Below are 57,671 nucleotides of genomic sequence, written 5' to 3' on the forward strand. Positions count from 1 at the left end.
TATAAATGGAATGGGCACAGATTTCCAAAAAGTCTGATAAAAAAAGGATAATATAGCTTAAAAGCTATATCTAACTTATTGCAGGTATAATAGTTGCTCCTATTAGAATTACAACTATCATCCATGAGAATACTGAGACTGAATTTGTAATCCTGTTTGCCAGATCACCTGACATTTTAGAGGATAATATCTCTTCTAGCATAAGTCCTCCGTCAAGTGGTTTTGCAGGAAGTAAATTGAAAGTCCCTATTCCAATGTTTAAGAAGAATATCCAGTAGAACAACCAGTATAAACTGTACAGGAACCATGGTATTGTATCTCCATATTTGCTGGCAACATCTTGATTAACAGTCAAATGGTTTTGTACAATTACTCCTAGATAAGCATGGTTTGTATTGTTTGAGTTTGCCGTTGCTTTAAGTTTAAATGTCCCTTGGTTAGTCGTGATGTTAACTTCTTCACCGGGTTTAATTTTAGTGCTTAATATATCAGTAAATGTGGTTAAATTCGTCACTTCATAGCCGTTAACATGAGTTATAACCATTCCATTTTGTAAAACTCCATAAGCTGGAGTATTTGGCATTGTATTCTGGACTTCTACTCCTTGAGGATGGAAAGATGGGGCAATGAAAAAAGACGATAATGCAGTTAGAAGTAAAAATGCAATAAACGCTACAACAATGTTAGACATAGATCCTGCAGCATAAATTCTGAGTTTTGTAAGTCTTGATGCTTTTTTAATTCCTTCTTCATCTGGTTCAACGAATGCTCCGGGTATAACTGCAAGCATAAGCAGCCCTATTGATTTGATTTTAATTCCGTCAGTTCTTGCCAGGATTCCGTGTGCAAATTCATGAACGACTATAACAACTACAAGTCCAATTAACCCGTATACTAGGGGGACATTAAAAGATGATCCTGGAATGCTGACTCCGGGAATCGCGATACCGACACTTGATACTGTTGATGGTCCCTGGACTGCAAATAGGTTTTGTATGATGGTTCCCAGTGAGTATAAAAGCAGTGGGAGGTTTAAAATCATAAAGAAAATGCATATGGGCACTCCAATATTCATGCTCCATCGCCAGAATTTGGGGCTCTTTTGAGCAATAGAGTCAATAAAATCTCTGAGTCGAGTGGTTTTCCTCATTAAAATGGGGCCACTTATCTCAATTTTTAGTTTATCCTTAAATAAAAGGGCTACGGCCCAAATAACAATAAATGCAATAGCATAAAACTGTAAAGCGTCCACATGATCACCTTTAAATCCACATAATAAATTATTATTTGTTAATATTTATTTGCATAGTAATATTAATTATAAATTTTGTCAGTTTGAAAATTTAACTATGAATCTAATTAGTTATACCTTTAACGAATCGTAAAGTAAAACGTCACATTCTTCGCCTTCGTTTATACCCTCAACATTTTCTTCTATCAAGATATAACAGTCAGATTCAACCATAGATCTTATAATTCCAGATCCATCTATTTTAAGGGGGTGTACTAAATTACCTTCTGTTTTTGCTCTAACATAATCTGTTCTGCCAAGTGTTGATGCAATCTTTCTAGATGCTGTTTTTTTAATGATTGAGAACTCTTTATGAATATTCTGCATTTTAAGAAGGTAATTGCGAGTGAAAATATCGAACTGCACCATTGAAGCTACAGGATACCCTGAAAGCATGAATATGGGGGTTCCATTTATTACTCCAAATCCAAATGGCTTTCCAGGTCTTATGCCTGCTCCATGAATTAAAACTTCTCCCATTTTATCAACCACATCTACCACAACATCTCCTTTACTTATTGCAGTGCCTCCGGTGGTTATTACGGCATCACATGACTCTAAAAATGTTTCAATTTGTTCTTTTACTTTTTGAGCATCGTCAACGCAATGGGTAAGTTCTGGAACTGCAAGGGTACTTTCAACGAGTGCTTTTAATGTATAATAATTTGAATTTATAATTTTAGCCCCTTTAATCTCTGATTTAGACATTACAAGTTCGTTTCCAGTAGTTATCACACCTATTTTGGGCTTTTTAAATACATTTATGGTATCATGGCCTGCAGATGTTATTATCCCAATATCTTGCGGTCTTAAGAGTTTTCCTGATTTTAGGAGTTCATCGCCTTTTTTAAAATCTTCTCCAAATGGAGCAACATTTTCCCCTGGAAATAATGTTTTTGAAACTTCTAAATCATTGTTTTCTTCGTAGGTATACTCTTCCATGACAACTGCATTTGCACCTTCAGGTATCGGCGCCCCAGTAGCGATTTTTATAGCTTCCCCTTGCTTTAAAACTATTTTTGACGTATCGCCAGCACATATTCTATCTACAACTTTTAAATATGCAGGACTGGTTTCAGAGGATCCGAATGTATCTTCAGCTTGTACTGCATAACCATCCATAGCAGATCTGTCAAAGGAGGGAGAATCTAAAAGTGCTTTTATATCCTCTGCAAGGACTCTATTATATGCTTCTTCAAGAGGAATCCTTTCAATATCAAGTTTAATTTCAATGTTGTCTATGATTTTTAGTGCATCCTTAACGGGTATCAATTCAGATATGAACATTTCAGTCTACTTCCGTAATTTGATTGTAATGGATTTTGAGTATAAAAAGTAGTTATGTATATGATTGTATGTAAGTTATAGTTTTATGTGGCTGGCTGTATATAAATCCGACTTTCGAAGGCCTTTTGAATAATAATATTTTCAATTAATCTGGAAAATATGAAATTTTGTATCATTTATGTTATAACGTATATTTAACGGTTAATTCTATAAATAACATATTTTAGATTGTATTTTTGCCATTTATATGTTTATAAGGATTATATGTATGAATGAACTTGATAGTAAATACTATACATAATTTGAGCGTGTAATCTAGATGTATAATAGCATCAATTAGTGACAATTTTTCCAAATGGGGTTTAATTAGAGCTAATTTAGTAAAAATACAAACTAAACGCACTAATCTGTAATTCGACATTTAAATAAACTTTAAAAGAGTCTTAAATCTAAAAAAGAGAGCTATAAAGGCTTTTTTTCGACAAAAAAACCAAAACATTTATATATGCTGGAAGTTGATTATTGTTTTGTCCAAGAAGTACTAAGTAGGTGTATTAATACTTTTGGACACGGAGGCGGTATAATTAAGCGACAATCTATGTATGCTTTGCTAATAGCAATAGCTATGGCAATAAGCATTTTGCCCTCTGCGGTGGGGGCATCGGACCAAAGTGCATCGGATGATAATGCTCAAATTGGTCTAAACGAACACACAGACGTTTTGAAAGTGAATGCAGCGTCCAGTGTAAAAGTTAAAGTATGGTATAAGCACTGGTACAAACACTGGTATAAACATTGGTATAAATCCCACGGTAGATGGTACTATACATGGAAGTACACTTGGAAGTATACCTGGAAATATTATTATAAATACAAAACCAGTACAGTTAAAGCAGCATCAAGTTCCAGTAGTTCATCTTATACCTCAAGCGGAAAGCAGATACATTCAGCGACCCAAAATTAAACTCAATTATGAAATCAGCTGCAGGATACGGCTACCGAAGTGGAGTTAGTACTGCTTCTGGTTTAGTTAAATACCATGCAGGTGATTGTTGGGCGTACAGTGCATATTTAAACAATAAATTCAAAGCTGCAGGCTACAAATCCAGAGTAATTCAATACGCGACAAGTTATTCCAGCAGACACAGATCAGTTCAACTATACCAAAACGGAAAATGGAAAACAGTTCCTTACAGAGCTTATGGATATAATTATTTAATTGTATAATACATGCAGTTAAATCCATGATTCGTTAGGGCTGAGCTACGGTTTAAGAGGTGAAGATCGTTTTAAACCCTTTACCTCTTTTTAGATTTTAAGTATTTCTATTTTTAAATCAAAAAATAAATTACTAATTTTATCCATAATTTCTATTAATGATAATTAAATGATCATTAAATTGTAGGTAGATGAAATGTTTGAATCAGAATCAAGATTATATGATATATTTATAAGCCATATAGGTCAAAATGAGGAAGAATATAACACGTTTACTGAGAAATTGGCAGCAGCACATGATTTTGAGTTTAAAAACTATGGGATACTTGAAAAAGATAAGATCACTGGAGAAGAGCTTCAAGAACAGATAATGCCTGTAGGGATTGTAATAATTCTTTCAGGGCTATACAATAAGTATAAAGATATTATAAAGAAGCAAATAGACATTGCAAATAAATTAGAAAAGCCCATAATTGTCATCAGGCCTTACGGTATGGAAAATGTACCTCCTGAGCTTGAAGAAGCTGCTGTAGATATCATAGGATGGAATGCACCGTGTATAGTGGATGCCATAGTGGAAAATTATTTGGAGTAATTTTAAGGGGTAGAGACTGTACTTAGTGAAAACCAGTATTTTTAAATTAATTCGTTATACACTTGCAATGTATGTCTGGAAATTATCTAAGTTCTTCCTAAATAGTATTTTTGTAATGCACTTGTAATTTATGTCAAAAATCACTATTTTGTATTAACTCCACCACTCAAAAAATCATCGATTTTTCGACGGCCTCGCTAAGCTGCGGAAAAAAGAAAATAAAGTTATAAAAATATTAAAAAACAAATTAATTAAGTCTTTTATAGGTAAATTTTTTAGAACCTGCAGCTGCTGCGTCCTCTTTTTTTCAAATACTGCTGGTGGTAATCTTCGGCCATGTAAAATTTGAATTTATCTGCGGGTACAATTTCGGTTACAACATCTCGATTATACATACCAGATTGTTGAAGTTCTTCCTTTGAAGCACGTGCTGCTTTTTCCTGCTCGCTGTCGTAGTAGAAAATTACAGATCTGTACTGTTCACCTATATCTGGCCCCTGTCTGTTAAGCGTTGTGGGGTCATGGATCTTCCAGAAAATATCCAGTAATTCATTGTAGGTGATCACTGAAGGATCATATGTCAATTCTACTGTTTCCGCATGGCCAGTTCTTCCAGAACAAACATTTTCATAGGTCGGATTTTCTGTATGCCCTCCCATGTAACCTACCGCAGTAGATATGACTCCTTTTGTAATCCTAAAGGTTTCTTCAATACCCCAAAAACAGCCTGCTGCAAAAGCGGCTTTCTTATATTTATTTTCATTTTCCATTTTACCACGTTTTTATAAATCTAATTAAGGAGAAATACACTTGAAGAACGTGTTTTGTAAATAAGATAATTTAAGTATTTTTTATTATTAATGTTTTGTGTTACCACTTTTAAAGTTATTATTTGATTAAATATTACAATAAAAAGTTGGATGGTGTCAAATATTAAACAAGGAGTTGCTTTCTGTTTGTCAGATTTGTATAAACTATTAATATTGATAACACATCTAATCAATATCTCTAAATATTTAAACAGTACAAATTAAGAATTAACTTTCAAATGCTAAAGGGGTTAGACCTTGGACTTAAAAGAAGATATGATTAAAATAGGTTCTCTCACTAAATATTTTGGTGAAATACAGGCTTTAGATAATTTGAGCCTGAATATTAAGAAAGGAGAGCTTTTAGGAATCATAGGGCCAAATGGGGCTGGAAAGACCACTACAATACGGATAATATGTGGCATATTAAAACCAGATATGGGGACTGTTTTCGTTGGCGGACACGATGTTCTGGAAGATCCAATTACAACTAAATCAATGATAGGGTACCTTCCAGAAGAGCCAAATTTATATGAAAGATTTAAGGCACGCGATCTGCTTAGATATTTTGGTGAACTTTATGGAGTTCCAAAAGAAAAGCTTAACGATAGAGTTTATGAGCTTCTTGAGCTTGTTGGAATGGAAAATCGCGCAGAACATAAAATAAACACATTTTCAAAGGGATTACGTCAAAGAATTGGTATTGCAAGGGCTTTAATCCATGATCCAGAGATCATTATATTTGATGAACCTACAATGGGACTGGACCCTGCTACTGCACTTTCAATTAGAAGTTTTATAGAAGACCTTAAAGGTGAAAAGACTATAATTTTGTGCACTCACTACATGGAAGAAGCTGATGCTCTCTGTGATAGGTTGGCGATTTTAAGTGGAGGTAAAATCAGGGATATGGGCACTCCTGATTATCTTAAGGCAAAAATTCACGGCCAAACTATACTCCAGATAAAAATTAACCATGCAGATATAGACACTGATAAATTTCTTAATTTTAATTCTGTAGAAAATGTAAACTTAAAAGGTAAAAATCTGGAAGTATCTTTAAATTCTAAAGAAGATATTTCAGATATAGTTAGCTTGATTGGACATAATGTAGTATCTGTAAATACTAAAGAGCCGTCACTTGAGGATGTATTCATTCATGCTGTGAAATAGATATTTCAGGGTTTTATCATGAGATTTTCAACTATAACTAAATGGGAGTTTAAAAATACCCTCTCGAGCAGAAAGTTTTTGATGATCTTTTTAATGCAGCTTTCTGTCTTAGTTTTAATGATAGTTTTCTTAAACATGTTTATCGGCAATATAGAATCTGAAAATGGTGTTACATTATCTCCATCTTTGACTAATTTTGCTTCAATAGGTGTTTCAGATACAAGTGGCTTATTTGAAAAACAATTAAACCATGAAGTTCTTGGTATAACTCCACTCGGAAGTAATGAATCGGTAAACCAGGTTAAAAGTGGTAAGGCCACAGCTGCGTTGATTGTTCCTGAAAATTCTATCGGTAAAATAGATACTTTCCAACCTATTACTTTAAATCTGTTTGTTGATTATGCTGATCCGAAGAGGAGTGTGGTGACTGAGGAGGTAAATTCTACAGTTAAAGCTATTTCTTCTTCTATCTCTAATCAATGGATAAGTTCACTGGTTCCTTCCACAAGTACAATTGAACCAGATGTTAGGGAGGAAAAAAAAGGAGAGTCCTTACCATTACAGCTTATTAAAAAAATGATGGTTTCAATTCTGCTTTTTCTTCCCCTTTTCCTTTTTGGAAATATGATCATCGACAGTATTGTAGGTGAAAAAGAGCGAAAAACGGGAGAAATATTGATAGCCATGCCTCTGAGCCATGGAGAAATTATAATTGGAAAAAATTTGGCAGTAGTTTTAGTAATAGCTGTTCAAGTAGCACTATGGATTCTTATACTTTTAGTGGCAGGTTTTGACCTTAAAAATCCTATTTTAGTCTATTTAGTGATTATATTAACTTCTATTCCGATTGTAGGGATAACAAGTGTCATAGCAGCATATTCTAAGAATTATAAAGAGGCAGGGATTGGATTAAGCTTTATTTATATAGGGATTGTTGGATTTCTCGTGATTCCAGCGCTTGCTTATATCTCAAGTAAGTCAGCCGCAGCTAACATCTCTCCAATGACCCTTGTAATGCGTCTGTTTTCAGGGGATACCATCTCTATGACAGATTTAATGATTCCACTCATTTCTATACTTATTATAAGCGCCATATCATATTGGATTACAATAAAACTCTTTGAAAGAGATGATATAATGTTTGGGCCAAGGCCAGGTATAGTAAGGTTGGCCCTTGAATTAGTTGGTATTAAGAATATTTCAAAGATGAATTAAATGTAAATTTTATGTGCATATTAAGCAGGGGGCTTTTAGGAAATTAACTAAAAAGATTTACATATGAATTTAATCATTCGTAATTTACAGGAGATAAAATGAAGGTAATCGCACTTGCAAAAAAAGAAGCTCAAGATATATTGACCAACCGAATTTACATCATGGTTGTGTTTGTTCAGATATTTATAATTCTTGGGGCGTTTGGTTTGGGGGTAGGAAGTGCTGTTATAACTGATCCTGGACTTCTGGATAAGTTTGGAGTTACGTCCCATCTTACAGTGGGGATTTCTGAAAATTTAAAAAATTCAACCATTGCAAATGATCTAAGTGCCCAAAAACTGAATGTAGTTTATTTCAAAAATATGAGTAAAGCTGATAAATTGCTTGGATCAGAATTAATTGCTGTAGTTACGGTTTCATCTTCTCCAAAACAGGATATAGTTGTTCAATCAGATACATCTAATCCTTTTTACCCAATAGTGTCTGAAAAAATAAGTGATGCTGTAAATAAGTTTAAATTAGAAAAGAAACTGCAATCTGCAGGAATAAGTAAAGAAATGATCCAGAAAATTGAAAATCCAGTGATTTTAAATCAAATAAATAGTAATGAGGATAACATAGCGAAATTGGCCTTAAATACTTCTTACTTTGTGGAAATAATGTATGGATTCATAGTTCCATTTGTTCTTCTCCTTCCATTTTTCCTTGCAAGTAACATAGTAACAGATAGTATTGTAGGGGAAAAAGAGAGAAAAACATTTGAAATGATTCTTATGACTCCTATTTCAAGTTCAATGGTAGTAATTGGAAAAATTTTACCTATTCTTTCATTTTCACTGATTCAGAGCATTGCATGGATTATTTTACTGGATTTGCTTGGGGTTCCAATTTATAACGTGTTTGTTTTAATTTTCATGCTCATTTTCATGGGTTTAGCATTTATTGGGATTGGGATATTGATATCCATGCTTGTTGACAGCACTAAAGAGGCAAATTCAGCTATAACACTTGCTTTAATGTTTGCAACATTTATTTTATTTATGCCTCTCTTTATAAAAATGCCCTATCTTGAAGGAATTTTAAATATTATTCCAACAGTTTTAATGGTTAAATTATCTTCAACTCCAATTATCTCATGGGATATGATGTTATTCTTCATTCCTACGATTTTAGCGTCTACATTAATTTTTGCAATGGCTGTAACCTACTTTAGACATGAAAGAGCTATCAGGCTCTAAATTCTTATTTATGTATTAAATTTGGTATTTTGATAGATTAAGTGGATTATATGAATCTAAACTTGGATTTACGCCATGAAATTTTAAAATGTATAATAACAAATCTGTTTTAGTGTATAGATGATATGTATGGCTTCTAATTCTAATTATTTCTTAAAGATTTAACAAAGATTTAAATATTTTTAATATAAATTTATTCTTGTGGTATCATGTCCGAAGATCTTAGAAAATTACATGAAGAACGCTTGGAAATTGAAAGCAAAATATATGCTGAGCTAAATAGAATTTCAGAAATAGTGAATAGTTATACAAAGGAAGGGGATGAAATAGAAATCATTGCCAACAGCTCTTACAGGCTTCAAGTAGCTGAAGGAGATATACTGGTAGTAAGAGATACTGATTCTGTATTCTTTAGAGATTTGAGAATTTCAACTGAATATCAACTGGTTAGGCTAGTTTTAGAGCGCCGAGAAGAAATTTTAAGTAAGTTCATTGAGTTTAATGAACGCATGATTAAAATGGGAAAAAATATCAGCAAAAGTTATCTTGAATAATGTTATTTCTTCTGTTTTTTAGTTTTATAAATTAATTTTTTTACCGCACGAAAGTGCAGCATGCAAGACCTTATTTTCACAGGCTTGACATGAATTCACGGTTAAAAATAAAATTTTGGTATGGCTGAGTTATATCCATGCTTTATAGTTCCATGAAAGTGCGAATCCACTGCACTGACCTTTTAAATCAGGAACCAATTTAAGTAAAAGTGGTTTATCAGATAGATCTCCCGGTAATTCCACTATAGTTTTATTTTCTTCTTTTTGAATACTTAAAACATCGTAACCATTTAAAGTTAAGTTAGCTACAGGGTCTATAACGGTCACTTCGTGGAAATCTGTATTGGATCCAAATACGCTGATTGAAACCCTGAGAATAATAATCAATGCCATTATGAGAGCTGGTTTATATAAATCTCGCGGTGAAAAAGGTTTTTTGCTGACATAATAAATTATTAGAAGACCTGTAATGGCAATCCATGCAGGGTAATCAAGCATTCCTCCATCAAGCATTGTAATAAATGATAGGGTCAGGAAAAATGCGAGCAACACTTTATAAAGGTCTCTTTTTTCACTCAGTGCAATAATCCCAACTATGTAAATCAGGGGGAATGTAATTAAGATGATAAGTGAAAATGGAACAGTATACTGTGCAAGTGGGACCCCAGTATTTATAGTTGAAGAAATATGTATTCCCATCGAGTGAATTACATAGCCTAAAACTGATTTAAATACATGGCTGTGTGTTAATGCAGTTGTACTGAATTCATTTCCATTATAAGACACGAACATGGTGAAAATGGACACGCCAAGTTTTATTCTTATCCAGACTTCAATGAGCAGTCCAACTATATATGTAAAGAATATGGCTATTATGGTGAATTTAAGATACTTCTGGTCATCTATTTTTAAGCTAGGGCTTAGTGATGATATTCTCTTTCCAATTAGTCCATTTGATTGGAATAAAGGGTAAAGTAACAGGAAACTGCCCATAACTGCAAAAAGAATTAGGGATTTACCTTTAGATGACCCTTCCATAAGATGGTATGTAAGTGTTAGGATGGTACTGTCCAGAAAACTTGTAACCGCGAGTAAGACTGCAAAAAGAATCATAATGATTCCAATGATATTCAACTTGTTTAGACGCAATATTTCACCGGCTTAATTTAATTTTCAATTGTGTGTCAAGATTAACTTTGATATTGAAATTAATTGTTTCATCTCTTTACTATATAAGGTATACTACTAAACTCATTGCAATACCAGCTATCACTGGAATTGGAATATTGTCATCTATAGGGCTGTATGCTTCAGTTATTGCCCCGCATAATGCCCCGACTAGTGCAGGAATTAGTGGAAGTTGGGTTAATGCCCCGACCAGTGCAACAATAAAAAATGCAGAGGTCCCCACTAAAGTTTTTCTTTCATTGAATGGTAATGGCCGTTTTCCAAACTTTTTTCCAAATATGGTGGATGCAGAATCTCCCAGTAAGAAAATCAATATTGCAGCATTGGCGATGGCTATGTTAAATTTAAATAAGTAAAGTGTCAGTATAATTCCGATAAAGAAATAGACAAAACCTCGTTCATCATTTTTTCGTTTGCATTTCCTTAAAATAAAAGAAAAGAAGAACACTTTTCTATTTTCATCGATTCTAAAAATAGCTTCTACAATAAGCACAATTGCTATACACGTGAGTATGGCAATGATGGGGCTTAAAAAAATATTTACAAAAACAATAAAAATACCTGATGCATGAATCAACTGTCTGAAATTTTCTTTTTCCATATCATCAGGCCGTAAAATTTTGTATCATGCTTAAATTAAGCCATAAATTTTTCTATTACTCCGTAATATGATTCTTTGAGCTTTTCAATATCTACATTTATCAGATTCTGGTTAATAGTTAAAGTTTTACCTCCAACTTCTCCGATAACTGCTGAAGGAGCTTTTATTTTGCTTAATATCTCATCTGCATATTCACTTTTAACTGTAACAATGAATCTTGCATTGGACTCTGAAAATAGTGCTTCAGCATCAGTTATATTGTCCGCGTTAGGCACATTTGAAATGTCTACAGTTGCTCCAAGATCACCTGAAATTGCCATTTCAGCAACTGCAACGGCTATTCCTCCAGCTGAACAATCATGAACTGCGGTTACAGCATCATTTTCATCTTCACGAATTATTTTTAGAACTGCCTCTGCAGATTCAAATTCGGCGTCCATATTCACCTTTGGAGATTTTCCCTGGACAACATCAAAGACTTCTTTGTGGTACTGGGAACCGTCAAGCTCAGGATAAGTTTTACCGATTAATATGATTTTATCTTCTTCATTTTTGAAATCCATAGTTCTAATGTCTTTTATATTCATTAGACCTGCAACACCCACAACTGGGGAAGGATTTACAGTTACTCCTTCAGTTTCGTTGTAAAAACTAACGTTACCGCTTATTACAGGAGTTTCAAATTTGTTTGCGATGTCTGACATTCCTTTGATGCATTCTTTAAACTGCCAGAAAACATCTGGTTTTTCAGGGTTTCCAAAATTCAGGCAATCGACGACGCATACTGGTTCAGCACCCATTGAAACAACATTCCTTATGGCTTCTGCAATTGCTCCAGCCCCTCCATGGTATGGATCGAGCTTTGCGTGTATACTGTTGCAGTCTGAAGTAAGTGCAATAGCATTTTCATCATCAATTCTAAGAACTGCTGCATCATCGCCGGGTTTAATAACAGTTCTAATCTGTACTTCGTGATCGTACTGCCTGTAAACCCAGCTTTTACTTGCAATGTTCTGTGAGGATAGAAGTTTGAGGAGAGCCTCTTCAGGATTGATATTTTCTACTTCCTGATATTCAGTGATTTCAGATGGTCCACATCCTTCATCTTTGAAAGGGTTACATGATTCCCTGCTAACAACTGGGGGATCTGAGAGAAGTTCTGTTTGAACATTCGCTATAACTTCACCGTCTTTTTTCAAAACTAACCTGCCGGTATCTGTGACTTTACCAATAACTGCTGTGGGAAGTTCGTATTTATTGAATATTTCCATTAACGCGTCCACATCTTTAGGGTTTACAACAAAAATCATTCTTTCCTGGGACTCAGAAAGCATTATTTCATAGGGTGTCATTCCTTCTTCCCTAAGTGGAATTGTTGTAAGTTCAACTTCAGCCCCATTTCCGCCTTTAGCAGCCATTTCTGAAACACAGCATGTCAGGCCTCCGCCGCCTAAATCTTTGAGTCCAGCCACGTCAATTTTATCAAGTGCTTCAAATGTAGCTTCCATAACCATTTTTTTAGTGAAAGGATCTCCTACTTGAACTGCAGGTCTGCTTTCAAGTTCAGATTCAGTTGTAAGCTCTTCAGATGCAAATGTTACTCCATGGATTCCGTCTCTTCCTGTGGTACCTCCCATAAGGACAAAGATATCACCTACATTAGGTGCAGAACCTAGTACAATATCGCTTTTATTAACAAGCCCTGCACAGATAACATTTACAAGCGGGTTAAATTTGAAATTATCATCAAATTCAATTTCTCCACCGACAGTTGGGACTCCTACTCTATTTCCATAATCTGAAATTCCTTTTACCACATATTCAAATATGTACCTTGATTTTTGGTCTTCAAGAGGTCCAAATCTTAATGAATCAAGTAATGCAATCGGTTTGGCGCCCATAGAAATGATATCTCTAAGTATACCGCCAATACCTGTTCCGGCACCACCATAAGGCTCAATTGCTGATGGATGGTTGTGGCTTTCCATTCCAATTACAAGTGCGAGTTCATCTGTTAATTCAACAATTCCTGCATCGTCCCCGGGGCCAAGGATAACGCGTTTACCTTCGTTTGGGAATAATCTTAAAATAGGACGGCTGCTTTTATAGGAGCAGTGCTCTGAAAACATTATATCGAGCATACCATACTCCAATGAATTGGGGTCTCGTCCCAGTTCTTTTTTTACAAATTTACATTCTGAATCTGTTAGGGTCATGATATCACGCTGCAGTTAATATATTTAATTATTGTATATTTTTAAGAGTTATTTGAGGTTTTTACCTCATCCTGTTTTTTTAATGGTTATTTTAAGGTTTTCATCCTCAATCTTCCACCTTTCAACCTTTTAAAAAAGGTTGATCAAAAACACTCTAATATTTCATTATGTTTTTTTAATAGTTATTTTGAGGTTTTCATCCTCAATCTTCCACTCTTTTGTATAATCTCCTTCCTGTGCCTCAAAGCTCAGTTTTTCAGCACGTACTTCATTGGAGATAAAGTCAAAGAATGGTTTAATTAATTCTTTGAAACCTTCATCACACTCTACAAATACATGGATATTGGCTTCAACATCTAAGTCAAGGTCTTTTCGCATGTCTTGAACTCTTCTTATAAGTTCTCTGGACATTGCTTCGGATAATATTTCTTCTGTGACTTCTGTGTTTATGAATACATTTCCAGAATCGAAATCTGCACTTACAAGATTTTCTGGAAGTTCAGTTTCAAATAAAATATCGTCAACACCAAGTTCTATGCTTCTACCATCAACTTCAACAGAATAACTTCCTTCAGCATCTAAAATTGATTTTATCTCTGATCCGTCGGCTTCTGTAAGATGTTTCATTACTTTTGGTGCATCGCCTCTGAGTCTTGGTCCAAGGGTCTTTAAATTAGGTTTTGCAATTATCTTGAGGTTTTCAAATTCATCTGTTGCTATGATCTCTTTTGTATTGGCCTGTTCCATTATGACAGCTTTAAGTGATTCAACTGCGCTTAAAACTTTTTTGTCCTCAGAAACAACTACAATTTCACTTACGGGCCATCTAAGTTTGTATCTTGCAACATCTCTTCCTCTTGCACATGCTTCGATGATATCTCTGACGATATCCATATTTTCTTCTAATTCAGTATCAATCAAGTCTTCATTGAATTCCCAGTCTTCCATATGTATACTTTCAGGAGCATCTTCTTCCACTCCTTTTATGAGATTCTGGTAAATTTCTTCGGTAATGTGGGGAGTTATTGGGGCCATTGTTTTAATTAGAAGTTTTAAGGCGTTGTATAGTGTAAAATAAGCTCCTAGTTTATCAGGATCTTCTTTTTCAACCCATGTACGTCCTCTTATGAGTCTAACATACCATCTGCTCAAATCTTCCAGTATGAAATGATTTATAGCCCTTGTAGCTTTATGGAGATATAAAGAATCTAAAGCTTCTGTTACTTCTTTTGCAAGGGAATTAGCACGTGAGGTTATCCATCTGTCTTCATCTCTTAATTTAAGATCTTTTTCAGTGTACAGTGTTGGGTTGAAATTATCTATTGTCATGTAGGTAGTTGAAAATACATAAACATTCCATAGAATATTGAACATTTTCTGGACGTTTTTAATCTCATCCCAGGTGAATTTCAGGTCTTCCCATGGTTTATTTCCCCAGAGTAGATAAAATCTCAATATATCTGCTCCGTACTGTTCAATGACTTCTTCTGGCGCTACTACGTTTCCGAGGGATTTACTCATCTTTCTTCCCTCTTCATCGAGGGTAAATCCATGCATTAAAACTTTTTTATATGGTGCTTTGTCAAAAGATATTACTCCGCACCCTAATTGTGAATAGAACCATCCTCTAGTTTGATCATGTCCTTCTGTTATGAAATCGTAAGGGAACCATTCATCAAACATTTCTTTTTCTTCTGGATAATGCAGAGCTGCCCATCCTGCTACTCCTGAGTCTATCCATACGTCTAAAACGTCAGGGACACGGTTCATGTCTCCCCCACATTCACACTGGATTGTAATTTCATCAACATAAGGTCTGTGTATGAAATCTCCTTCGAGAGTTCCTTTAACTGTTTTCTCTTTTAACTCGTCGATGGACCCTATAACGGTTATTTCTCCACAGTCTTCACATCTCCAGATTGGAATTGGAATTCCCCAGTATCTCTGCCTTGATATTGTCCAGTCTCTTGCATTTTCAACCCAGTTACGGAACCTGCTTTCACCAGCCCATTCTGGGACCCATTCAACATGGTCTAACTCGGATAACATTTTGTCTTTAATGTCTGTAACTTTAAGGAACCACTGCTGTGTTGCAAGGTATATAATAGGAGTTTTACATCTCCAGCAGAACCCGTACCTGTGGTCAATTATGCCTTCTTTAAAGAGTAAACCGTGTACATCTAAATCAGTTATGATGTAAGGATCGGCTTCTTTTACAAATTCGCCTTCATATTTTCCAGCTTCTTTTTTAAATAGTCCTGCCTCATCTACTGGACAGAATATTGGTAAACCGTATTTTTTACCAATATCAAAATCGTCTGGACCATGTCCTGGAGCGGTATGAACACAACCAGTACCTTCTGTTAAAGTTACATGTTCTCCTGGAAGTATTTTATGCGTAAATTCTTTTTGAACAGGTATTTCATCTATAAGTGGGTGTTGATATTCAAGGCCCTCAAGATCACTACCTTTCACTGTTTTAAGAATTTCATAATCTTGATCTTCGAATAAAGAGCTAACAAGGGCTTCTGCCATTATATAAACTTCGCCGTTAACATTAACATAAGCATAATCAAAATCAGGATGTACACATACTGCCATGTTAGCCGGGAGGGTCCATGGTGTTGTTGTCCATACAAGTACGTATTCATTACCGTTTTCAGACTCTTTTAATGGGAATTTAACATAAATTGAAGGGTCTTCTTTATTTTCATAATCGATTTCTGCAAGTGCAAGTGCTGTTTCACATCGGGGGCACCATGTTATAACTCTGAGATCGTTTATAAGAAGATCTTTTTCATTTGCTTTCTTTAGGGTCCACCAGCAGGATTCCATGTATTTAGTATCAAAAGTAACATAAGGATTATTCCAGTCCATCCATATGCCCAGCATTTTAAACTGATCGGTCATGAGGGCTTTATTTTCAATTGCAAATTCTTTACATTTTTCTACAAAATTGGCAATTCCTATTTTAGTTTCAATTTCCTTTTTACTTTTTAAACCGAGTAATCCTTCTACTTTATGTTCTATAGGAAGTCCATGAGTATCCCATCCGGCCTGTCTCCGCAGATTGAAACCTGACATGCTTTTAAAGCGTAAAAAAGTGTCTTTTATGGTTTTATTCCATGCAGTTCCCAGGTGTATTTTACCACTACAATAAGGAGGGCCGTCTAAAAATGAAAATTTAGGGCTATTCTCTCTTAATTTGTCTGTTTTTTGATATATACTGTTTTCATTCCAAAACTTTTGAATATCTTTTTCTATAAGCTTTGTATCGTATGATCTCTTGGCCTCTTTTATTGGCATTTTCATTCTCCTTATGGTATTTATAAATTAAATATAAGAATCAGCTTTTTTCGTAAAAATTTCTGTGCTTCATTACATTTTTTTCATTAATTTATTCTTGATCTATATCTGATTCGCAGATATTTAAAAGTTAACGCATATTTTTTGAGGTAATAGTATTTTTTTCGCGAAATAGAAAAAGATATAAATAACTTTAATCCTAATTAGTAGTGCATCCCCTATTACAACGATACTATTTTTAATACTGATCGTATCGCCTCCGGGGGGATGTTACACCTACTAATTTTTATACAATATCACTATACTAATTATGGCGCCCCGCTCACCCTCTTGTTTGAACTCTCAAATGGGGCGTCAATTAATTATAAAGTTGTAATTTTACCGAAAAGCTTATTAATAAGTTATAAAAAAGGATGAATTGCCACTCTCATTTTGGGAAGATTGAGTGGATGGCCATTAATTAAGTAATTTACCTATGTCTCTAGAGACATAGGTATTATACTGAAACTTTTTAGCTTAAACTTAAAATTTATTTATAATTATATGCTAATTTTTTATATTTACCTTTAAAAAAAGTTTAAATTTAGTTTTAAGATATGTTATTTTAAAAATTAAAATATGGATGGATATAATAAAGAATTTAGGGGGAGGTATTTGCCCCTTTTCTCAAGCTAGCTTGAGATCCCTGATTTAAAATATGTTGACCCATGTTCCGCTGCTCACATTGTTTGATTTGCTGGACTCTGTTACCTTGTTCTCTGAATCGACTACCATCTTGCAGTAGTAAAGCCCTTTTGCTATTTTTGAAGGTATAGTCAATTTAGTGTACGCTGTATTTGATGCCCCTGCTCCAAGTGAACTAATGTATCGTCTACCCAGGTATGTGGAAGTTATTTTACCTTTATAGTTCCTGTAGATGTAAATTTTGACATAAAATCCTCCTGATGAAACTTTTCCCTGGTTTTTTACTGTGTTTTTAATAGTCATTTTGCTGCCTCTTTTGTACGAAGTTGATCCTGCACTTACTGATGAAGCTACAAGATCAGGAAGGACTACGTTTATAGTGTTTGAATAGGCTGCTATATTGTTTGATTCGTCTGATTCGAATACTGTTTTAGTTGAATCAACTATTGCTCCAATATAATAGCTTCCAGATAGGCTGGAAGGGACTGTAAAGTTTGTATTTGATGTATTTGATGCGCCTGCATTGAGACCTGAGATATATCTTTGTCCTAGGTAGGTGTCAGATGTGGTAATATTGCTGTCGTTTGAGAGGTAGAAGTTAACATAAAATCCTCCTGATGCAATTTTTCCCTGGTTTTTTACTGTGTTTTGGATGGTTATTTTGTCTCCTCTTTTGTATGTGGTTGTCCCAGTGCTTATTGATGTAATAACAAGATCAGGTGAACATACTTCTATGGTAGTTGAGAATGCTTTTATATTGTTCGATTCGTCTGATTCAAATACTGTGTTAGTTGAGTCAACTATCGCCCCGATATAGTAATTTCCAGACGCATCATATGGGATTGTAAAGTTTGTGTATTCTATATTTGATATGCCCGCGTTGAGACCTCCTGATATGTATCTTTGTCCTAGGTAGGTGTCAGATGTGGTAATGGTGCTGTCATTTGAGAGGTAGAAGTTAACATAGAAACCTTTTGATGTGGAGCTTCCCTGGTTTTTCACTGTGTTTTGGATGGTTATTTTGTCTCCTCTTTTGTATGTGGTTGTTCCTGTGCTTATTGATGTAATAACAAGATCTGGAGCACATATATTTGTAGTAGTTGAAGAAGCCACCATATTGTTTAATTTATTTGTTTCACATGTTTCATTTAGAGGATCAACTACTGTTACAATATAATAGCTTCCAAATATGTTAGATGGGATTGTAAGGTTTGTATAGGCTATATTAGATGCACCGGATTTAAGACCTCTTGATATATATCGAGATCCTAAGTATTTATCAAGTGTAGTGCCGTCTTTTGAGAGATAGAAATAGACATGGATTGGATTTGAATTTTTGGTACCTATATTTTTCACAGTATTTACTACTATCATTGATCCGCCTGTTTGAGCTGTAGCAGGGCCAGATACTGAAGGCATTGTGAGGTCGGCATCAGGTACAATCATTGCACCGCTGAATTTTATATTATTGTTTTCGTTAGATTCAGAAACGCTGTTATCGTATGCTGCATCCACCATAGCTATTATGTAATAATTGACGTTTGCTTTTAAATCAGATGGTAAGGTTATATTTGTCAGTGCACTATTTGATTTTCCGGCTGCTAGACTTGAAATGTAACGAGTATATTCAGGTTCTAATGTGAGGTCATCTGTCATGTATATGTCTTCATTACCGTTTCTATCATCAGTCCAAACGACTTTGTTATCATAGATAGCAGGGTCTATCTGGTTCTTTTTGTCTATAGTTAGCTGTCTTTCGATCCCAAGAGTTAAATCGTACAGGTATATGTCCCAGTTCCCGTTTCTGTTGTCCTGCCAGACTATTTTATCCCCGTAAATTGCAGGATTAATCTGGTTGGATGTATTATTGGTTATTTGGGTTTCAGCATCCGCAGGATCTTTAGAAAGGTCGTACAGGTATATGTCCCAGTTTTTTCCGGTTGTATTGTACTGCTGCCAAACAACGTTATCTCCATAAAGTGCAGGATTAGTCTGGTTTTCTGAAGATTGACATACTCGAGTTATATCTCCTGTAGAAAGATCATATGTATATATATTCCAGATACCGTCTCCATTATCCTGCTGCCATACAATGTAATTTCCATTAACATATGGATTAATATGGTTAGCACCGTCTTTTGTTATCTGGACGGTCCATTTTCCTTTAGGCATTGCAATATCCCCTGTAATTGAGAAGTCATATAGATATATGTCCCAATTTTTGGTGGTTGAGTTATACTGCTGCCAGACTATTTTATCATTGTAAATTTGAGGATTTATCTGATTCTCATTACTTGTATATAATCGATATATATCTGGTACAGTTGGATCAATTGGATCATCTCTGCCTGGGACTTTATAACCTAAAATAGTCCAGGTACCGCTGTAGTTATACTGCCATACAATTACGTCTCCGTAAATTGCAGGATTGGCCTGACCGCCACTAAAAGTGGAAATATAACCGTCTTCTGTGCCGGTGATATTTTTCCAGTAAATATCCGCTCCTGATTGATCATATCTGTAATCAGACCAGACTACTTTATCTTCATAAATAGCCGCAGTATGCTGACTAGCAGGTTTTTTAACTACAGCATATTCGTCCTGTATGTAATAGCCTACAGTGAATCCATCTGCTGCTTGATCACCTTGATTAGTCACAGTATCGTTTATTGTCACTGTGCTGCCTGGTGAAACATTACTTGTCACATTTATAGAAGTTACCGCTAAATCGGGTGATGCTGAAGCTGTTCCACACGTTATCAAGGCTAATATAGAAAAAATAATTAAAATTAATAGTTGCCTTTTCAATTTTTCACCCCTTTTAATCTTATTAAGTTCAGACGGGGTAATATTGTACTAAGTAAATATAAATATTTATTTATTTAAAATTTGTAAGATTTAAACTTTTTTAACATGCTAAATTTAGGTATTAGGCTATTTTAACTAAAATAAAATGCTTTAAAAAGTTAGATTTAATATAAAATGTTTATAATTAGATTATATACTTTAAGTTCAAATATTGCTAAAATAAGAATACTTCTACTGGAAATTATACTAATTTATCTTTAAATTATAAAATTATATTCTTACTTAACTTAAAAAAAGGATTTAAGGAGGTATATTAAAGCATCATGCTTTGTATATACCTTTTCACTTAAAATTTATTTAGAAAGTCCTGATTTTACCAGCTACAAGCATGTCAGTTATGCTTGTTATATTTTCTAACCAGTAATCTGTGACTTCTTCTACCTGCTTGTTAACATTTTCAATCTGGTATCCATTTTCCAGGATCATTTGGACACTTGCAGCCTTTGGAAGGTTAATTGGTTTTCCTATCTGGCTTAAAAGCATTATATGTACCTGTTTTACCCCTTCAACTTCTTCAGTTATATTATTTGCAATTTTATTTGATAAAAGGTTGTATATTTTACCAACGTGGTTTATTGGGTTCTTTCCGGAAGTTGCTTCCATGGACATAGGCCTGTTTGGTGTTATTAACCCGTTTGCACGGTTTCCACGTCCTACAGAACCGTCGTCACCCATTTCTGCGGAAGTTCCAGTAACAGTCAGATAAACTGAAGGATTTTCTGGGTCATGAACGTCTGCAGTGTTTATATAAACTTCTACATTTCTTTCTGTGTACTTTTCGGCAAGTTTCTGTACTTCATCGTGTACTTTTGCTTTTACATCGATATAATGGTCAAGATCATTAACATATTTTGAAACCATAGCTGAAGCAACTGTAAGCACGATATGGTTATCGTCTCTAAGTCCCATAACCTTAATATCTTCACCTACTTGAGGATATTTCTTTTTAAAGTCCAGGGAGTTCAGAAGATTTTCGGTAGCAAGTACTATGTTTTCAGTTTCTGAAAATGGTGCGTAACCTACACCGAAGGATGTATCATTGGATGAAGGAGCTTCTCCTTTTCTTTTAAATACATCGGTCAAGTCTCCTGATCCATGTCCTATCTTACATTCTACGACTGTGGCAGTTTCAACATCGAGGTTTATGATATTTTCTCTTAAATATTCTTTTGCAGCGGCTATGGCTATTCTGTCAAGGCCCATTTTCTTTATTTCTAATTTTCCATTTTTTTCATTATGGAATTCGGCTATTCCTCTTCCTGTAAGGAGGATGTCCATAGGTTTGATTATATCTCCGCCGCCAAATACTGGGTCTGATTCTCCTGCTGTAATTTGAACCTCATCAGTGTTATGGTGCATTATTTCTCCGAACTGCTCGATATATGCATTGCATAAAGCTCTGCTTACGGATTCTGCTATTCCGTCACTGATACTATCGGGGTGTCCTATACCTTTTCTTTCTACTATCTCTATTTCTTGCTGTTCAATTGGTTTTTGAATGAGCTTTTCAATGAAAATATTTTTTTTCATAAATGTCCTCCCTTTTAACTATACAAATACGTCATAAAATGTAAAGTCAAAGTAACCGTGATCTCATATGTTCTTATTTTTTAAGATATTTAAATATATTCTTACCCTACTAATAAAGAATAGAGTAAAATAATCTAAAAAATTTAATACTTATGTTAAATGTCATATGATTATTGAAAATGTGTATATAATTTTAATTTATAAAAAGAGGCTTTAAAATGCAGAATTATCCAAATAGTAAACATATTATAGTAATGAACAGAACTAAATCTACTGTACTTGGCGAAAGCGAAATTGCAGATACATTCTTCTCAAGATTAATGGGAACAATGTTCAAAAAGGAACTTAAACGCGGACTAATTTTAAAGCTTCCAAGTAATAGAAGTCGAAGTGGTTCAGCTATTCACATGTTTTTTGTAAGGTTTCCTCTGGATATCATTTTTGCAGATGCTGATAAAAAAGTAGTTGATATAATTTCAATTGATCCATGGAAAACTTATACTCCTAAAAATCCTGCAAAATATGTCATAGAAATGAAAAAAGGCACTATTGGGTCATCGGGTACGGAAATAGGGGATGAGTTAGATTTTACGTGTGAAAATGCTAAATAAATAAATTTAAAAATAGGTAATATGTTGGTTCTATTGTCTTTCTTTTATTGAATTTAGAGCCATCTGAGCAACTTTTTTTACCACGGGATTTTCATCATTAGACGCTTTTTCAAGTGGATTTATGGCGCTCTTATCTCCAGCTCCAGAAAGACCAACTGCAGCAGCATACCGAACGCTTGCCTTTTCATCATCCAATGCTTCAATTAATGGGGCAATAACTTTCTTATCTTCGAAAACACCAAGCGATAAAGCAGCAGCTTCTCTAACATGACAATCTTCATCTTTCAATGCTTTAATTAGAGGATCTACAGCTTGGGGGTCTGCTAATTCTGCAAGAAGTTCTGCAGCATCTTCTCTTCTTCTCCAATCACCATTTTCCAGTTCACCCTTAAGATAATTTAAATCTCTATTTTCTGATTCGGCCAATGCACTACCTCCTAGCTATCATATTTGTTTTTAAACTTTTAAAAACTTATTCATTTTTCATATATTTTTCATATGATATTATCAATAGTACGACCGCTTAATACAGACTCCGGTCGATCAATCAGGATATCTTTATCTGTAACTGCATTTTCATCCTTCTTTTTCAAAAGAAGCCAGAATTTTCTGTTTCCTTTCCCTGTATGTATAAGCGCATAGCCTCCTTTAAGCTTGTGACCTTCAAGCCAGATATCCACATGTCCATTATTGATAGATTCTTCTATATCGATTTCATGATCATTTTTTTTATTTAGATTGCGATAAGTACCAGTGTCCCAGACTATTACAGTGCCTGCACCATAATTTCCTTCTGGAATAATTCCCTCGAAATCAATGTAATCAACTGGATGGTCTTCTGTTGGGACTGCAAGCCTTTTTTGGCTGGGATCTGTAGAAGGTCCCTTGGGAATTGCCCAGGACTTTAAAACACCGTTAACTTCCAATCTGAAATCATAATGGAGTTTACTTGCATCATGTTTTTGTACTACAAATCTTGGCTTATCTGAAACTTTTTCACTTGTAAATGGTTCAGGAGTTTTTTCAAAATCTCTTTTTTCACGATACTTTTCCAGATGGTTTTGATCTGCCATATTGATATCCTCTTAAAAGTTTCTAAAAATATGTTATAATATTTGGAAAAGAGATTTAATAAAAATTAATATTTTTAATCTGGATGATTCTTTATTAAATGAGGCACGAAAAATAAAGGTTTAATGAGCTTATTATTCTTAATTTATGTTTAAAAAATCTTTTTTAAATCTGAAGGATGCCCTAAAACTTCAATGCCTTCAAAGTCATAGAGTTTTTTGGTGTTTTCAATATCAATTTCCCTCATGTGGATGGTGATTATTTTCCCGGCAGAAATCGCTGAAAATGGGCATGCTGTTGCGCACGTACCGCAGCCTTCACATTTAAGAAGATCTATTTCAACCCCTGGAGTTATTGCATTGCCTGGACAAGCTGCTGCAGCTGCGCACGGTTCACATTTTTGACAAAGATTTAACTCAAGTTTAGATGGTAGTACGGTTTCAACATCACCTGATTCAAGATCTACAGGGATTATACATGTTCTAACACCACCTTTCCCCGATTGAGCAACCGCGTTGGTGACCAGTGAATCTGCAATACCGCCCACGATTTTCCCGATAGTATTTGATGTAGCTGGTGACACAATGAGAAGATCATATTTTCCCAGTGAAAACCGCCCTGTTATAGGATAACTGAATCGCTGGTCTTTTTCTTGGATTAATTCATTGTAGTATCCGCCGGTTATTGTTTCTATTCTCTCATAAAGCCCATACATTTTGAGAACTTCTTCTCCAGCGGCTGAAAGCAAAACAGTTACATCATGTTTTGTCATTAACTGCTCCACTAATTCAACACTGTCTGAAAGTAAGTGACCTGCTCCTGTAATTCCAAAGGCTATTTTCATTCAATCTCCTCGTAGTATTAAAATTGTAAAGTTTTTAATTTGTTCAATATATGGGGAAAGTGATATTTATAAAATTAGATGATAATCGAGAATTTGATTCAGGTTTAAAATTGAGAATTGAATTGATAGAAAGGGTATTGAAAAGTTAAAAAGTGGAAAATAATTGATTTCTTTTTAGAAATCAATGTATTTGTAAGCTAAATCTTCTCTGAAACAGTAATGTACAGTGTTATACTGGTTCATGAATTCTGTAACTTCAGCTTTAACGTCTTTACCTTCCATGGCTACTTTTTTGATGAACTCTGCAACTTCTTCCATTTGAGCTTCTTTTAATCCACGGCGGGTTATTTCCTGTGTACCAACCCTTATACCTGATGGATCATCGGTCCGTTTACGGTCGTCCCATGGGAGTAAGTTTTTGTTGAGAATGATATTGTTAGTTTCCATGTCTTTTGCCATTTTGGCTGCACTGCCTATTTTTTTAACATCCATAGCGACCTGGTGAGATTCTGTAAATCCTAGGTCTTCACAGAGGACATCAAAACCAAGTTCATAAAGGCTTTGTGCAAGAGCTTTAGCGTTTTTAATTATCTGTTTTGCGTAATCTTCACCGAATTCAAGCATCTCTGCTAAACTTATGCCTAATGCGGCTACATGGTGAAGGTGATGGTTACTTACAACTCCGGGAAATACAGCTGTATCTATTTTATTTTTTATATCTTCTTTACAGAGAATTATACCACCTTGAGGACCTGGGAAGGTCTTGTGGGTACTTCCTGCAAGGATATCAGCTCCTTCTTTAAGAGGGTCCTGGAATTGGCCACCAGCTATAAGACCAAGTACATGGGCTCCGTCGTACATAACTTTGGCGCCTACTTCATCTGCAGCTTCACGTGCATCTTCTACAGGGTGAGGGAATAAGAATAAACTACCGCCAAGAAGAACCATTTTTGGTTTATTTTTTTTAATTTCTTTTTTCATTGCATCTGCATCGATGTTCATTGTTTCGCTGTTAAAAGGGTGTGATTTGATCCTTAAACCCCTTATTCCTGCAGCACTAACTTCTGCATGGCTTATGTGGCCGCCTACAGGTACATTTAAAGCCATGAGGAGGTCATTGTAATTTGTAAGGGCAAAAAATGAGGCTAAGTTTGCAACAACCCCTGAATTTGGCTGTACATTGGCATGTTCAGCGTTAAACAGTTTTTTAGATAGGTCAATTGTTAGATTTTCAATCTCGTCTATGTATTCGCAGCCTTCATAGAGCCTTTCACCAGGCAAACCTTCTGCATATCTGTGGGATAGATCCGACGCCAGGGCTTCCCTTACATCGACACTGGTTATATTTTCACTTGCAATTAAGTTTATACTATTTTCCATCCATTTGTGATGTTCTTTAGTAACTTCTTTGATTTTAAGAGCATATTTTTGATTTTCGTACATTAATTGTCCTCCGTTTTTGACATCAGGAGTACATTTTTCATCTTTAAACATTGATTGCCTCCGAGTAAATGTAACTTAAGTAGCTTTACATAACTATGTATAAAATAAATGAGTATAAATACTTTCAAAAATGACTACTTAATCACTGAAAATTCTGATTTTTATTGAAATAGTTCTATGATTTTTCTTAAAAAACTGAATTCTGCAAAATTAAAAGTATCTGGATAAATTAAGAATGTAAAATAAATTAATATCACATTTCCTTAAAAAATTTTTTGGTTCTCATTTCTTCTAAGTTGAATATTATACGGGAAAATTCACTTGCAGGAATAGCAACCATAATATCTTCTGGGCTAATATCCATATGCTGTCTGGAACCCACATCTCCAAAACCGTAGGTAACCTTTCCAGTCATATAAGGAACTGCGGCCATTGAGCTGCATATTGGTCCTGAATCGGCACCTAACCCATGTGTGCCCGAATCGTATGCGTTTGCATGGAGTATTTCCATCCCCTGTTTTGCATTGCAGACTATAAATATCACGTCAGGTTCAAATTCTGCATTTACAAGCGGGGCAAAGATAACTGCATTAAAAATTTCGTATTCTACATTTAGATTATTTTTCCACGAACGTTGAACCGCAGGTATGTTCTTGTAAACTCCCATTGGAACTAGAAATGCACCGCTTTGCATGGTAGCGGGGAATTCTTTAGGGTCTTTAAGTCCAGAATATCTTGCACCGCCCATACATTCCTCTTCTTCAGCAGTTGCATAGAAGGTTTTGCCGCGCATGGCTTTCGTAATTTTTGCGCAGAACCTAGATTTACCTTCTTCCTTTTCAATATCTCTTGGTTCTTTTACAGACCATTTTATGGCAACCGGATCATTTTCTAATTTCAAAATTTCCTTTAATTTATTTCCAAGTTCATTGTAGTCCATTTTAAACCCCATCCTTACACAATTCTCAAAAATAAACTGTAATTTAATACATTTTGATCTTTAATTTATACATTATTAATATATCCTTTTTGGAAATAAATTGGATTTATGGCTAAAATAAATATTTTTAAACCTATTTTAGGTAGTATAGTTGCTAAAAAGCGTTAAATTTTGTTTAAACATTTTAAACACGTATATTGACAGAAAATCAGTAGAATAAACATGAAATGACTAAATGATATTATAATATATTAAATCAGCTAAAATAAGTAGTTAAAACAGCCAATTAGTTAGAAATAGTTTGTAAAATAAAAATAAAAGATAAGGAATAATTTCCTTGATCTATTTGGATTGTGCTCCGGTTCCGCCCATTGCAGCTTCAATCTGAGCCATAATCTGGTCAGTCTTGAAGTGGCTCTGGTCCATTGCTCCAGATGGGCATGCTGCAGCGCATGTTCCGCATCCGTGGCAGAGAGCTATGTTAACAGTTGCATGGCCTTCTTCTATTGCTAGAGCTCCGTATGGACAGAGTTCTACACAAACTGCACATGCACCACATACGTCTTCATCGGTGTATGCAGTAATTGGTTCAATTTCCACTTCACCTTTAACCATTGGAATTGCTGCTCTTGCTGCAGCACCTGATGCTTGTGCTACGGAGTCAGGAATATCTTTTGGTCCTTGTGCTACACCTGCAAGGAATACACCTTCAGTAAGTGTGTCTACAGGCCTGAGTTTTGGGTGAGCTTCCATTAAGAAACCGTCTGCACTCTTAGAGAGCCCGATGGTCTGTCTTAATTCGTTAGCACCTGCTGGTGGTACGAGTCCAGCTGCGAGTACAACCATATCATAGTTGTATTCAGTTACTCTTCCAAGTAAACTGTCTTCTGCCCTTACTGTAAGGGTCTGGTCAGGGTTTCCGAGAATTGCTGCTGGTCGACCTCTGATAAATTTAATACCGTATTTTTCTTGTGACCGTTTGTAGAACTCTTCAAATCCTTTACCGAATGCCCTTATATCCATGTAATAGATAGTGACTTCAGTGTCAGGTTCGTGGTCTTTAACGAGCTGAGCGTTTTTCATGGAGTGCATACAGCAAACCCTTGAACAGTATTCGTTACCGACTTTTTCGTCCCTTGAACCAACACATAATATGAATGCAACGCTTTTTGGGTGTTTACCGTCAGATGGTTTTAATACGTGACCTTCTGTTGGTCCTGATGCGTTAATCATCCTTTCGATTTCTAATCCTGTGATAACGTTTGCGTTATCTGCATATCCGTATTCAAGTTTTTCATTTGCGTCAAACTGGTCGTAACCGGTTGCAACGATGATTGTACCTATGTCAAGTTCAACTTCTTCAGCAACCTGATCGTGCTGAACTGCTCCTCTTTCACATATCTGGTCACAGAGACCACATTCAATACAGTAATCTTTGTCGATTGTAGCAAGGAGAGGTACTGCTTGTGGGAATGGGATGTATGCCGCTTTGACCATACCAATTCCTTCATCGAAGTAATTTGGTATTTCTATTGGGCAGACGTCTACACATGACCCGCATCCTACACAGAGATCTTCGTCTACGTATCTTGGTTTTCTTTCTACGGTTACTTTGAAGTTACCGATGTATCCGTCTACATCTTTAACTTCGGAGTAAGCTAATAATTCAATATTTTCGTGTTTTCCTGCATCTACCATTTTAGGTGCGAGAATACACATTGAACAATCGAGAGTTGGGAATGTTTTATCTAACTGAGCCATTCTTCCCCCAATGGTTGGGTTCTTTTCGACTAAGTAAGTTTTGAATCCCATGTCAGCTAAATCGAGAGCTGACTGAATACCTGCAACTCCTCCACCGATAACCATAGCGGTGTTTGTAACGCTAACTGTCTCAGCTTCTAGAGGTTCTAATAACCTTGCTTTTGCAACTGCCATTCTTGTTAAGTCTTTTGCTTTTTCAGTTGCTGCTTCAGGTTCATCCATGTGTACCCATGAATCGTGTTCTCTTAAGTTCGCGAATTCAAATAAAAATGGGTTTAATCCTGCTTCTGATACACATCTTCTGAATGTTGGCTCGTGGAGCCTTGGTGAACATGCTGCTACTACTACTCTGTTTAAGCCCTTTTCTTTAATGTCTTTCTGGATCTTTTCCTGACCTGGGTCAGAACAGAAATATTTGTACTCTTCAGCTACAACAACGTTTGGAAGTGTGGCTGCATAATCTCTAACTGCCACTACGTCAACAACACCACCGATGTTGATACCACAGTGACAAACGTATACACCTATTCTAGGTTCTTCACTAGTTTCTACTTTTTTTTCTTCTGCCATTAGATCACCTTTCACATGTGTGAGAATGATTTTTATGTATATGGGTGTAGGTCTATCAATGATACAGATAAACTTTTCTATTTATTTTTTTATACAAAGTTTATATATGAGAACATTGAAGGCCTGCTGTTTTTCCTGTAAGGGAAATTTATTTAATAAAAATATTGTTCGCTTTTGTACTTAATAAAAATACTCATCGAATTTCATTTTTATTATTAAATTTTGCAAAACTATTAACTGTCTCTTTTTTATAGATAGGCTACATCTTAATAATAATAAAAATATACAAATTAATATTAATGGAGGTGATTTTATGAAAAATCCGCCAGATAATATAGACGATTCAAATCCTGAAGACTATCCTGTTGAATCAGTTATTAAGGGTGAATTGAAATAAAATTATTCTCATATTTAGCTGTTATCTTTGCGGTCAATTTGGATAAAGTTAATCATCGTTTTATTCTTGCTTTAGTGATATATTTAATATTGGGTATTGCAACCCGATTTTTACTAAAAGATTATCAGTATCCGTTAAATCCAGACGCAATTTCATATATCTGTATTTCTCAAAAATATGTAAGTGGTGATTTTTCTAATGCAATTAATGGTACTCCAAGTGCTGAAGGAGTCTATCAATTAAGTCAGACCCTAAAAAATGATTACAAGGTAACAGGGTAATATAGCATCAAATGACGAATGGAAAAAATCGCTGTATATATCCTATTTTACTGGTAGCAAATATTACGGACAAACAGGGAATGTTAATGGCAACGATTTAGAGCAAGACTTGAGGGAGAATAATATTGATTTTTATGTAGTATGGGGTGATTCAAGGAAATCATCTATTTCAAATAAATATAAAGATGTTACTGGTGGAAAGATACCGGGTTTAAAAGTATATTCTTTAAAAGGCGGGTAAGATTGTGTTTTTTGGAATAATAATTACTAAAATATATTAGGTGTCTAATATTAATTTAATCAATTTTTAAAGCTAAAAAAGCTATTAAATTCATTTTTTGGAAAATATATTTGTTAAATATAATTTAAGGGAATATAATTTTAGTTCAATATGTATTACTTTTTTCATAAAATATATTATGAATTAAGAATAAAAATAATCAAAAAGACGTGGGGGTATTTTAAATGGCAGAATTGTTTAATATGTTGAAACAAGACCACCAAGAAGTTACAGATATGTTAGAACAGGCTATAGAAAGTAAAGACCCTTCTCAGTTTCCAAAAGTTAAAAAAATGTTAGACGTGCACATGGAAGGAGAAGAAAAGTTTTTCTATCCAATTCTACGAAATAAAGATAAAGAAGGAATGCTTGAAGCTTATGAAGAGCATAAAGTGGGAAAAAAATTAATCAGCGAAATATCTGATACTGAAAGTGGAAATGAAACATGTATACCAAAAATAAAAGTTTTAAAAGATGTACTGGAGCATCATATAGAAGAAGAAGAATCTGAAATCTTTGATGAAGCACGAGAAGTACTGAATGATCAACAGGAACAGAAAATAGTTCAACAGTTTGAAGAACTTAAATCACAGAAAATGTAAGTTGTACAAAATTGTGGAGGGATAATATGGCAGAAAATAATGTTTATGAATTACTTAAAAATGACCATGATAATATAAAGAATCTTTTGAGGGAAACTATACAACATAAAGACCCTTCACAATTTCCTAAAATCCAAAAAGAATGGGAATCCCATATGCTGGGAGAAGAAATATATTTTTATCCAGCACTCAGGAAAAAAGAATCATTTATAGTCCTTGAAAGATATGAAGAGCATGAACTTGGCAAAAAATTGATCTATGAATTAGATAAACTGGATAAAAATGATGAACGATGGATGCCGAAAATGGGAGTACTTCAAGAGATTATAGAACTTCATATTGATGAAGAAGAAAAAGAAATATTTCCTAAGGCAAAAGAAATAATAAGTGGGGATAAAGAGAAGCATATACGGGATAAAATAAGAGATGAAAAATCAAGGTATGTAAAGTCTTACCTCTAAATTTATTTATTTTTTTAATTTTGAAGATTTAAATTGAATTTAGATATATTACTTTTAATTAATTTAGTTTTATAAAATTAGTTGTTCCCTAAAATTAGCTGTTGAATGGGTTTTATATTTAAAAAACTAATTTAAATCGATTTTTATTAAAATTAATCCTGTTTTAATGTGTTATTTTTTCTGGATTATATCTAATCAACTCCTTTACTCCGACATAAATAGTTTTTAGTAATACTTATATGTAAAAAAATAATAAGTTTTTAATAGTTTTAATATCTTAATTATAATAGGTGCAATATATTTTAAACTTTTTAAATTCAGTTAAATCATTTATAAATCATTAAAACACTTTATTTAGTAGGATATTGCATCTAAACAGGTATAAATAAAAGTGGAGGTAAATAAATGTGTCCGTTTATTAAAGTAGATGAAGGAAACTCAGGTGATATAAACTTACACTATGAAGATTATGGTGAAGGAAAACCGGTAATTTTAATTCATGGTTATCCATTAAGTAGCCGTGCATGGGAGAAACAGATACCTGCACTGCTTGATGCAGGTTATCGTGTTATTACCTATGACCGAAGAGGATTTGGAAACTCTAGTCAACCATGGTCAGGTTATGATCCTGATACATTTACTGAAGACTTACACAGGCTTGTTACTAAGCTAAATTTACATGATTTTGTATTAGTTGGCCATTCAATGGCAGGCGAAGAACTTGCCCGTTATATTGGAAAATATGGAACTGAAGACGTGAGTAAGGTTGTTTTTATCTCTGCAGTTACACCTTTCCTCCGTAAGACTGATGATAACCCTGAAGGATTAGACGAAAGCCTTTTTGAAGAAATTAAAAACGCAGTTATCGAGGATCGACCTGCATTCATGACTCAATTTTGCACAGATTTCTATAATATGGACGCTCTTGAAGGTAAACGTGTCAGTAAACATGCATATCAGGCAAGCTGGAACACTGCAATTGAGGCATCTCCAAAAGGATCAATTGACTGTGTAGATACTTGGGGAACAGATTTTAGAGAAGATCTCAAACGTGTTGATGTACCTACACTTGTAATTCATGGTGATCAGGATCGTATTGTTCCTTTCAAGAATTCAGGAAAACGTATGCCTGATTTTGTGAAAAATAGCAAGTTAGTCGTCATAAAAGATGGACCTCATGGTATTGCATGGACGCATAATGAAGAGGTTAACCGTGAACTCCTGAACTTTTTAGGATAATAAAACCAGTGTTATAGAGTTTACAATCCGCAATTTGAGAAATACATTGAAATTTTTAATTAATTTAATTCTATTTTTTTTCAGATGTTTGGTAGTATAAAGGTTTCATATACCAATTAAGCTTTAAATCATTTAACTTCTCTGTAATCTCATACTAAAAATAGTAGTAGGGGGAGAGTAACCATACTGAGTACAGTACTTAAAAATATGCAGGCTGCAGATACTTTTATATCAAGTTCATATGTAATGGCCAGAACAAGAGCAAGCATTGCTGAAGGCATTCCTGCTTCTAAAACAGTAACTGATTTTTCAAGTCCTCCCATGTTTAGAAGCATGACGATTGTAAAGGCTATTAAAGGAGCAATACCTAATTTTATAACTGATACTAATGATGCAAGTCCAATATATTCTTTAATTCCTCTAAATTCCATAGTTAATCCTAATGATATCATTATGAGAGGTATGGCAGCGCCGCTTAAGTAAGTTAATGTTTGTGTAATTACATATCCTAGGGGAATGTTTAAAAAGTTCAGCAGAAGTCCCAAAAGGATTCCCCAAAGTGGGGGGAATAAGAGTGATCGTTTTAAAATATCGGAGTATTTTCCACCTAGCATTAACAGGAAGAATATTCCAAAACTTATAAAAAGGATCATAGAGCCCATATCATAGAAAATAGCTCTTATAAACCCATCTGTTCCGAAAACACCTAGCACAACAGGATATCCAAGAAAACCAGAATTAAAAAGAGCACTAGTTGATACAACACTCCATTTAGTTTTATTTGGATAATTTTTAAGAGTTAAAATCAAATAAGCAATTAAACCAGAAATTATTCCAACAGATATGCATATAAGTGGAATTGGAACTATAAGTGGAAGAATAGATAAATTTACTTTATATATTGCAAGGAGTATGAGTGATGGAATTGCAATATTTATCACAATTTTATTTAGAGATACTGCGTCTTCCGCCTTTAAAACATTGGTTCTTTTTAAGACATAACCAAGAAGAATCATGGCTATGATGGGGATAATGGTTTCAACTGAGTTCATATAATTCCCTTAATACTATTAATATTAGTTAAATACTAATTTAGCTTTTAAATGCATTGAAAACTAAAAATAATTCACGGCCTTAAAACAGGTTCTATATTATAAATTGTGATTTATCATTAATAAATCGAATGTATCCTGTTAGTTTAAATAATATATTTAACAGCTCTGGTGAATATTAAATCTCACTCATTACTAATTATTTTGCCATTTTTCAGGATTTTAAGTTTCCCTGGTTCAAACTTTTGCCATTTTTCATCAGTTAAAGGTCGTGTAGCTATTATATATCCTTTTTTTTCAGTTGATTTTTGTTCTTTAAGATGTATATCAAAATGTTCATCTGAAAGATGTGTATGGTCGTAGGGGGCCTCGCGGTGAAGGTAGAATAAGGTGTTAAATCCGTTCATGTCGTAATAACAGAATAAATGTTTGCCATCTGAAAAAATACAGTTAAATTTGCCATAATTGTTGATATGCCTTAATTCATCAAGTAACCATTTATAACTGGAATTATCAAAAAATTTAATCTTTTTTTCCTTTATTCTGTTGAGTAAATGGCAGAAAGCAGCTTCAGAATCAGTTTCACCAATCGGTTTAAAAGTAGAAGTGTCAAAATCTTTTTGATAATTAGTTAAATTTCCATTATGTGCAAAAGCAAAACTTATGCCGTTTAATTCACGTCCAAATGGATGAGTATTCATATGTGCAGGCGGTGCGGCGCTATTTAATCTTACATGTGCAACAAATATTTTTGATTTAATTTTAGGATAAAGTTCGATAAATTCAGATAATAAGCTTTCTTCAGCTTCTAAAGGCTCTTTTATAATCTGTGTAGATTTATCGGGGTAAAAAGATATGCCCCATCCATCAGGATTTGATTTACCTCTAAGGCGAAATCCTTTAAAAGACAGATTAGGCCTTACAGATGTATTAAATGATAATCCCAGCAGTTCACACATATCATATCACATTGGCAGCTTTTTATTTTATAAAAAATATTATTTACAGTAGAGTTTTATTACTTTTTTATGGGCTAAATTTTCAAAGTCATCATTTAAAGACTGTAATCTTTCAACTTCGTATTTTCTTTGTAATGCTTTTAAAATTAAATAATCAGCTAAATGAGGGTTTTTTGGAAGTATTGGGCCATGAAGATAGGTACCTATGCAGTTTTTATAGACTATGCCTTCTTTTTTATCTTTTCCATTATTTCCATATCCTGATTTTACTAACCCTAAAGGGTTATAGTCGCTGTATGTCCTTCCACCGTGATTTTCAAACCCTACAATAGTTTTAGGAGTTAATCCTAATTGATTTTCAATTATAACATTCCCAATTAGTCTTCCTTCTTCACTTACAGTCGAATAATTGAATATATCAAGACCCGAGACTTCTTTACCTTCATTATCAATATATTTCTCACCTAAAAGTTGGTATCCTCCACATATAGCAAGGACAACACCGTAATCTTCGATAATATCTTTAAAAGAATCTTTATATTTTAAAAAATCAGAATATACTATGCTCTGGCCTCTATCCGATCCGCCGCCTATAAAAAAGATATCTCCTTCACTTAAATCATGTTTTTCATCATTTAAACTAAAATTAATTATATGGGGAGTAATCCCTCTCCATTCGCATCTCCTTTTCAAGCAGATTACATTACCAATGTCTCCATACAAATTTAGAATATCTGGATACATATGGTATATATTTAATTCCATAATTTATCCTCCACGTAACATTAAATTTAATAGGGAATCCTTAATCTAGGAAACTTCTGTCAAGACATGTAATATGTGAGTAGTTTCAACAGTTTATCGTGGTTACTTGCCATGTGTTAAATTTAGTACCATGTCCCGGGTCTCGAAAACTGCTGTGTATGTGGGCAGTATATACGCAATTTCAACATCTTCATGAACTGCTTCTTTGATTGATTCCTGCATGTCATCATCTATTTTTATAATTTCCGTAGGAATATGGGCGTATTCAATTCTTAGCGCAATATCTTCGGCCCTTTTTCCAGAACAATAGATTTTTTTTAAGTTTTCGATGTTTTTGAATTTGCTTAGCCCTGCATCCCATATCCATGAGATGTCCTGGCCGTCTGCGGGATTATCATTTAAAATAAAAAGAATGGCTTTTCTTCTTTTATCATGAGATATGCTTTTAATTACTTCTGTAAGTCCAATTGGGTTTTTAGTCAGCACAATTTTTATGATTTTGTCCTTAAATTTAATTTCTTCCATTCTGCCCAGTTTATAGTCAAAATTTTCCATCCTATTGATAATTTCAGATGGTTCAATTCCTACTTCACAGCTGAAGGTAAATGCTGCACAGCAGTTGTAAATGTTGTAAATTCCTTCATACTCAAAACATGTATCTTCAAATGTTTCTTTATTGGTATTAATATCAAAACAATACTTATTATATTTATAATTGATATTTTCAATGTAATAATCATAATATGGATTTTTAAATCCGCATTCTTTACAGTTGTAACTTCCTAATTGTCCATAATTAAAATATTCATAATCAATATAACTGTTGCATGATGGGCAGTTTCGTGTTTCAACTACTTTTTCATCTTTACTGCTGAATTTATTCTTTTTAATCCCGTAAAATATGTTATCTTTATTTAAATTTTTAAATTTAGATACAAGCGGGTCGTCTGCATTTAAAATAAGGGACGTATTTAAAGGTTTAATGGTTTCATAAACCATGGATACAGTATTTTCTATTTCTCCATATCTGTCGAGCTGGTCCCTGAAAAAGTTGGTTACAACGATATAATCTGGTTCAATATCTCTCATTATTCTTGTAAAAGAGCCTTCATCTACTTCGAAGACTCCCCAATCGTATTCGTCCTTATTGTTTTCGATAAAACTGCTTGCAATGCCTTGGGGCATATTTGCACCCCTCAAGTTTGAGAGGACATTTTTAAAATTGCCTCCTAATATATGGGCAATTAAGTTATTTGTGGTAGTTTTACCATTTGTACCAGTTACAACGACTTTCTTTTTACATCTTTCATTCACGATTTTCAGAAGATCTGGTTCTATTCTAAGCGCAATATTCCCAGGTAGTGCTGTAGCGCTCCTTCCTGTTATTTTAAGCCCAAATCTTACTAACTTACCGGTTATGATCGATAAGGAAAGCCTTAATTTTTTAATTATACTCATGTCCATAAATACCCCCTTTCAAAATTTATGGATGAAACTATCTATTTAACTGAAATAAGTGAGTTAAGTTCCTGCAAGTATGAATGCGTGATTTATTTTAAGTTTTATTGGATTTTAAGTCATTATTGTGCTGAATGATTTTAATAATTGTTTCACGTGGTGTCTTTAGATTATTGGCGAATTATAACTGAGTTAAGTATGCACTTTCTTAGGTAATTTTTCTCTAATTAAATGTAATACTTTATTAAAAATAAACTTTTTTATTGTATCTACTTTTGTACTTAATAGGTTAATACTATCCTGAAATAATTATTACTTATAATTTTAAAGGATTTTATAGAATTTAGGCAAAAAGAAGTTAGTAATTTGTATTTTTATGTTTTTAAAACAAGTTTATATCTCAATTTTTAATTGAAAAACAAATTTAAAAAATAAGAAGAAAATAGGCATGAAATGTTATCATGCTATTTCACATTGTAACTTAATCAACAATACCTTCAGTTACTATCTTGAATACAGATTCACCTTCAGGTAAATGGGGACTGTCTACGAGTCTTGCAATCCGTTTTCCAGCAAGGCCCTTTTTAAGCCATATTCTGTAGGTTGCAGCGTGTCCAAGCACGTGACCTCCGACAGCTTTTGTTGGGCTTCCAAAGAACGCGTCAGGTCTTGCCTGCACCTGGTTTGTAACAAACACTGCCACATTGTAGGTGTTTGCAATATTTTGTAACGTGTGGAGGTGCTGGTTTAGTTTTTGTTGCCTTGTTGCAAGTGTTTCCCTTCCTACGTATTCTGCTCTAAAGTGCGCAGTTAAGGAATCTACTATAACCAGTTTTATATTTGTTCCACTTTGGATTAACTCGTTTATTTTGTCTGCCATCAGGATTTGGTGACTTGAATTAAATGCTCTTGCAATGTGTATTTTCTGCAGTACTTCTTCATTATCAAGTTCAAATCCTCCTGCAATTTGCTCTATTCTTTCTGGCCTAAATGTGTTTTCTGTATCTATGAAGACACATTCTGCCTCAAGGCCGCCTTTTTCTTCTGGAAGCTGTACTGTAACTGCAAGTTCATGAGATATTTGACTTTTTCCTGAACCGAATTCACCAAATACTTCTGTTATGGATTGTGTTTCGATTCCACCACCAATGAGTTCATCAAGAGCAGTACTTCCACAGGTTATTCTACCTATGTCTTTCCTACGCTCCATCACATCAAAAGCGGTTTCAAAATCAATTGATTCAGCTTTCCTTGCAGCTTCAATGACCTTTTCAGCGACCCCTTCACCGATTTCAGCTTTTACACTGAGTTCTTTGGCAGTTGCTGTTGCAAGTCTCATCATGTCTGCAAAACCTGCATCTATCAACTTTTGAGCAGTTTTTTCCCCAACACCGGGTAAATCTCCTAATTCGACCATTTTGATTCTCCTTTAAAGTTTGTAAAATTAGTTGAAAAATGTATAACATTTTTCAAGCGCCCAAAAAATCTATTCAGATTTTTTGAGGAGTTTTTGGAATCTAAGTTCTATATTTTAAAACTGCACCTGTTGCCTTATTTATTTTTGAACTTATTTCCTATTTTACTATCTTCTTTGCAATGAGCCTTATTTCCTCATTGTATTCATCGAAGCTTGCATCTGCGATTACAGTAATCTCGCTGCCAATCAGGTCTTCGACTTTTCCTGCAAGTGATCCTTCATCTGCAGTCGTCATAATCACTTCATTTGCCTTCTCAGTAGTCATTCCAATTAATTCTTCAGCTTGTTTCCTGAAGAATGTTGTTCTGACCGTTCCACTGTCATCTTCAATTACACATGGAACTATCATGAGATAGTTTGGTTGTTGTATTTCCTCTCCGCAGAAATCACATACAAATGCATCATCGACGTATTCTACTCTTTTATTACAATTTGGACACATTTCATAGAGTATCCTATCTCCATATGCTTCAATAATTTGTCCACTTAACTTGATGTTTTTATCATCTTCTGTAAGTTCTTCAATTTTCTTGGTTTTATATATTGATTCTTCAATTTCTTCAAGTGAAGGAAGTGCAGCTATATCTTCATCTTTTGGTTTGATTACCATTGTGGCTCTTCCAACACTGAGTTCAACAGTATCATTTCTGAATCTTGGTCTTGCATTTTTAATCCAAATTACATCGCCTCTGTTTAACCCCATTTCAGCTTTTTCATCCCAAAATGAGGCTCTGACAGAACCAGTATCATCAGCAAGTTCTACTGTTCTGACCATTCCCATAGTTCCATTGGATCTTTGGAACTCATTGACATCATATAAATTAATTATACGTCCAATTATTCCAACTTCGTCTCTTTCACTTTTTATGTTCTCTAAAGCGCTAATTTTAATTGGTTTATACATTTCCCCTTCAAGCTCATCAATAGGTGGAAGGCTCTGGGCATCATTCTCACTTATTTTAATTATTCTAACTGTTTTTCCAATGCTAAGCTCCACACTGTCATCTCTAAACCTGGTTTTTGCATTTTCTATCTTTACAAGGTCGCCTCTATTTAACCTGAGCTTTGCTTTGTCATCCCATAGTGATGCTCGAACTGTTCCAGTGTCATCAGCGATTTTAACAGATCTTACAAGTCCTGTAGTTCCATCTGCTCTTTGGAATTCATTGGCATCGTAAAGATCCATCATTCTTCCAATGATATCCACTTCTTCTCCTTCATCTTCAAGTTTATGTAAATCTTCAATTTTGATTGGTTCAAGCTCTTTTTTGTGTTCCTCGAGAACTTCTTTTAAACCAGCGTCTTCTTCTGGATTTATGACTATTTTACTGCTCCATCCAGTGTTCACCCTGTAACCAGTTTCTGAATAATCATCAAATTCAATATTTCCGCCTGTGATTTTCAGGATATCTCCTTTGTTGATGTCGAGCTTGGTATCATCATTCCAGAGAGTTATTTTTATGGAACCTGTATCATCTGAAATTACAATTGATTTTACAGATCCAGCACTTCCATCTGAACGTTGAAAAGTGATAGCATCCTGTATTTTGCTCACAACTCCCATTAAAGTGACATTTTTCATTTCATGGGCGTCTCCGATCTTCATAACTTCTTCTTTATACTCCGGAACATCGAAATTATCTTTTATTATCCTTCCAATCCAGGAATGAGTTAAATTAACTTCATCATTTCTAACACGGCTTTGGGCACCTAATATTTTTATAGAATCTCCTTCTTTGAGTTCTATTTCATTAATAATCTCAACATCTTTATTCCATAAAGTTAAGGATATTGAACCTGTATCATCCTTTAAATCCAGGGTAATGAATTGTCCTTCTCTGCCGTTGCTGTTGTAGGTTCTTATTCTTGAAATTCTAACTACTCTTGCAATTACATTAACCTGCATTTCGCCTTTAATGTCGGCAATTTTTGTTATTTTTTCAGCATATTCTGGTAAATTATCCGCTTCTTCGCCCTCAACTTTTTCGATGGTTGATCTGCCTTGTAAGTGCGCCTCTTCACTTCTGTATCCATCTTTTATTTCTACATTGTTTATTTTGACAATGTCTCCTTCAGAAAAGTTTTTAAGTTGTTTGATGTTATCAGTCCAGAGTACTACTCTAATTTCCCCAGTATCATCTGCTAACATAATGTTTTGTACTTTACCTTCTTTTCCTTTCTTTGTTACAAATGCTTTAGCGTTGGAGATTCTCATTATTCGACCAGTTATGCTTATATCATGCAAACCTGTCTCTAATTCGGATATTTTACGCAGTTCGTTGTCCTTTGCAAGTGGAACGTTTTCTTCGTCTATATATTCTCCTACTATCATCCTTGCAATATCAAGCTCATCCATAAAACTTACATCTTCATAATCCTTTTTCATGTCCTCTATTCTTTTTAGGAAATCGTCATATGAGATTTTGTCACTGATTCGCTGATATTCGCTTTTTACATCATTTTCCATCTTGAGCCCTCACTTAAAATCTACATGTATAAATTTTTAGAAGAATTAATTTAATGTCATATAATATATGTAGTACTATTTACACCCCGATATATATGCTTAACTGCTAAAAATGCCAACTTTTTTCGGTCTAATTAAGCTTTTTACAGCCTTCAACATTAAATAAATATTTATTTTAGTATTTTGATTAATTATATGAATTTATATGTATTTTGGAAACATTTAGGACTATAAAATAGCACATTTCCGTATAAAGATGTTCTAATGAATATAATATGGATCTATATGCCCACATGTATAATATAGATGTTTAAATGACCTGTAATATTACTGAAAATTTATGTGCCAAATTTTTTTATGAAATTAAGGTTCCTAGAGTCTGGGATCCTGAGAAAATTATGATCATTTTTGATCATCAAATACTTGCATACGCGCTTGATACGGCGGTGAATGGGCCTATAATACATAAATTTGTTAAATATCAATGAATTATTAATTTTTAGAGCTTTATATGATTTTATGTCATCAAGTGCTCATTGATATGGATTATGTGGTTCTGGGGGAAATTGTAGTTAAAATTGGTTATTATATTTGTATGTATGTGGATTTATTGAAGTTTACAATGGGTATATGTTCAAAAGGCCAAGCTGTGATTTTTGCAACAGGAAACTTATAATCTAAAGTTCTATAAACAATCAATTTTAACATAAAAATGAATATTCTTTGATCAAACTTATTTAAGATGTACTAATCAATATAGTCTGAAAAAACGATGGTTACAGTCCAAATTACGATGTTTGTAAGTTTGAAGGCGAAAATACATTGAATATGTCAGTTTTATATATAGGCGAAATTAAGCAAAAATAATAATTAAAATATAAAAATAAGGTTAATGTTAAAATAGATACAATAGTTTAAACTTAAATTTTAGATAATTTTACAGTAAATAAATAAGGATAAAGGTGTTTTAATGTATAAAATAGCGGTGATACCTGGAGACGGTATCGGAAAAGAAGTTATGGAAGCAACATTACATGTTTTAGATGCACTTGAAATTGAATTTGATTACACATTTGCAGACGCAGGAGATGAATGCAAAGCAGTCTCAGGAGTTCCTTTACCTGAAGAAACAATTGATATAGTAAAAGAATCGCAGGCATGTCTGTTTGGGGCTGCTGGAGAATCAGCAGCGGATGTTATTGTCAGATTAAGACAGGAACTTGAGCTTTACGTTAATTTAAGGCCTGTTAAATCATACCCTGGCACTAAAGCTTTGTTTGACAATTTAGATTTTGTAATTGTTAGGGAAAACACAGAAGATCTATATATTGGGCTTGAAGAAGAAACAGAAGAAGGAGCCACTGCTTTAAGAGTTACCACAAGAAATGCTGTAGAAAGAATTTGCAAGTTTGCATTTGATTATGCTGACGAAAATTGCAGAAATAAAGTTACAGCAGTTCACAAGGCAAACGTACTTAAAAAAACAGATGGATTATTTAAAGACATTTTTTACAAAGTTGCTGAAGATTATAAAGATATTGAAACCGATGATCGTTATGTTGATGCAACAGCAATGTTTTTCATTACAAACCCTCAAATGTTTAATGTGATCGTTACTACAAACTTATTTGGGGATATACTTTCAGATGAGGGTGCGGGACTTGTTGGTGGTCTTGGTTTAATACCATCTGCTAATATTGGAGAAAATAGTGGTTTATTTGAACCAGTGCACGGATCCGCGCCAGATATTGCTGGAAAAAATATTGCAAATCCTTCTGCAATGATATTATCTGCAGTAATGATGCTTGATTACCTTAAAGAACATGGTGCAGCCCGTACAGTTGAAAATGCACTGGTTGAAGTTTTAAGTGAAGGTAAAGTTGTAACTGGGGATATTGGTGGAAATGCATCTACCATGGAAATGGCCAGTGAAATTAGAAGAAAAATAGAGGAAAAATAAGTTGTAACTTTATACTGGGTTCAAATAGACTTAAAATTAATTAGGAGCGTATTTCATGGAAGATACTCAAAATATTGATATCAGATCAGATATTCCTTTACTTAATGAAGTAATCTATTTGGACGCTGCAAGCACTACTCCAACTCCAGAGCCTGTAGTAAATGCAATGTGCGATTATTTTCATAATTTCAATGCTAATATAGGAAGGGGTGCCTATAAAACAGCAGTTAAAGCAACAATGAAATTTGAAAATACAAGGGAAAGAATTGCAAAATTTATAAACTGTAATAGAAATGAAGTTATATTTACAAAAAACACCACTGAAGCTATAAATCTTGTAGCAAACAGCCTGGAATTTAAGAAAGGTGATTCAATAATTGTTCCCAATATAGAACACCATTCTAATTTTTTGCCATGGCTCAATTTGAAAAAAGCAGGAGTTAATCTTAAAGTCATAAAAACAGATAAATATGGTGTAATAGATATTGGGGATATTGAAAAAGCTGTAGATGATACTACAAAGCTCATCACGACTACCCATATCTCAAATTCAATTGGTTCATGCCAGCCAATCTATGATATTGGAGATATAGCAGAAGAAAATGGTGTTTTATATCTTGTTGACGCTGCACAATCTGCAGGACATGTAAAATTTGATGTAAAAGAAACAAAGGCAGATTTTGTTTCATTTCCAGGACATAAAGGTCTTTTTGGCCCTGTTGGAACTGGATTTTTATATTCCAAAAGCGATGTTATGGATAAATTAAAACCAGTTAATCTCGGCGGTGGAACAGTATCAAAGGTTACAGAAGACGATTTTACGCTTGAATCTGCTCCAGGTAGATTTGAGGGAGGTACTCAAAATATAGCTGGTGTCATTGGTCTTGGAGCGGCTATAAATTATGTGGAAAATGTTGGAATTGAGAATATTGAAAAACACAGCGCAAAACTCACAAAATACATGTTTGATAAGATTAATAGCATAGATAACACAATATGCTACGGTAATCCGGATAATATTCATGGAATACTCGCTTTCAATGTAGAAGGCATCAATTCTCATGATGTTGCTAAAATACTGGATGAACTTAAAGATATATGTGTAAGAAGTGGTTACCACTGTGCAATTCCTGCAATTAAACATATAGGTGCGGATAAACTTGGTGGAACTGTTAGAGCATCGGTTCATTATTATAATACTAAAGAAGAGATTGATATATTAGCAGAAACTGTTGAAGAAATCTCTAAATTCGCAGGAGGTTAATAATATGGATAGAACAAGAGCCATAGCAATATTTATAATTGTAATAATGGTGGTATGGGTTGTTGCAATTGCTGTATTAAGTGCAATATAATTAAATTAATAGTTAAATACTATATGTATTATAAAATAAGTTCATTTTAAATGAATTTTTATTTATTTCACAAAATTTTGAGATTAATTATACTTGAAATGGAGGAAAAATAATGGTAAAAGTCAGATTAGGAGCAGTAGTAGCTGAATTCAATTATGATATAACTCATATGATGTTAGAATTAGCTAAAGAACATGCTAAATTTTTAGATTCTGAAATAACAGAAATAATTACCGTACCTGGTGTATTTGATATGCCGCTTGCAATTAAGAAACTTCTAGAAAACGATGATATTGACGCGGTTGTAACCCTTGGAGCAGTTATAGAAGGTGCAACTTCCCACGATGAGATAGTTGTACAGCACGCATCACGTAAAATTGCGGATTTAGCACTTGAATACAATAAGCCGGTTGGTTTAGGAATTTCAGGCCCAGGTATGACACGTTTAGAAGCTCATCAACGTGTTGAATATGGAAAACGTGCTGTCGAAGCAGCTGTTAAAATGTGTGAAAGATTAAAATAATCTTTCTCTTTATTTTAATAATTTTAATGAATTTTATCTAAATATCATTATTTTGCAACATTTTTTACAATATGGTCATAAATACTCTTTTTGGATGATTTTATACAATATAATGCGTTAACGTGCTTTCAAAGCAACATGATCATTTAAAATAACAACACTTTAAGTTGCATGATTCGCATGATCAATTTGAAAATCCAAAATTAATATATTGCATGGCATTAAATTCAAAACAGTACACATTGATTATTAAACAATTTTGCAGGAAACAACAAGAATCAGCAAATTTTCCTGTAAGTTGTTGTTTATAATTAATTTAACTATGAACCAATCAGAACTAATTAATTACAATATTAGGTGATTATTAAATGGAAATAGTAACCCCTGACGACTTAAAAGAGAGATTTAAAGACCCATGGGTAGCCCCATATAAAAAGATTTTAACCATGGTTGACGATGATATGGTGGAAATTGTTGAATATCATCCATGTATTGGAGGCTCAGAGTGGATGGTCTATCAATATGAAAGGTCAAGTGATCTGGTAAAAAGTGCAGAAAGAGATGGAAACAAACATACATATCTTGTAGAGGTTGGAAAAACAGATTTAAATCTTAAAGCAAGTTTTTCTGCTGCAGGGATCGAAGAAGTATCTGTTGAAGGGGATGAAGTTAAAGTAACTCACGCTGGCCTGGCAGGAGCAGGTGTTGGATCTGCAATGTGCAGGGGAATGGCAGAGGGAGTTAAAAGAGTTGAACTTTACGACATTGGGGGCGGCTCAAAGGTTGGAAGGGCTGCAGTTGTAACTCCTAAACTTCAAAAAGTCGTAATTGGAATTGATGATACTGATACTAAGGAAAAAGGAGCTACATGGACATTAGCCCATAACGTCGGAGCTGAATTAAGTAAAAGGGGCTTTGAATATATAAATCACGTTATTGTGCAATTATATCCCCATAATCCAAATAAAACTCAAAACTGTGTTGCTATAGCACTTGTTTTTGCTGTTAAACCTGGTGAACGAGATAAATTAATTGAAGAAGCACGGGAACTATTTAAAGGGAGTACCTTATCTCAAAAGACTTCAATGGCAATTTTAGACGGCATTAAAATTCCTGAAAAACTTAGAGAATATTCAATGGCAACTAAACAGTCCATGATGTCCCTTAAAGAGGCTGAAAAAACTGCAAAAGAACTTGGAATAGAACTTATTGAAGTTACAGGTTCTCATGGTAAAATAGGGGCTCTTGCAGCATTAGGGCTTTATAATGATATAGAAGAAGCTGTAAAAGTTTATTATTAATTTTTCAAAAGTAAATGGGTCTTTAAACTCATTTACTTAAGAATATATTTAAAAATTTGCCGCGATCTGATGCTGCAAATTCAAAATTAGAGTTAGTTTGCCCTTCAATTTCTATTTTTATGGTATGATTGCCCCAGTAAAGGGTAGTACCATCTTTAGCATCGTTATCATTTACATAGATAGTACGATCCTTCATGTTATTTATGTAAATGCTGTAAGCTCCGTTTTTGAAAATACCTGATGTTGTTGCAACCTTCTGGTTATCAACATATATGTTTACTATTCTGCCATTTTGAGAGTCTGATTTAATTATGGCTCCTTCAATAATGGATAAATTGCTAATATTTCCCTGTACGGGTAAGGATTTTTCAACATATAAATTATTAAATGTATTTCTAAGGTTATTATCAAGTATCACTTTTCCTACGTTTATACCTAGAGCCTGTCTTGCAGCAGAAGGTATTCTCAAGATATTGTCTTCTCCTTGTATTGTGGGACGTAAAACATATTTTTTATTAAATATGTATATGGAATCTCCATAATTCAATTCTAGCGTGTTCATGGCATTATCTGGAACCCTAAAGATACTGTATTCATTTTCAAGAGCATAATTCACGGTATAAGGCCCTCTTACCTCTAATTGTAAACCATTGGGACTTATTAGCACAAGATTACCTGAAGCTGGCTGTATGGATATTGTTCCATCATCTATGTTTATATATCCTACAAATGTGGATATCATGGTTAACAGTATCAATCCAGAAACAATAATTGGAAAGTGCATATAAAATAATGATTTTAACGTAGGAAGTCTCCCACTGGATTTTGAAAGAATATTTGCTGTTCTTTTTACGAGAAGTATACCATAATAAATGGCAATTATTAGCCCGGATACTAGAATTACTAGTCCTACATCCATTGGAATTTTATTGACGAAAAATATGGAGAAAAGCCCTAAAGTTATAAGCGAAAGTCCTAAAATAGCCATTCTTATATCTTTTCCCAGGTCATCCATCATCGAAAATCGACCATATGACATTGCACGGTCTACAATAGTCCTTACTACTTCATTGGCCATTTTATTCAGGCCTTCAATGGAGGAATGGACGTGTTCAATTTCACCTATGTCAACTTCTTTTATCCTCATGCCTCTAACATCAGCATCTAATACAATTCCAATATCTACTCCATAATCTTCTTCAAATTTGATTTTGCTTAAAAAACTTCTTTTTGCTGCAAATTGCCCGCTTAAAGGTTGATCATACTTAAGTTCTGGGAAAAAGAAGTTTAGCAGCGGTTTGGCGGTTAGTTCTGTTACTCTTCCTGCTTTCCTTTTAAATTTGGTCTTAGTTAAGTCTGCTTTCCCATCCAAGATAGGTCTGATGATTTTTTCCACTTGTCTTGCGGTTAAATTTTTTAAATCGGCGTCAATAAACGCAACAATGTCTCCTGTTGAATTTTCAAAACCAGTTTTTATAGCTGCGCCTTTCCCTTTGTTTTTAGAATGGAGTATAACAGTTGCCCCTGCTTTTTGTGCAACACTTGCAGTATCATCTGAAGAGCCGTCATCAACAACGATTATTTCATTGATACAATCTAAACTATTTATGACATTGATCACTTTTTCTATAGTTTTAGATTCATTATAAGCTGGAATTACGATAGATACTGTCATTTTTGTTTCTGAACCTCTGTTTTTGACGGATGCCACTAGTAAGACGAAAAGTAGGATAAACCATGACAAGATGTACACCTCAATTTCCAATGTTGATATTACATCAAATTTTATAAATAATGCGAGTTATATTGAAATATCTGAAATACCTATTTACTTTCTTACATATGAAAATTTCTTATTTTCATTGTAGAAAATCGAAGATTTTTCAACATGCGAAAATTTTCAATTTTCGTGGTTGCAAAAACGCAGTTTATGCAAACATATGAAAATTTCTTATTTTCATTATAAAAATTAATGTTATTATATATTGAAGGTGTAAAATGAAACCAAGAGTTATGATATTACTGGGAAGTTCATCTGATTTCTCTATAGCAAAAAAGGCTATAGATATATTGGAAACGTTATGTATTCCTTATGATATTAAAGTAGCTTCAGCACACAGAACGCACGAAAAAGTTAAAAAAATTGTAACAGAATCTACTAAAAATGGAATAGAAGTATTTATGGGAATTGCCGGACTTTCAGCCCACTTACCGGGGATAATGGCAGCAAATACTCATAAACCTGTGGTGGGAGTGCCTGTAGATGTTAAAGTAGCAGGTCTCGACTCTCTTTACGCTTCAGTTCAAATGCCATTTGGAGCACCGGTTGCTACCGTTGGAATAGATCGTGGGGATAATGGGGCACTACTCGCTGCACAGATAATTGGAATTCATGATGAAGAGGTAAGAAAAAGAGTTTCATCAATGAGGAGTTCCTTCTTTGAAAAAGTAAATAAAGACGAAAGCAAACTTCTTGAAAAGGTTAATGGTAATTATTATTCCCCTTCATCATTTGATGCTCAGGAATTTAAAAAAGATGATTCTGCTGGAGAGCAAGAATTAGATTCATATGATGATCTAGATGTGGCGGTAATTGCTGGAAGTCATTCGGATATTAAATTTGCAAGGAAAACCACTAATTTTCTGGATAAAATGGATGTATCCTATGATTTCAGTGTTATATCTCCTGTAAGACATTCTAAAAAGTTTGAAGACCAGTTAAAGAAAGTTAGAAATGCTAAGCTTTTTATAGCTCTAACTGGACTATCGGCACACGTTACTGGAGCTATTGTAGCTTATACAGAAAAACCAGTTATAGGGGTCCCATGTTCAATTAGACTTGGAGGGATGGATGCGCTACTTTCAATGGTTAACATGCCTCCAGGAGTACCTGTTGCAACAGTAGGAATAGATAATGGAGGAAACGCTGCTATTTTGGCTGCTGAAATGCTCGGAATCACAAATAAAAGTGTTGAAACTGATATAATACGGTTTAAAGGAAATATTGAGTGAATTATAATTAGTGGATAAAACCCTTTAGGGATAAAAATGAAGGAAAAAGATGAGAGCCGCGTTAATACTTGTCAAACAAGTAGTTGTAGTTGTTCTGTAAAGCAAATATGGTTAGGAATTGCAGTTATTGTAATTATAATGATTGCAGCAGCGATTTTTGGTAATTAAATTTGTGGGTTGGTAGTTATGAGAGAATTTTTGAATCTGGTTCTTGAAGAAGATTTTAAGGTTATAACGGTTGAGAAGGAAGTATCTGCTGAATATGAAGTCGCGAAGGTTTTAAGAGAACATCCAAAGGATGTATTGATCTTTGAAAATGTTAAAGGCTATGATATGAAGATCATATCTGGTATTTGCAACACTAGGGATAAGATTGCACGTGGAATTTCAGTTACAGTACCTGAAATTACAAAACGGATAATGGAAGCCACAGAGAACCCTATACCTATTAAAAATGTTGAAAATGTCAAAAAAAACTTCAATACTCAAAAAGAACCAGATTTAAGTAAAATTCCAGTACCAACTTACTACAAAAAAGACGGCGGGGCTTATATGACTGCTGGAGTTGTAATAGCAAAAGATCCGGAAACTGGAGTAAGAAATGCTTCAATTCATAGAATGCTTGTTTCTGGAAAGGATAAGCTTGGAATACGAATAGTCCCAAGAAATCTTTATACTTACTATAAAAAAGCGGAAGAAATGGATAAACCGCTTGATATTGCTATTGCAATAAGTATGCATCCTGCAACCCTTCTTGCAACAACCACTTCTGTTCCAATTACAACAGATGAGCTTGAAGTTGCAAATAATTTCCATAACGGGGATTTGAAGCTTATAAAGTGTGAATCTGTTGATTTAGACGTGCCAGATGCGGAAATAATAATGGAAGGTAAAATTTTACCTCATGAAAGAGAACCTGAAGGCCCCTTTGTAGATTTAACAGACACCTATGATGTTATAAGGGATGAACCAATTATAAAACTTAATAAAATCCATTACAAGAAAGATCCTTTCTATCATGCTATAATGCCCGCTGGATTTGAGCACCGGCTTTTACAGGGCCTTCCACAAGAACCAAGGATTTATAATGCTGTTTTAAACACAGTTCCAACTGTTCAAAATGTTGTTTTAACTGAGGGGGGCTGCTGCTGGCTTCATGCGGCAGTTTCTATAAAGAAACAAACTCAGGGCGACGGTAAAAATGTTTTGATGGCAGCGCTTGCAGCTCATCCGTCCTTAAAACATGCTATTGTAGTAGATGAAGATGTTGATATATTTAACCCTGAAGATCTTGAATATGCTATTGCAACACGTGTTAAAGGTGATGATGATATCATGATAGTTCCTGGAGCTAGAGGTTCTTCACTTGACCCTTGTGCAAAGCCTGATGGTACTACTACTAAGATTGGAGTGGACGCAACTAAGCCTTTGGACAAGTTGGAGAAATTTGAGAGGGTTAGTTTTAGTGAATAATTTAATTAAACATTATTTTTTTCCTTTTATTTTAAGGAACTTTTTATAATTCAAAAAAGTCAAAAATGAGGATTTAACCTCTTTTACTATATGCCCAATAACCAGTACATACCACAATAACCAGAATAATCGCGCCAAGTATAAATCCGATATTAAATCCAATATTACTGCTTGATGGTTCTGGAGAAATCGATGCACCAGTATTGGCTGCATGGGTAAAATTAGCTGGTTTGGATTGTTTTTGACTAGTTATGGACACTGGATCTACATTTACTTTCAGGACTTCGCCAGTATTGCAGTCCACACGAATTTGTCCAACATTTTTACCATTTTTATCATTGATCTGTATCATCCAGACAGGATAAGCATCAACTATTTCATATCTAGTTTTTCTGCTGGAATTAAACTGATCTTCATCAGCTACAGCTACAGGTATCCATTTAACCTCTCCAATCTGGGTATCGTTTACTTTAACTTTTAAATCATCCCACTTAGGAGTAATGGCAGAGTAAGGTATATTGTGGGAGTTTAAATAGCTTTGAGCAGATGATCTGGCTTGATTTTGACCAACTACAGGTCCTCCATTAGCATAAACGAAATTTAAAGTTCCCGTTACAAAAATCACTATTAACAATACTTTTAAAATATCTCTAAATGTCATCGAATTCATCCCTTTGAATTTGTTAAGTTAGTGTTAACTTACTCTATTAATAAAGTTTCCTATTAAATGATTATTTGTATTTACATTGGCATGCTTAATTAAAACTAATTAATGAGGCTTATGGCTATTAAAATTTGTTTTAAAAGGATAGTGGGACCATATATCTGAAAAAAAGATTTATTAACCATTTGAAGTACTTTGATCGAATATGGGAGTATAATGAGTTTTTAAGCAGTATTCATGTTCGCAGCGTTAAATAGTGGGATTTAGGATTTAATTTTATGTATAATTGAAATTAACATATCAAAATTAGATAATCGTGTGAAAAAAAGTTTAGATGAGGATTTAACCTCTTCTATTATACATCCAGTAACCGACACCTACCACAATAAGTAGAATAATCACGCCGAGTATAAGCCCTGTGTTGTTTGTTTGTCCTTGAGAAGCTTGGTTGGTTGTATTGGTTGGATTATTCGCGTTAGTTGCATTGTTTGATGTTGATTGGTTTTTATTACTTGTGGATACAGGATCTAAAATTGCTTTTAGAACGTTACCATTTTCTGAATCTATATAGATTCTTCCAACATTTTTTCCATTTTTGTCATTGACTTGCACGACCCATGAAGAGTTATAACCAGTGACCCATTCATATTTGCCAGGTCCACCAAAATCAGGGCTGTCTCCTTTAGCTTCACTTTGAGGTATCCATTTTACTTCACCAGTTTTTGTATCTTTTACTTTAGTTTTCCAATCATCCCAGCCAGGAGTTACTGCAGTGTAAGGGAAATTATGTGCATTTAAATAGTTTTGAGCTATTGTTTTAGCTTGATTGGCGCCAATAGTAGGCCCAGAATCAGCATAGGCGAGATTTAAAATTCCTATTACAAAAATAGTTATTAAAAATATTTTAAAGATATTTTTCAATGCCATCGAACCCCCATTTATCTTTGGGTTTATTATTGGATTTAAGTGATAATAAATATTGTCTTTAAATCACTATTTTTTTTACTTAAATGGGAATATCTATAAAAAAATAAAGATTAAATAGATTAATGCATGGAAATTTGTAAATATGCATCACTAAGTTACTGAAATATTTTTTACAGCATAAAATTTGTCAATATTATTTATACTTGTTTTAACGAGGCTTAAGATTGTATCTAATTGTTTTTCTAGTCCTTCTTCCCCACCATTATTTTTCACCAGATTTTCATAATTATCGTTCACTGTAAGATAGCCGGGCATTTCACTATTATTGTGGGTTGAAGAATTGACATTTGGATTTTCCAGACATGTTAAAAACGTTGAAGGGATATTTGCGTAAGAAAAGGGCAAATAAATGTGGCTGATGGGATCATCTCTACCTTGGGGCTCTTCATAAGTCATGAAATCAATTTTTTCAGCATTAAAACCATTAATTCGGGCATTGAAAACTAAAAAATTTACGAATGATTGGTTATTTTCAGCAAACGAATCTTGACTCACAAAGCATGGAATACCTTCGCCAACAGCCTCTAAGCTTATAACAGCAACAGTATTGTTTATTGAATCCTGGTTTTCAAGAAGGTAATGTCTTGCACCTATTAAGTAAGGTATGTACATAATTTTGTTGTATTCTTCTGAATTTAGGCTGGTTCTTGGACTTGCATTAATTGGAAGTGTATATGGATCTTCGCCAGCTCCAAAACCTATTAATTTAATGGTAAAATAAGGTTTTTCATGTTGATATTCCTTTGCAAGTCCTATTAGCACTGCAATTGACGTTACATCGTCATTAGCCCCTTCTGTGTAATTACCGGTATTTTTATCTTTTACTGTATCTAAATCTGCACATATTATGATCTGTTTAGGAGATGTCCCGTTTATCGTGCCTATAACATTTTCAGAGCTTTTAACACCTTTTGAATACATTGAATAATATTTAAATGATTGAACTTCGGTTTTAACTCCATAACTATTGAGTTTTGATTTGAGATACTGGGCAGTTTTATTTTCATTTTCAGATCCTGCAGGTCTAGGCCCTATTTCCTGTGAAATGTATTTTACATCTGATACTAATGCTAAATCCGAAGATTTACCATTAACACTTGAATTTATCAATAAAAGAGATATAATAAATACAAAGATTATGATTGGAATAAATATTTTTTTAAAATTCATTTCATTTGCTCCTAAAAAATAAATCCCTGGAAATCATAGATTTAGGGGTATCACAATCTTCGATTGTGAAAAACCTACAGAAATTCTATGAATTTCGAGAGTTTCTTAGGTACCAAAAATCTATGAATTTCGAGTAAGGTTTTACCTCATATTCTGGTATACATGAAATAGCCAGCACCTATTGCAATAATTAAAGCAATTATACCAAATATTCCTGTATTAACGCCTGAGGACGCGGATTTACTGTTTGATTCAGGGAAAGTTTGACTGGTTGCATTGGTCCCATTAGTTGTGTTTTTTAGTGCAGTATTTTCGGTTGTTTTGGATAAATTTCTGGTCTGGGCCTTTTTTGGCACTGTAACTTTTAGAATTTTACCAGTTTCTCCATCAATGTAGATAGTTCCTGTATTTTTCCCATCCCTGCTGTTAACTTGTACAAGCCATACTCCGTACATATTATCGAAAACTTTTTTGTATATGCCAGGTCCACCAAACTCGGGGTCATCGTGAATGAATGTGTTAATGGATATCCATTCTTTTTCTCCGGTTTTGGTATTTTTAACATAATAATACCAGATGTTCCCGTTAGGAGTTACTGCAGTGTAGGGCAAGTTATGGGAATTTAAATAATTTTGTGCTATTGTTTTAGCCTGATTTTCCCCTATGCTTGGCCCTGTATCTGCATAAGCGCAGTTTAAGATTGTTATTATTAAGATAGTTATTATTACTAGTTTAAAGATGCTTTTAATTGCCATTTAATCACCTCCATTTTTTTATCAAAAAAATTTAGGAGCCCTTAAAATCCTCAAAAATCGAAGATTTTTTTCCTGCTGTCAAAACTTTCAGTTTTGACACTGCAAATCTGGAGCTGGAGAAAAATGCATAGCATGCGAAAAATCTTTGATTTTCGCGGCGTCAAAATTGAAAATTTTGACAACATTTTTCTTTGCCGGAGGAAATGCAATTTCCTCGGCCACAAAAACGTAGTTTTTGCCGGCCCAAAAAATCGTAGATTTTTTAGGGATTTGCAGGCTTCGATTTTCGAAAGTTCAGAAAATCTTAAATGAGATCTTCTTCAACCTCCTATTATTTTTTAATTTATTATTAAATTAACTTATTAATAAACCTTTTGTTAGATGTTTATTTTAGATATAAAAGTCCTATTGCGAAAATTGACATTTATAAAAGGCTTTAAGACTTAATATGAAATTTTAAGAGGATATAATATATGTATGTGTTAAAAAAACGTTATTTAAGATTCTAAAAGTGCATTTTATACATATAATTTCTATATTTGTGTTATATTATGTTTAAAAATGTTTAATATGCATTTAAAATGATTTTAAAGATATCCGTTGTTTATATTACATTTTTACCAGGTTATCACAAGTATTGGCTTTTTTAAGATAGTTTAGTTTTTCACCAAATTGTAAGCAGTATATGGTTTTCAGCACTGCTAAATCTTGAGAAGTATAAAAAAATAATAGTTTAAATTAAAGGAATTAAGATTGGATTAAAATCCAATCTTAACCATCATGATTTAACAGCGCATAGTTATGGACCTAACGATGCAACGTGTTAACTTGATTGACACATAAAATTAGATATGTTAAATAAATTCTATTGATCCTTTAACAGGTAAGTTTATCTTTTTATCTAACTTTTTTATAACAAAGGAGCAGTATTTATCTCCTTTAGCAACACATTTAATTTCCTCAACTGAAACTTCAGATTGGAAATGAATGGAGAAAATGGACTCGAAGGACCCTTTAGCAATTGCGCAATTGGGGATTCCTGTATTAACCATGTCTTTGCATTCGAAATTATCATCAATGCGAATAGTTAAGGGATTTTTACTTATTAATTGGATATGTCCTGCTTCGAATTTATTGAGAAAGATAGCCATATTCTCAACTAATCTTTCAGTCTTAGGGGATTGAACTTGCTCATACATTGCTTCGCCCATAAAATTTCCTATATTAACTAGTAATGGATCTATGTCAATGCCGTTATTACTTAAAAAAAATCTAATACTTCGAAGGGATAATGCATAGAAATCAACTGGATTGTCAAGTTGAGTAAAACAATTCTTAAAATAATTTTTTAAATCAATATTTAGCTTTATATCTGTAGATAATTCAACATACTGCCTTGCTTTAATATAAAATAATTTTTTTCGTTTATCGTAAGGATCGCTTTTTGATCCAATTAAGCCCCTGTCTTCCAGTACTTTTAGATGATTTGAGAGAGTAGGTTTGGATTTGCCAGTTTTGGCAAGAATTTCGTCAAAATAAAGATCTTTTTCTTCAAGGAGTGATAATATTTTAGTTTTAGTGGCAGACTCAATTATTTTGGGTCCCTCTGGAGTCATATATAATTGTACATAATCAGATGTTTTTGCCATATAATTGAATAGTATAACTCTGGTATATATTATTTAGGGACATATACTAATTGTTTTTATTGATTAGAACAATTTTGTTAACTTATTGATTAATAACATATTATAATATCGTTTATTTGTATTAAAACGAATTATTAGCATTTATTATATAATGAATTGTGGATAGAGGTTATTCTATAATTTAATATAAAATCATACTTTTAAATTATATATCTATAATTTTAATGAGTGTAATAAACTATTTATACTATTTAATGGGCTTTATATAATTTAGATTTTAATAAAATATCTATTATATTATAAATTTTTATTACAAAGTAATATTAAACTTCATATTTTTAAATTATATAATAAAAATTGTTTTTTATTTTTAGAAAGTTCTATTAGTTTCAATTAGATTGAACAGCCCATAATGTTTGGTATATATGGAATTATTCAAACATGTAGAAACCTTTTTATAGTGGAAAGAACAAAACGGCCGGTAAGAACATAATAAGAAATTATATTAATTTAGACTATCTTATATTTGGACTATACCAAGTTTTAAAAGTCAGGAGTTAATTTCCATGAATATTTTATTAGAAACAACAATTAATAAATTAATTTCACCTATAATAGCGATTAATGGCGCTATAATCACCTACAAATCATTTAGAGGTGATATTATAGTCTATTAATTAATGGGTGAACATATGAAATAAACTAAATGAATTATGAGAGGAGGTGAAATTAGGTGAAATATAGTAAAAAACATGGAGTATTTTTGTTTGCAGTATTATTCCTTGCATTAATACTTTGTAGTACAGCTTCTGCAGCAACCACCGGTAACGTAACACTTAATGTCAGTGGTACAGATAACGTTACAAATTCTATAATTTCAGGTAAAGTTATAGAAAGTCCATCAAATTCAGGATTAACTGGAGTTTCAATTAGAGCTGAAACTACTGGCGGTAATCTTTTAGCGGAAACAACAACAGGAACAAATGGTACATATGCGTTGAACTTTACCAGTTCTGATAAAACATTCAAAGTTACTGCAAGTAAGTTAGGTTATATTTCTTACACTCAAAAAGTGAATGTAAGTCCTAACGCAACTGATCCAAATACTCTACATGGCACTGCAAATTTTACACTATATAAATTACCTGCATACAGTGGTAATGCTTCAAGTTATGTATTAAATGTAGGCGTACTTCCACAAGTTTTATTGGATCTTTACGCCGGAAAATCAAGTTCTTGGGTGAACAGTACAGTTTCGCCTTATGCAAGTAGTGTGGACACACCTTTGGAGATCAAACTTCTTAACGGCAGTTTGTTATCTGGTCTTTTAGATGTGAATTCAACCGGAGATCAGGGTACTGTAATTAAAGGTATCCTTCCATCGAATTTACCAACTCTACTGCAAGCTTTAGGACTTAAAATAGGTCTTTTAAATGCTACTGCTAATTCAAGCACTCATCCTCCAGCAGCAAATGGAGGAAGTAGTGTAGCATCAGTTGATCTGAATCTGCTTAACTTGCTTCCAGTTCTGAATTTAAGTATAATAAATTCAAGTACTAGTGTAACACCAAATGCAAATGTTACCGCAGTAACAAGTACATCCGGAAATGGGGTAGCAGATATAACCCTTTTAGGAGGGGTATTGCAGATTAAAGCGTTACAGGTAACTGCAACAGCAACTGCAAATGGACAACCTGGTGGAGCTAGCGCTAATTTCAAATGGTCAGTAGCGGATATACTGCTTAACGGTAAGAGTATTCTAAGTGAATTAACAGCAAAACTTTCTGTTGAACTTCCGGGAGTACTTAACATATCTATAGGTAATCCTGTAATAAATATAGCTGCAGATGGAACATCTGCTAGCGTATCTGGAGATGCTATAAATGTAGAGCTTCTTGGACTGCTTTTAGGCGGTGTAAAACTGACAATTGGCCACGCTGACGCTGCAGCACAGTTTGTTGCTGATGCAAAAGCTGACTTAAGCCTAACCAAAACCGTAGATGATGCAACACCACAATACCAGCAAAATGTTACATTTACATTAACAGCACATAACAACGGGCCTGCCACTGCAACAAACGTTGCAGTAACTGACAAATTGCCTACTGGACTTAAATTTGTCTCAGCAGATGGTAACTACGATGCTGCAACTGGTGTATGGACTGTTGGAAATTTAGCAAGTGGTGCAACTGCTATATTGCATATAGTGGCACAGGCTATCGCTGCAAACACTCAACTAACAAATACTGCAGTTATAGGTGGAAATCAGACCGATACAAATTCCAGTAACAATCAGGCTAATGTAACTATAAACGTGGGGCCTGCTTCTGACCTGGGTATTAAAATAACCGTGAACAATGCAAATCCAAAA

Annotated in this window: 50 protein-coding genes (1 of these 50 only partly in view); 23 read left to right on the plus strand and 27 right to left on the minus strand. The window is 33.9% G+C overall.

Annotated features, from left to right (window positions below; genetic code table 11):
* Nucleotides 1–70 precede the first annotated feature (70 nt).
* Both ASJ80_RS15315 and ASJ80_RS15320 read right to left on the minus strand, forming a co-directional pair.
* Nucleotides 71–1,252: a site-2 protease family protein gene (locus ASJ80_RS15315; RefSeq protein WP_069583969.1), complete on the minus strand. Its 1,182-nt coding sequence runs from the start codon at nucleotides 1,250–1,252 to the stop codon at nucleotides 71–73.
* 111 nt (nucleotides 1,253–1,363) lie between these two features.
* Entirely contained in the window at nucleotides 1,364–2,578 is a 1,215-nt protein-coding gene (locus tag ASJ80_RS15320) for a molybdopterin molybdotransferase MoeA (protein ID WP_069583970.1), read from the minus strand.
* Nucleotides 2,579–3,083: 505 nt separating this feature from the next.
* On the opposite strand from ASJ80_RS15320, the gene ASJ80_RS15325 reads away from it, so the two are divergent.
* The 3 genes from ASJ80_RS15325 (at nucleotide 3,084) to ASJ80_RS15335 (ending at nucleotide 4,391) form a co-directional block, all read left to right on the plus strand.
* Nucleotides 3,084–3,542 (plus strand): hypothetical protein, encoded by a 459-nt coding sequence (locus tag ASJ80_RS15325; protein WP_179288755.1) that lies wholly within the window; start codon nucleotides 3,084–3,086, stop codon nucleotides 3,540–3,542.
* Nucleotides 3,543–3,550: 8 nt separating this feature from the next.
* A complete protein-coding gene (locus ASJ80_RS15330) occupies nucleotides 3,551–3,805 on the plus strand; it encodes a hypothetical protein (protein WP_095652121.1) in 255 nt (84 codons plus the stop codon).
* Between the two features lie 187 nt (nucleotides 3,806–3,992).
* Nucleotides 3,993–4,391 carry a TIR domain-containing protein gene (locus tag ASJ80_RS15335; RefSeq protein ID WP_069583972.1) on the plus strand — a complete coding sequence of 133 codons (399 nt, stop codon included), beginning with the start codon at nucleotides 3,993–3,995 and terminating at the stop codon, nucleotides 4,389–4,391.
* Between the two features lie 275 nt (nucleotides 4,392–4,666).
* Here the strand turns inward: ASJ80_RS15335 and msrA are convergent, their stop codons facing one another.
* Complete coding sequence (msrA, locus tag ASJ80_RS15340; RefSeq protein ID WP_069583973.1) at nucleotides 4,667–5,161, minus strand: peptide-methionine (S)-S-oxide reductase MsrA; 495 nt, start codon at nucleotides 5,159–5,161, stop codon at nucleotides 4,667–4,669.
* Between the two features lie 297 nt (nucleotides 5,162–5,458).
* Here msrA and ASJ80_RS15345 point away from each other — a divergent pair, with 297 nt between their 5' ends.
* The 4 genes from ASJ80_RS15345 to ASJ80_RS15360 all read left to right on the plus strand — a co-directional run bounded on the left by ASJ80_RS15345 (nucleotide 5,459) and on the right by ASJ80_RS15360 (nucleotide 9,380).
* Nucleotides 5,459–6,373, plus strand: a complete 915-nt coding sequence (locus ASJ80_RS15345) for an ABC transporter ATP-binding protein (protein ID WP_338036880.1) — start codon at nucleotides 5,459–5,461, stop codon at nucleotides 6,371–6,373.
* Nucleotides 6,374–6,391: 18 nt separating this feature from the next.
* Complete coding sequence (locus ASJ80_RS15350; RefSeq protein WP_069583974.1) at nucleotides 6,392–7,588, plus strand: ABC transporter permease; 1,197 nt, start codon at nucleotides 6,392–6,394, stop codon at nucleotides 7,586–7,588.
* 98 nt (nucleotides 7,589–7,686) lie between these two features.
* Complete coding sequence (locus ASJ80_RS15355; protein WP_069583975.1) at nucleotides 7,687–8,826, plus strand: ABC transporter permease; 1,140 nt, start codon at nucleotides 7,687–7,689, stop codon at nucleotides 8,824–8,826.
* A 209-nt stretch (nucleotides 8,827–9,035) separates the two neighbouring features.
* Nucleotides 9,036–9,380, plus strand: coding sequence for a hypothetical protein (locus ASJ80_RS15360; protein WP_069583976.1), 345 nt, complete (start codon nucleotides 9,036–9,038; stop codon nucleotides 9,378–9,380).
* Nucleotides 9,381–9,509: 129 nt separating this feature from the next.
* Here ASJ80_RS15360 and ASJ80_RS15365 read toward each other — a convergent pair whose 3' ends face one another.
* The 6 genes from ASJ80_RS15365 to ASJ80_RS15390 all read right to left on the minus strand — a co-directional run bounded on the left by ASJ80_RS15365 (nucleotide 9,510) and on the right by ASJ80_RS15390 (nucleotide 21,773).
* The gene (locus ASJ80_RS15365; RefSeq protein WP_069583977.1) at nucleotides 9,510–10,529 is read right to left on the minus strand and encodes a hypothetical protein; all 1,020 of its coding nucleotides are present in this window, start codon (nucleotides 10,527–10,529) and stop codon (nucleotides 9,510–9,512) included.
* A 79-nt stretch (nucleotides 10,530–10,608) separates the two neighbouring features.
* Nucleotides 10,609–11,169, minus strand: coding sequence for a diacylglycerol/polyprenol kinase family protein (locus tag ASJ80_RS15370; protein ID WP_069583978.1), 561 nt, complete (start codon nucleotides 11,167–11,169; stop codon nucleotides 10,609–10,611).
* Nucleotides 11,170–11,204: 35 nt separating this feature from the next.
* Nucleotides 11,205–13,385: a phosphoribosylformylglycinamidine synthase subunit PurL gene (purL, locus tag ASJ80_RS15375; protein WP_069583979.1), complete on the minus strand. Its 2,181-nt coding sequence runs from the start codon at nucleotides 13,383–13,385 to the stop codon at nucleotides 11,205–11,207.
* Between the two features lie 165 nt (nucleotides 13,386–13,550).
* Nucleotides 13,551–16,691: an isoleucine--tRNA ligase gene (ileS, locus tag ASJ80_RS15380; RefSeq protein WP_095652122.1), complete on the minus strand. Its 3,141-nt coding sequence runs from the start codon at nucleotides 16,689–16,691 to the stop codon at nucleotides 13,551–13,553.
* Nucleotides 16,692–17,381: 690 nt separating this feature from the next.
* On the minus strand, nucleotides 17,382–20,183 hold the full coding sequence (locus tag ASJ80_RS15385) for a CARDB domain-containing protein (protein ID WP_069583780.1): 2,802 nt from the start codon (nucleotides 20,181–20,183) through the stop codon (nucleotides 17,382–17,384).
* A 357-nt stretch (nucleotides 20,184–20,540) separates the two neighbouring features.
* Nucleotides 20,541–21,773: a methionine adenosyltransferase gene (locus ASJ80_RS15390; protein ID WP_069583781.1), complete on the minus strand. Its 1,233-nt coding sequence runs from the start codon at nucleotides 21,771–21,773 to the stop codon at nucleotides 20,541–20,543.
* A 218-nt stretch (nucleotides 21,774–21,991) separates the two neighbouring features.
* On the opposite strand from ASJ80_RS15390, the gene ASJ80_RS15395 reads away from it, so the two are divergent.
* Nucleotides 21,992–22,384, plus strand: a complete 393-nt coding sequence (locus ASJ80_RS15395; RefSeq protein WP_069583782.1) for a DUF192 domain-containing protein — start codon at nucleotides 21,992–21,994, stop codon at nucleotides 22,382–22,384.
* A gap of 30 nt (nucleotides 22,385–22,414) precedes the next feature.
* Here the strand turns inward: ASJ80_RS15395 and ASJ80_RS15400 are convergent, their stop codons facing one another.
* The 6 genes from ASJ80_RS15400 to ASJ80_RS15425 all read right to left on the minus strand — a co-directional run bounded on the left by ASJ80_RS15400 (nucleotide 22,415) and on the right by ASJ80_RS15425 (nucleotide 29,013).
* The gene (locus ASJ80_RS15400; protein ID WP_069583783.1) at nucleotides 22,415–22,810 is read right to left on the minus strand and encodes a HEAT repeat domain-containing protein; all 396 of its coding nucleotides are present in this window, start codon (nucleotides 22,808–22,810) and stop codon (nucleotides 22,415–22,417) included.
* 68 nt (nucleotides 22,811–22,878) lie between these two features.
* Complete coding sequence (locus tag ASJ80_RS15405; protein WP_069583784.1) at nucleotides 22,879–23,457, minus strand: DNA polymerase ligase N-terminal domain-containing protein; 579 nt, start codon at nucleotides 23,455–23,457, stop codon at nucleotides 22,879–22,881.
* A 149-nt stretch (nucleotides 23,458–23,606) separates the two neighbouring features.
* The gene (locus ASJ80_RS15410; protein WP_069583785.1) at nucleotides 23,607–24,299 is read right to left on the minus strand and encodes a dihydromethanopterin reductase (acceptor); all 693 of its coding nucleotides are present in this window, start codon (nucleotides 24,297–24,299) and stop codon (nucleotides 23,607–23,609) included.
* Nucleotides 24,300–24,473: 174 nt separating this feature from the next.
* Nucleotides 24,474–25,742 (minus strand): serine hydroxymethyltransferase, encoded by a 1,269-nt coding sequence (gene glyA / locus ASJ80_RS15415; protein ID WP_095652126.1) that lies wholly within the window; start codon nucleotides 25,740–25,742, stop codon nucleotides 24,474–24,476.
* Nucleotides 25,743–25,995: 253 nt separating this feature from the next.
* The gene (locus tag ASJ80_RS15420) at nucleotides 25,996–26,682 is read right to left on the minus strand and encodes a DUF169 domain-containing protein (RefSeq protein ID WP_069583786.1); all 687 of its coding nucleotides are present in this window, start codon (nucleotides 26,680–26,682) and stop codon (nucleotides 25,996–25,998) included.
* Nucleotides 26,683–27,024: 342 nt separating this feature from the next.
* The gene (locus ASJ80_RS15425) at nucleotides 27,025–29,013 is read right to left on the minus strand and encodes a CoB--CoM heterodisulfide reductase iron-sulfur subunit A family protein (protein WP_069583787.1); all 1,989 of its coding nucleotides are present in this window, start codon (nucleotides 29,011–29,013) and stop codon (nucleotides 27,025–27,027) included.
* Nucleotides 29,014–29,448: 435 nt separating this feature from the next.
* On the opposite strand from ASJ80_RS15425, the gene ASJ80_RS15430 reads away from it, so the two are divergent.
* From ASJ80_RS15430 to ASJ80_RS15445, 5 genes are all read left to right on the plus strand, one after another.
* On the plus strand, nucleotides 29,449–29,691 hold the full coding sequence (locus ASJ80_RS15430; RefSeq protein ID WP_143747734.1) for a hypothetical protein: 243 nt from the start codon (nucleotides 29,449–29,451) through the stop codon (nucleotides 29,689–29,691).
* A gap of 109 nt (nucleotides 29,692–29,800) precedes the next feature.
* Nucleotides 29,801–29,932 carry a hypothetical protein gene (locus ASJ80_RS17760; RefSeq protein WP_255360688.1) on the plus strand — a complete coding sequence of 44 codons (132 nt, stop codon included), beginning with the start codon at nucleotides 29,801–29,803 and terminating at the stop codon, nucleotides 29,930–29,932.
* A 224-nt stretch (nucleotides 29,933–30,156) separates the two neighbouring features.
* A complete protein-coding gene (locus tag ASJ80_RS15435; RefSeq protein WP_069583789.1) occupies nucleotides 30,157–30,573 on the plus strand; it encodes a hemerythrin domain-containing protein in 417 nt (138 codons plus the stop codon).
* Between the two features lie 26 nt (nucleotides 30,574–30,599).
* On the plus strand, nucleotides 30,600–31,034 hold the full coding sequence (locus ASJ80_RS15440; RefSeq protein WP_069583790.1) for a hemerythrin domain-containing protein: 435 nt from the start codon (nucleotides 30,600–30,602) through the stop codon (nucleotides 31,032–31,034).
* A gap of 405 nt (nucleotides 31,035–31,439) precedes the next feature.
* Nucleotides 31,440–32,273 carry an alpha/beta fold hydrolase gene (locus ASJ80_RS15445; protein WP_069583791.1) on the plus strand — a complete coding sequence of 278 codons (834 nt, stop codon included), beginning with the start codon at nucleotides 31,440–31,442 and terminating at the stop codon, nucleotides 32,271–32,273.
* Between the two features lie 149 nt (nucleotides 32,274–32,422).
* Here the strand turns inward: ASJ80_RS15445 and ASJ80_RS15450 are convergent, their stop codons facing one another.
* The 6 genes from ASJ80_RS15450 to ASJ80_RS15475 form a co-directional block, all read right to left on the minus strand.
* On the minus strand, nucleotides 32,423–33,325 hold the full coding sequence (locus ASJ80_RS15450; protein ID WP_069583792.1) for an AEC family transporter: 903 nt from the start codon (nucleotides 33,323–33,325) through the stop codon (nucleotides 32,423–32,425).
* 185 nt (nucleotides 33,326–33,510) lie between these two features.
* On the minus strand, nucleotides 33,511–34,284 hold the full coding sequence (locus tag ASJ80_RS15455; protein ID WP_069583793.1) for a class II glutamine amidotransferase: 774 nt from the start codon (nucleotides 34,282–34,284) through the stop codon (nucleotides 33,511–33,513).
* Between the two features lie 39 nt (nucleotides 34,285–34,323).
* Complete coding sequence (locus tag ASJ80_RS15460; RefSeq protein ID WP_069583794.1) at nucleotides 34,324–35,049, minus strand: type 1 glutamine amidotransferase; 726 nt, start codon at nucleotides 35,047–35,049, stop codon at nucleotides 34,324–34,326.
* A 102-nt stretch (nucleotides 35,050–35,151) separates the two neighbouring features.
* Nucleotides 35,152–36,513: a Mur ligase family protein gene (locus ASJ80_RS15465; protein WP_245837601.1), complete on the minus strand. Its 1,362-nt coding sequence runs from the start codon at nucleotides 36,511–36,513 to the stop codon at nucleotides 35,152–35,154.
* Nucleotides 36,514–36,988: 475 nt separating this feature from the next.
* Nucleotides 36,989–37,924 carry a DNA repair and recombination protein RadA gene (radA, locus tag ASJ80_RS15470; protein WP_069583795.1) on the minus strand — a complete coding sequence of 312 codons (936 nt, stop codon included), beginning with the start codon at nucleotides 37,922–37,924 and terminating at the stop codon, nucleotides 36,989–36,991.
* A gap of 157 nt (nucleotides 37,925–38,081) precedes the next feature.
* Entirely contained in the window at nucleotides 38,082–40,451 is a 2,370-nt protein-coding gene (locus ASJ80_RS15475; protein ID WP_069583796.1) for an OB-fold nucleic acid binding domain-containing protein, read from the minus strand.
* Nucleotides 40,452–40,765: 314 nt separating this feature from the next.
* Here ASJ80_RS15475 and ASJ80_RS17215 point away from each other — a divergent pair, with 314 nt between their 5' ends.
* The 6 genes from ASJ80_RS17215 to mmp11 all read left to right on the plus strand — a co-directional run bounded on the left by ASJ80_RS17215 (nucleotide 40,766) and on the right by mmp11 (nucleotide 45,590).
* Nucleotides 40,766–40,939: a hypothetical protein gene (locus tag ASJ80_RS17215; protein ID WP_176720247.1), complete on the plus strand. Its 174-nt coding sequence runs from the start codon at nucleotides 40,766–40,768 to the stop codon at nucleotides 40,937–40,939.
* A 23-nt stretch (nucleotides 40,940–40,962) separates the two neighbouring features.
* Nucleotides 40,963–41,127, plus strand: coding sequence for a hypothetical protein (locus tag ASJ80_RS17220; RefSeq protein WP_176720248.1), 165 nt, complete (start codon nucleotides 40,963–40,965; stop codon nucleotides 41,125–41,127).
* A gap of 294 nt (nucleotides 41,128–41,421) precedes the next feature.
* A complete protein-coding gene (locus ASJ80_RS15480; RefSeq protein ID WP_069583797.1) occupies nucleotides 41,422–42,411 on the plus strand; it encodes an isocitrate/isopropylmalate family dehydrogenase in 990 nt (329 codons plus the stop codon).
* A 55-nt stretch (nucleotides 42,412–42,466) separates the two neighbouring features.
* Complete coding sequence (locus ASJ80_RS15485) at nucleotides 42,467–43,675, plus strand: aminotransferase class V-fold PLP-dependent enzyme (protein ID WP_069583798.1); 1,209 nt, start codon at nucleotides 42,467–42,469, stop codon at nucleotides 43,673–43,675.
* A 203-nt stretch (nucleotides 43,676–43,878) separates the two neighbouring features.
* Nucleotides 43,879–44,289, plus strand: a complete 411-nt coding sequence (gene ribH, locus ASJ80_RS15490) for a 6,7-dimethyl-8-ribityllumazine synthase (RefSeq protein WP_048081547.1) — start codon at nucleotides 43,879–43,881, stop codon at nucleotides 44,287–44,289.
* Between the two features lie 368 nt (nucleotides 44,290–44,657).
* Nucleotides 44,658–45,590 carry a methanogenesis marker protein 11 gene (gene mmp11 / locus ASJ80_RS15495; RefSeq protein ID WP_069583799.1) on the plus strand — a complete coding sequence of 311 codons (933 nt, stop codon included), beginning with the start codon at nucleotides 44,658–44,660 and terminating at the stop codon, nucleotides 45,588–45,590.
* 28 nt (nucleotides 45,591–45,618) lie between these two features.
* On the opposite strand, the gene ASJ80_RS15500 is transcribed toward mmp11, so the two are convergent.
* Nucleotides 45,619–47,334, minus strand: coding sequence for a glycosyltransferase (locus ASJ80_RS15500; RefSeq protein WP_069583800.1), 1,716 nt, complete (start codon nucleotides 47,332–47,334; stop codon nucleotides 45,619–45,621).
* Between the two features lie 254 nt (nucleotides 47,335–47,588).
* Between ASJ80_RS15500 and purE the strand changes: the two genes are divergently transcribed.
* Genes purE through ASJ80_RS15510 form a run of 3 tightly spaced genes read left to right on the plus strand, consistent with a single transcriptional unit; the run spans nucleotide 47,589 to nucleotide 50,075 of the window.
* Nucleotides 47,589–48,602, plus strand: a complete 1,014-nt coding sequence (gene purE / locus ASJ80_RS15505; protein ID WP_069583801.1) for a 5-(carboxyamino)imidazole ribonucleotide mutase — start codon at nucleotides 47,589–47,591, stop codon at nucleotides 48,600–48,602.
* A gap of 36 nt (nucleotides 48,603–48,638) precedes the next feature.
* The gene (locus tag ASJ80_RS17765; protein WP_255360689.1) at nucleotides 48,639–48,770 is read left to right on the plus strand and encodes a hypothetical protein; all 132 of its coding nucleotides are present in this window, start codon (nucleotides 48,639–48,641) and stop codon (nucleotides 48,768–48,770) included.
* A gap of 18 nt (nucleotides 48,771–48,788) precedes the next feature.
* The gene (locus ASJ80_RS15510) at nucleotides 48,789–50,075 is read left to right on the plus strand and encodes a UbiD family decarboxylase (protein ID WP_069583802.1); all 1,287 of its coding nucleotides are present in this window, start codon (nucleotides 48,789–48,791) and stop codon (nucleotides 50,073–50,075) included.
* Nucleotides 50,076–50,148: 73 nt separating this feature from the next.
* Here the strand turns inward: ASJ80_RS15510 and ASJ80_RS15515 are convergent, their stop codons facing one another.
* The 5 genes from ASJ80_RS15515 to ASJ80_RS15535 all read right to left on the minus strand — a co-directional run bounded on the left by ASJ80_RS15515 (nucleotide 50,149) and on the right by ASJ80_RS15535 (nucleotide 55,300).
* Nucleotides 50,149–50,736 (minus strand): hypothetical protein, encoded by a 588-nt coding sequence (locus tag ASJ80_RS15515; protein ID WP_069583803.1) that lies wholly within the window; start codon nucleotides 50,734–50,736, stop codon nucleotides 50,149–50,151.
* 345 nt (nucleotides 50,737–51,081) lie between these two features.
* Nucleotides 51,082–51,666: a hypothetical protein gene (locus tag ASJ80_RS15520; protein ID WP_069583804.1), complete on the minus strand. Its 585-nt coding sequence runs from the start codon at nucleotides 51,664–51,666 to the stop codon at nucleotides 51,082–51,084.
* 150 nt (nucleotides 51,667–51,816) lie between these two features.
* Nucleotides 51,817–52,896, minus strand: a complete 1,080-nt coding sequence (locus ASJ80_RS15525) for a M28 family metallopeptidase (protein WP_069583805.1) — start codon at nucleotides 52,894–52,896, stop codon at nucleotides 51,817–51,819.
* Between the two features lie 146 nt (nucleotides 52,897–53,042).
* Entirely contained in the window at nucleotides 53,043–53,651 is a 609-nt protein-coding gene (locus ASJ80_RS15530) for a PepSY domain-containing protein (protein WP_069583806.1), read from the minus strand.
* Between the two features lie 854 nt (nucleotides 53,652–54,505).
* Nucleotides 54,506–55,300, minus strand: coding sequence for a V4R domain-containing protein (locus ASJ80_RS15535; protein WP_069583807.1), 795 nt, complete (start codon nucleotides 55,298–55,300; stop codon nucleotides 54,506–54,508).
* A 733-nt stretch (nucleotides 55,301–56,033) separates the two neighbouring features.
* Between ASJ80_RS15535 and ASJ80_RS15540 the strand changes: the two genes are divergently transcribed.
* A protein-coding gene (locus ASJ80_RS15540; protein WP_069583808.1) for a DUF11 domain-containing protein crosses the window boundary here: on the plus strand, nucleotides 56,034–57,671 show its start. It continues 2,307 nt past the right edge of the window; only the first 1,638 of its 3,945 coding nucleotides appear in the window; the start codon lies at nucleotides 56,034–56,036; its stop codon lies beyond the right edge, outside the window.

The organism is Methanobacterium bryantii (genome assembly GCF_002287175.1).
Lineage (GTDB): Archaea > Methanobacteriota > Methanobacteria > Methanobacteriales > Methanobacteriaceae > Methanobacterium_D > Methanobacterium_D bryantii.

Bases quoted from the DNA above. Each gene is read 5' to 3' on its own strand.
- ASJ80_RS15510 (WP_069583802.1), top strand. From the start codon at position 48,789: ATGAGAGAATTTTTGAATCTGGTTCTTGAAGAAGATTTTAAGGTTATA.
- ASJ80_RS15395 (WP_069583782.1), top strand. From the start codon at position 21,992: ATGCAGAATTATCCAAATAGTAAACATATTATAGTAATGAACAGAACT.
- ASJ80_RS15355 (WP_069583975.1), top strand. From the start codon at position 7,687: ATGAAGGTAATCGCACTTGCAAAAAAAGAAGCTCAAGATATATTGACC.
- purE (WP_069583801.1), top strand. From the start codon at position 47,589: ATGAAACCAAGAGTTATGATATTACTGGGAAGTTCATCTGATTTCTCT.
- ASJ80_RS15320 (WP_069583970.1), bottom strand. From the start codon at position 2,578: ATGTTCATATCTGAATTGATACCCGTTAAGGATGCACTAAAAATCATA.
- ASJ80_RS15515 (WP_069583803.1), bottom strand. From the start codon at position 50,736: ATGACATTTAGAGATATTTTAAAAGTATTGTTAATAGTGATTTTTGTA.
- ileS (WP_095652122.1), bottom strand. From the start codon at position 16,691: ATGCCAATAAAAGAGGCCAAGAGATCATACGATACAAAGCTTATAGAA.
- ASJ80_RS15455 (WP_069583793.1), bottom strand. From the start codon at position 34,284: ATGTGTGAACTGCTGGGATTATCATTTAATACATCTGTAAGGCCTAAT.
- mmp11 (WP_069583799.1), top strand. From the start codon at position 44,658: ATGGAAATAGTAACCCCTGACGACTTAAAAGAGAGATTTAAAGACCCA.
- ASJ80_RS15425 (WP_069583787.1), bottom strand. From the start codon at position 29,013: ATGGCAGAAGAAAAAAAAGTAGAAACTAGTGAAGAACCTAGAATAGGT.
- ASJ80_RS15405 (WP_069583784.1), bottom strand. From the start codon at position 23,457: ATGGCAGATCAAAACCATCTGGAAAAGTATCGTGAAAAAAGAGATTTT.
- purL (WP_069583979.1), bottom strand. From the start codon at position 13,385: ATGACCCTAACAGATTCAGAATGTAAATTTGTAAAAAAAGAACTGGGA.
- ASJ80_RS15445 (WP_069583791.1), top strand. From the start codon at position 31,440: ATGTGTCCGTTTATTAAAGTAGATGAAGGAAACTCAGGTGATATAAAC.
- ASJ80_RS15465 (WP_245837601.1), bottom strand. From the start codon at position 36,513: ATGGACATGAGTATAATTAAAAAATTAAGGCTTTCCTTATCGATCATA.
- ASJ80_RS17765 (WP_255360689.1), top strand. From the start codon at position 48,639: ATGAAGGAAAAAGATGAGAGCCGCGTTAATACTTGTCAAACAAGTAGT.
- msrA (WP_069583973.1), bottom strand. From the start codon at position 5,161: ATGGAAAATGAAAATAAATATAAGAAAGCCGCTTTTGCAGCAGGCTGT.
- ASJ80_RS15330 (WP_095652121.1), top strand. From the start codon at position 3,551: ATGAAATCAGCTGCAGGATACGGCTACCGAAGTGGAGTTAGTACTGCT.
- ASJ80_RS15335 (WP_069583972.1), top strand. From the start codon at position 3,993: ATGTTTGAATCAGAATCAAGATTATATGATATATTTATAAGCCATATA.
- ASJ80_RS15325 (WP_179288755.1), top strand. From the start codon at position 3,084: ATGCTGGAAGTTGATTATTGTTTTGTCCAAGAAGTACTAAGTAGGTGT.
- ASJ80_RS15360 (WP_069583976.1), top strand. From the start codon at position 9,036: ATGTCCGAAGATCTTAGAAAATTACATGAAGAACGCTTGGAAATTGAA.
- ASJ80_RS15410 (WP_069583785.1), bottom strand. From the start codon at position 24,299: ATGAAAATAGCCTTTGGAATTACAGGAGCAGGTCACTTACTTTCAGAC.
- ASJ80_RS15450 (WP_069583792.1), bottom strand. From the start codon at position 33,325: ATGAACTCAGTTGAAACCATTATCCCCATCATAGCCATGATTCTTCTT.
- ASJ80_RS15370 (WP_069583978.1), bottom strand. From the start codon at position 11,169: ATGGAAAAAGAAAATTTCAGACAGTTGATTCATGCATCAGGTATTTTT.
- ASJ80_RS15485 (WP_069583798.1), top strand. From the start codon at position 42,467: ATGGAAGATACTCAAAATATTGATATCAGATCAGATATTCCTTTACTT.
- ASJ80_RS15440 (WP_069583790.1), top strand. From the start codon at position 30,600: ATGGCAGAAAATAATGTTTATGAATTACTTAAAAATGACCATGATAAT.
- glyA (WP_095652126.1), bottom strand. From the start codon at position 25,742: ATGTACGAAAATCAAAAATATGCTCTTAAAATCAAAGAAGTTACTAAA.
- ASJ80_RS15475 (WP_069583796.1), bottom strand. From the start codon at position 40,451: ATGGAAAATGATGTAAAAAGCGAATATCAGCGAATCAGTGACAAAATC.
- ASJ80_RS15390 (WP_069583781.1), bottom strand. From the start codon at position 21,773: ATGAAAAAAAATATTTTCATTGAAAAGCTCATTCAAAAACCAATTGAA.
- ASJ80_RS15480 (WP_069583797.1), top strand. From the start codon at position 41,422: ATGTATAAAATAGCGGTGATACCTGGAGACGGTATCGGAAAAGAAGTT.
- ASJ80_RS15420 (WP_069583786.1), bottom strand. From the start codon at position 26,682: ATGGACTACAATGAACTTGGAAATAAATTAAAGGAAATTTTGAAATTA.
- ASJ80_RS15525 (WP_069583805.1), bottom strand. From the start codon at position 52,896: ATGAATTTTAAAAAAATATTTATTCCAATCATAATCTTTGTATTTATT.
- ASJ80_RS15460 (WP_069583794.1), bottom strand. From the start codon at position 35,049: ATGGAATTAAATATATACCATATGTATCCAGATATTCTAAATTTGTAT.
- radA (WP_069583795.1), bottom strand. From the start codon at position 37,924: ATGGTCGAATTAGGAGATTTACCCGGTGTTGGGGAAAAAACTGCTCAA.
- ribH (WP_048081547.1), top strand. From the start codon at position 43,879: ATGGTAAAAGTCAGATTAGGAGCAGTAGTAGCTGAATTCAATTATGAT.
- ASJ80_RS15350 (WP_069583974.1), top strand. From the start codon at position 6,392: ATGAGATTTTCAACTATAACTAAATGGGAGTTTAAAAATACCCTCTCG.
- ASJ80_RS15520 (WP_069583804.1), bottom strand. From the start codon at position 51,666: ATGGCATTGAAAAATATCTTTAAAATATTTTTAATAACTATTTTTGTA.
- ASJ80_RS15535 (WP_069583807.1), bottom strand. From the start codon at position 55,300: ATGGCAAAAACATCTGATTATGTACAATTATATATGACTCCAGAGGGA.
- ASJ80_RS15435 (WP_069583789.1), top strand. From the start codon at position 30,157: ATGGCAGAATTGTTTAATATGTTGAAACAAGACCACCAAGAAGTTACA.
- ASJ80_RS17215 (WP_176720247.1), top strand. From the start codon at position 40,766: ATGACCTGTAATATTACTGAAAATTTATGTGCCAAATTTTTTTATGAA.
- ASJ80_RS17220 (WP_176720248.1), top strand. From the start codon at position 40,963: ATGATTTTATGTCATCAAGTGCTCATTGATATGGATTATGTGGTTCTG.
- ASJ80_RS15530 (WP_069583806.1), bottom strand. From the start codon at position 53,651: ATGGCAATTAAAAGCATCTTTAAACTAGTAATAATAACTATCTTAATA.